This is a genomic window from Cytobacillus sp. MT66 (genome assembly GCF_058792595.1).
Genome location: NZ_JBXAFB010000002.1, coordinates 228,033 through 284,558 on the forward strand (window position 1 = coordinate 228,033; position 56,526 = coordinate 284,558).

General features: G+C 39.7%; 63 protein-coding genes, 1 other RNA gene and 1 riboswitch (2 of these 65 running past the window's edge). Of the genes, 44 read left to right on the forward strand and 20 right to left on the reverse strand.

The window, feature by feature from the left end; translation table 11 throughout:
* Together AC1Q59_RS04380 and recU are read right to left on the reverse strand one after the other, a co-directional pair.
* Positions 1-1,442, reverse strand: the 5' portion of a protein-coding gene (locus tag AC1Q59_RS04380; protein ID WP_492364572.1) for a PBP1A family penicillin-binding protein. 1,141 nt of this gene lie to the left of the window's left edge; the window shows 1,442 of its 2,583 coding nt (coding positions 1-1,442); the start codon lies at positions 1,440-1,442; the stop codon falls past the left edge of the window.
* Between the two features lie 34 nt (positions 1,443-1,476).
* Positions 1,477-2,088, reverse strand: coding sequence for a Holliday junction resolvase RecU (gene recU, locus AC1Q59_RS04385; protein ID WP_492364573.1), 612 nt, complete (start codon positions 2,086-2,088; stop codon positions 1,477-1,479).
* 115 nt (positions 2,089-2,203) lie between these two features.
* Here recU and AC1Q59_RS04390 point away from each other — a divergent pair, with 115 nt between their 5' ends.
* The 3 genes from AC1Q59_RS04390 to AC1Q59_RS04400 all read left to right on the forward strand — a co-directional run bounded on the left by AC1Q59_RS04390 (position 2,204) and on the right by AC1Q59_RS04400 (position 4,326).
* Positions 2,204-3,193 (forward strand): DUF2515 family protein, encoded by a 990-nt coding sequence (locus tag AC1Q59_RS04390; RefSeq protein WP_492364574.1) that lies wholly within the window; start codon positions 2,204-2,206, stop codon positions 3,191-3,193.
* A 361-nt stretch (positions 3,194-3,554) separates the two neighbouring features.
* Positions 3,555-3,827: a hypothetical protein gene (locus tag AC1Q59_RS04395; RefSeq protein WP_492364575.1), complete on the forward strand. Its 273-nt coding sequence runs from the start codon at positions 3,555-3,557 to the stop codon at positions 3,825-3,827.
* Between the two features lie 91 nt (positions 3,828-3,918).
* The gene (locus tag AC1Q59_RS04400) at positions 3,919-4,326 is read left to right on the forward strand and encodes a YppE family protein (protein WP_492364576.1); all 408 of its coding nucleotides are present in this window, start codon (positions 3,919-3,921) and stop codon (positions 4,324-4,326) included.
* 29 nt (positions 4,327-4,355) lie between these two features.
* Here the strand turns inward: AC1Q59_RS04400 and AC1Q59_RS04405 are convergent, their stop codons facing one another.
* The gene (locus tag AC1Q59_RS04405; RefSeq protein WP_492364577.1) at positions 4,356-4,538 is read right to left on the reverse strand and encodes a YppF family protein; all 183 of its coding nucleotides are present in this window, start codon (positions 4,536-4,538) and stop codon (positions 4,356-4,358) included.
* Between the two features lie 260 nt (positions 4,539-4,798).
* On the opposite strand from AC1Q59_RS04405, the gene AC1Q59_RS04410 reads away from it, so the two are divergent.
* From AC1Q59_RS04410 to AC1Q59_RS04420, 3 genes are all read left to right on the forward strand, one after another.
* Entirely contained in the window at positions 4,799-5,410 is a 612-nt protein-coding gene (locus AC1Q59_RS04410) for a YppG family protein (protein WP_492364578.1), read from the forward strand.
* An 82-nt stretch (positions 5,411-5,492) separates the two neighbouring features.
* A complete protein-coding gene (locus AC1Q59_RS04415) occupies positions 5,493-6,356 on the forward strand; it encodes an ABC transporter permease subunit (protein ID WP_492364579.1) in 864 nt (287 codons plus the stop codon).
* Positions 6,349-8,760, forward strand: coding sequence for an ABC transporter permease subunit (locus AC1Q59_RS04420; RefSeq protein WP_492364580.1), 2,412 nt, complete (start codon positions 6,349-6,351; stop codon positions 8,758-8,760). Before AC1Q59_RS04415 ends, AC1Q59_RS04420 begins: the two co-directional genes overlap by 8 nt.
* A gap of 38 nt (positions 8,761-8,798) precedes the next feature.
* Here the strand turns inward: AC1Q59_RS04420 and AC1Q59_RS04425 are convergent, their stop codons facing one another.
* Together AC1Q59_RS04425 and AC1Q59_RS04430 are read right to left on the reverse strand one after the other, a co-directional pair.
* Complete coding sequence (locus AC1Q59_RS04425; protein WP_492364581.1) at positions 8,799-9,266, reverse strand: Hsp20 family protein; 468 nt, start codon at positions 9,264-9,266, stop codon at positions 8,799-8,801.
* A gap of 108 nt (positions 9,267-9,374) precedes the next feature.
* Positions 9,375-10,067, reverse strand: a complete 693-nt coding sequence (locus tag AC1Q59_RS04430) for a Crp/Fnr family transcriptional regulator (protein ID WP_492364582.1) — start codon at positions 10,065-10,067, stop codon at positions 9,375-9,377.
* A 149-nt stretch (positions 10,068-10,216) separates the two neighbouring features.
* Here AC1Q59_RS04430 and AC1Q59_RS04435 point away from each other — a divergent pair, with 149 nt between their 5' ends.
* From AC1Q59_RS04435 to AC1Q59_RS04475, 9 genes are all read left to right on the forward strand, one after another.
* Positions 10,217-12,514, forward strand: a complete 2,298-nt coding sequence (locus tag AC1Q59_RS04435) for a DEAD/DEAH box helicase (RefSeq protein ID WP_492364583.1) — start codon at positions 10,217-10,219, stop codon at positions 12,512-12,514.
* Positions 12,504-13,742, forward strand: coding sequence for a ribonuclease H-like domain-containing protein (locus AC1Q59_RS04440; protein ID WP_492364584.1), 1,239 nt, complete (start codon positions 12,504-12,506; stop codon positions 13,740-13,742). Before AC1Q59_RS04435 ends, AC1Q59_RS04440 begins: the two co-directional genes overlap by 11 nt.
* A gap of 330 nt (positions 13,743-14,072) precedes the next feature.
* Entirely contained in the window at positions 14,073-14,504 is a 432-nt protein-coding gene (locus tag AC1Q59_RS04445) for a CotD family spore coat protein (RefSeq protein WP_492364585.1), read from the forward strand.
* Between the two features lie 87 nt (positions 14,505-14,591).
* The gene (locus AC1Q59_RS04450) at positions 14,592-15,155 is read left to right on the forward strand and encodes an SLOG family protein (RefSeq protein ID WP_492364586.1); all 564 of its coding nucleotides are present in this window, start codon (positions 14,592-14,594) and stop codon (positions 15,153-15,155) included.
* Positions 15,156-15,227: 72 nt separating this feature from the next.
* The gene (gene gpsB, locus AC1Q59_RS04455) at positions 15,228-15,527 is read left to right on the forward strand and encodes a cell division regulator GpsB (RefSeq protein WP_492364587.1); all 300 of its coding nucleotides are present in this window, start codon (positions 15,228-15,230) and stop codon (positions 15,525-15,527) included.
* Positions 15,528-15,605: 78 nt separating this feature from the next.
* Positions 15,606-15,988: RNase P RNA component class B (gene rnpB / locus AC1Q59_RS04460), an RNA gene on the forward strand.
* Positions 15,989-16,116: 128 nt separating this feature from the next.
* Complete coding sequence (locus tag AC1Q59_RS04465; protein WP_492364588.1) at positions 16,117-17,262, forward strand: THUMP domain-containing class I SAM-dependent RNA methyltransferase; 1,146 nt, start codon at positions 16,117-16,119, stop codon at positions 17,260-17,262.
* A 52-nt stretch (positions 17,263-17,314) separates the two neighbouring features.
* Positions 17,315-17,482 carry a hypothetical protein gene (locus tag AC1Q59_RS04470; RefSeq protein WP_492364589.1) on the forward strand — a complete coding sequence of 56 codons (168 nt, stop codon included), beginning with the start codon at positions 17,315-17,317 and terminating at the stop codon, positions 17,480-17,482.
* A 157-nt stretch (positions 17,483-17,639) separates the two neighbouring features.
* Entirely contained in the window at positions 17,640-19,565 is a 1,926-nt protein-coding gene (locus AC1Q59_RS04475) for an ATP-dependent DNA helicase (RefSeq protein WP_492364590.1), read from the forward strand.
* Between the two features lie 33 nt (positions 19,566-19,598).
* Here AC1Q59_RS04475 and AC1Q59_RS04480 read toward each other — a convergent pair whose 3' ends face one another.
* The 7 genes from AC1Q59_RS04480 to AC1Q59_RS04510 form a co-directional block, all read right to left on the reverse strand.
* Positions 19,599-19,898 (reverse strand): metal-sulfur cluster assembly factor, encoded by a 300-nt coding sequence (locus AC1Q59_RS04480; protein WP_492364591.1) that lies wholly within the window; start codon positions 19,896-19,898, stop codon positions 19,599-19,601.
* A 12-nt stretch (positions 19,899-19,910) separates the two neighbouring features.
* Positions 19,911-21,161 carry a hypothetical protein gene (locus tag AC1Q59_RS04485; protein WP_492364592.1) on the reverse strand — a complete coding sequence of 417 codons (1,251 nt, stop codon included), beginning with the start codon at positions 21,159-21,161 and terminating at the stop codon, positions 19,911-19,913.
* An 8-nt stretch (positions 21,162-21,169) separates the two neighbouring features.
* Positions 21,170-21,376: a DUF2249 domain-containing protein gene (locus AC1Q59_RS04490; protein ID WP_492364593.1), complete on the reverse strand. Its 207-nt coding sequence runs from the start codon at positions 21,374-21,376 to the stop codon at positions 21,170-21,172.
* A gap of 5 nt (positions 21,377-21,381) precedes the next feature.
* Positions 21,382-21,615 (reverse strand): DUF2249 domain-containing protein, encoded by a 234-nt coding sequence (locus AC1Q59_RS04495; RefSeq protein ID WP_492364594.1) that lies wholly within the window; start codon positions 21,613-21,615, stop codon positions 21,382-21,384.
* A 30-nt stretch (positions 21,616-21,645) separates the two neighbouring features.
* Complete coding sequence (locus tag AC1Q59_RS04500) at positions 21,646-22,335, reverse strand: Crp/Fnr family transcriptional regulator (RefSeq protein WP_492364595.1); 690 nt, start codon at positions 22,333-22,335, stop codon at positions 21,646-21,648.
* Between the two features lie 167 nt (positions 22,336-22,502).
* Positions 22,503-22,643: a hypothetical protein gene (locus AC1Q59_RS04505; RefSeq protein WP_492364596.1), complete on the reverse strand. Its 141-nt coding sequence runs from the start codon at positions 22,641-22,643 to the stop codon at positions 22,503-22,505.
* The gene (locus tag AC1Q59_RS04510; RefSeq protein WP_492364597.1) at positions 22,640-23,803 is read right to left on the reverse strand and encodes an MFS transporter; all 1,164 of its coding nucleotides are present in this window, start codon (positions 23,801-23,803) and stop codon (positions 22,640-22,642) included. The genes AC1Q59_RS04505 and AC1Q59_RS04510 overlap by 4 nt, the downstream gene beginning before the upstream one ends.
* A 189-nt stretch (positions 23,804-23,992) precedes the next feature.
* Here AC1Q59_RS04510 and AC1Q59_RS04515 point away from each other — a divergent pair, with 189 nt between their 5' ends.
* The 3 genes from AC1Q59_RS04515 (at position 23,993) to AC1Q59_RS04525 (ending at position 26,888) form a co-directional block, all read left to right on the forward strand.
* Complete coding sequence (locus AC1Q59_RS04515; RefSeq protein WP_492364598.1) at positions 23,993-24,226, forward strand: DUF2249 domain-containing protein; 234 nt, start codon at positions 23,993-23,995, stop codon at positions 24,224-24,226.
* Between the two features lie 174 nt (positions 24,227-24,400).
* Complete coding sequence (locus AC1Q59_RS04520; protein WP_492364599.1) at positions 24,401-25,915, forward strand: carboxypeptidase M32; 1,515 nt, start codon at positions 24,401-24,403, stop codon at positions 25,913-25,915.
* Between the two features lie 55 nt (positions 25,916-25,970).
* Positions 25,971-26,888 (forward strand): DMT family transporter, encoded by a 918-nt coding sequence (locus AC1Q59_RS04525; protein ID WP_492364600.1) that lies wholly within the window; start codon positions 25,971-25,973, stop codon positions 26,886-26,888.
* A 45-nt stretch (positions 26,889-26,933) separates the two neighbouring features.
* Here AC1Q59_RS04525 and AC1Q59_RS04530 read toward each other — a convergent pair whose 3' ends face one another.
* Genes AC1Q59_RS04530 through AC1Q59_RS04540 form a run of 3 tightly spaced genes read right to left on the reverse strand, consistent with a single transcriptional unit; the run spans position 26,934 to position 29,243 of the window.
* Positions 26,934-28,589, reverse strand: coding sequence for a b(o/a)3-type cytochrome-c oxidase subunit 1 (locus AC1Q59_RS04530; protein WP_492364601.1), 1,656 nt, complete (start codon positions 28,587-28,589; stop codon positions 26,934-26,936).
* Entirely contained in the window at positions 28,589-29,065 is a 477-nt protein-coding gene (locus AC1Q59_RS04535; RefSeq protein WP_492364602.1) for a cytochrome c oxidase subunit II, read from the reverse strand. Before AC1Q59_RS04535 ends, AC1Q59_RS04530 begins: the two co-directional genes overlap by 1 nt.
* A gap of 22 nt (positions 29,066-29,087) precedes the next feature.
* Entirely contained in the window at positions 29,088-29,243 is a 156-nt protein-coding gene (locus AC1Q59_RS04540) for a cytochrome c oxidase subunit 2A (RefSeq protein WP_492364603.1), read from the reverse strand.
* Between the two features lie 392 nt (positions 29,244-29,635).
* Positions 29,636-29,737, forward strand: a riboswitch (purine riboswitch).
* A 131-nt stretch (positions 29,738-29,868) separates the two neighbouring features.
* Between AC1Q59_RS04540 and AC1Q59_RS04545 the strand changes: the two genes are divergently transcribed.
* The 8 genes from AC1Q59_RS04545 (at position 29,869) to AC1Q59_RS04580 (ending at position 39,896) form a co-directional block, all read left to right on the forward strand.
* Positions 29,869-30,465: a xanthine phosphoribosyltransferase gene (locus AC1Q59_RS04545; protein WP_492364604.1), complete on the forward strand. Its 597-nt coding sequence runs from the start codon at positions 29,869-29,871 to the stop codon at positions 30,463-30,465.
* The gene (locus AC1Q59_RS04550) at positions 30,462-31,775 is read left to right on the forward strand and encodes a nucleobase:cation symporter-2 family protein (RefSeq protein WP_492364605.1); all 1,314 of its coding nucleotides are present in this window, start codon (positions 30,462-30,464) and stop codon (positions 31,773-31,775) included. The genes AC1Q59_RS04545 and AC1Q59_RS04550 overlap by 4 nt, the downstream gene beginning before the upstream one ends.
* A gap of 77 nt (positions 31,776-31,852) precedes the next feature.
* On the forward strand, positions 31,853-31,990 hold the full coding sequence (locus AC1Q59_RS04555; RefSeq protein ID WP_492364606.1) for a hypothetical protein: 138 nt from the start codon (positions 31,853-31,855) through the stop codon (positions 31,988-31,990).
* A 374-nt stretch (positions 31,991-32,364) separates the two neighbouring features.
* A complete protein-coding gene (locus AC1Q59_RS04560; protein ID WP_492364607.1) occupies positions 32,365-33,453 on the forward strand; it encodes a type III polyketide synthase in 1,089 nt (362 codons plus the stop codon).
* Positions 33,454-34,017, forward strand: a complete 564-nt coding sequence (locus AC1Q59_RS04565) for an isoprenylcysteine carboxyl methyltransferase family protein (protein ID WP_492364608.1) — start codon at positions 33,454-33,456, stop codon at positions 34,015-34,017.
* Positions 34,018-34,347: 330 nt separating this feature from the next.
* The gene (locus AC1Q59_RS04570; protein ID WP_492364609.1) at positions 34,348-38,004 is read left to right on the forward strand and encodes a dynamin family protein; all 3,657 of its coding nucleotides are present in this window, start codon (positions 34,348-34,350) and stop codon (positions 38,002-38,004) included.
* Positions 38,005-38,028: 24 nt separating this feature from the next.
* Positions 38,029-38,865: a sulfurtransferase gene (locus AC1Q59_RS04575; RefSeq protein ID WP_492364610.1), complete on the forward strand. Its 837-nt coding sequence runs from the start codon at positions 38,029-38,031 to the stop codon at positions 38,863-38,865.
* Positions 38,866-38,999: 134 nt separating this feature from the next.
* Entirely contained in the window at positions 39,000-39,896 is an 897-nt protein-coding gene (locus AC1Q59_RS04580) for a 5'-3' exonuclease (RefSeq protein WP_492364611.1), read from the forward strand.
* A 99-nt stretch (positions 39,897-39,995) separates the two neighbouring features.
* On the opposite strand, the gene sspL is transcribed toward AC1Q59_RS04580, so the two are convergent.
* Complete coding sequence (sspL, locus tag AC1Q59_RS04585; RefSeq protein ID WP_492364612.1) at positions 39,996-40,133, reverse strand: small, acid-soluble spore protein L; 138 nt, start codon at positions 40,131-40,133, stop codon at positions 39,996-39,998.
* Positions 40,134-40,241: 108 nt separating this feature from the next.
* On the opposite strand from sspL, the gene AC1Q59_RS04590 reads away from it, so the two are divergent.
* Positions 40,242-40,700 (forward strand): divergent PAP2 family protein, encoded by a 459-nt coding sequence (locus AC1Q59_RS04590; RefSeq protein WP_492364613.1) that lies wholly within the window; start codon positions 40,242-40,244, stop codon positions 40,698-40,700.
* A 104-nt stretch (positions 40,701-40,804) separates the two neighbouring features.
* A complete protein-coding gene (locus AC1Q59_RS04595; RefSeq protein WP_492364614.1) occupies positions 40,805-41,074 on the forward strand; it encodes a DUF6123 family protein in 270 nt (89 codons plus the stop codon).
* A 76-nt stretch (positions 41,075-41,150) separates the two neighbouring features.
* Here AC1Q59_RS04595 and AC1Q59_RS04600 read toward each other — a convergent pair whose 3' ends face one another.
* Positions 41,151-41,540, reverse strand: a complete 390-nt coding sequence (locus AC1Q59_RS04600; protein WP_492364615.1) for a reverse transcriptase-like protein — start codon at positions 41,538-41,540, stop codon at positions 41,151-41,153.
* Between the two features lie 108 nt (positions 41,541-41,648).
* Between AC1Q59_RS04600 and AC1Q59_RS04605 the strand changes: the two genes are divergently transcribed.
* Entirely contained in the window at positions 41,649-42,305 is a 657-nt protein-coding gene (locus tag AC1Q59_RS04605) for a reverse transcriptase-like protein (protein WP_492364616.1), read from the forward strand.
* Positions 42,306-42,338: 33 nt separating this feature from the next.
* Entirely contained in the window at positions 42,339-42,515 is a 177-nt protein-coding gene (locus AC1Q59_RS04610; RefSeq protein ID WP_492364617.1) for a zinc-finger domain-containing protein, read from the forward strand.
* A gap of 39 nt (positions 42,516-42,554) precedes the next feature.
* Here the strand turns inward: AC1Q59_RS04610 and cspD are convergent, their stop codons facing one another.
* Positions 42,555-42,755, reverse strand: coding sequence for a cold-shock protein CspD (gene cspD, locus AC1Q59_RS04615; protein ID WP_009791749.1), 201 nt, complete (start codon positions 42,753-42,755; stop codon positions 42,555-42,557).
* Between the two features lie 308 nt (positions 42,756-43,063).
* Here cspD and AC1Q59_RS04620 point away from each other — a divergent pair, with 308 nt between their 5' ends.
* The 3 genes from AC1Q59_RS04620 to mntR all read left to right on the forward strand — a co-directional run bounded on the left by AC1Q59_RS04620 (position 43,064) and on the right by mntR (position 46,241).
* Positions 43,064-43,351: a hypothetical protein gene (locus tag AC1Q59_RS04620; RefSeq protein ID WP_492364618.1), complete on the forward strand. Its 288-nt coding sequence runs from the start codon at positions 43,064-43,066 to the stop codon at positions 43,349-43,351.
* A gap of 145 nt (positions 43,352-43,496) precedes the next feature.
* Positions 43,497-45,647: a DNA topoisomerase III gene (locus tag AC1Q59_RS04625; protein ID WP_492364619.1), complete on the forward strand. Its 2,151-nt coding sequence runs from the start codon at positions 43,497-43,499 to the stop codon at positions 45,645-45,647.
* A gap of 171 nt (positions 45,648-45,818) precedes the next feature.
* On the forward strand, positions 45,819-46,241 hold the full coding sequence (gene mntR / locus AC1Q59_RS04630; RefSeq protein WP_492364620.1) for a transcriptional regulator MntR: 423 nt from the start codon (positions 45,819-45,821) through the stop codon (positions 46,239-46,241).
* Between the two features lie 479 nt (positions 46,242-46,720).
* Here the strand turns inward: mntR and AC1Q59_RS04635 are convergent, their stop codons facing one another.
* A complete protein-coding gene (locus AC1Q59_RS04635; protein WP_492364621.1) occupies positions 46,721-46,939 on the reverse strand; it encodes a DUF3892 domain-containing protein in 219 nt (72 codons plus the stop codon).
* A gap of 151 nt (positions 46,940-47,090) precedes the next feature.
* Between AC1Q59_RS04635 and AC1Q59_RS04640 the strand changes: the two genes are divergently transcribed.
* Entirely contained in the window at positions 47,091-47,774 is a 684-nt protein-coding gene (locus AC1Q59_RS04640; RefSeq protein ID WP_492364622.1) for a class I SAM-dependent methyltransferase, read from the forward strand.
* A 16-nt stretch (positions 47,775-47,790) separates the two neighbouring features.
* A complete protein-coding gene (locus AC1Q59_RS04645; protein ID WP_492364623.1) occupies positions 47,791-48,483 on the forward strand; it encodes an AIM24 family protein in 693 nt (230 codons plus the stop codon).
* A gap of 40 nt (positions 48,484-48,523) precedes the next feature.
* Here the strand turns inward: AC1Q59_RS04645 and metA are convergent, their stop codons facing one another.
* Positions 48,524-49,432, reverse strand: coding sequence for a homoserine O-acetyltransferase MetA (gene metA / locus AC1Q59_RS04650; RefSeq protein ID WP_492364624.1), 909 nt, complete (start codon positions 49,430-49,432; stop codon positions 48,524-48,526).
* A gap of 171 nt (positions 49,433-49,603) precedes the next feature.
* Between metA and AC1Q59_RS04655 the strand changes: the two genes are divergently transcribed.
* From AC1Q59_RS04655 to AC1Q59_RS04695, 9 genes are all read left to right on the forward strand, one after another.
* Positions 49,604-51,292, forward strand: coding sequence for a formate--tetrahydrofolate ligase (locus AC1Q59_RS04655; protein WP_492364625.1), 1,689 nt, complete (start codon positions 49,604-49,606; stop codon positions 51,290-51,292).
* A 10-nt stretch (positions 51,293-51,302) separates the two neighbouring features.
* Positions 51,303-51,818 carry a hypothetical protein gene (locus AC1Q59_RS04660; RefSeq protein ID WP_492364626.1) on the forward strand — a complete coding sequence of 172 codons (516 nt, stop codon included), beginning with the start codon at positions 51,303-51,305 and terminating at the stop codon, positions 51,816-51,818.
* A 171-nt stretch (positions 51,819-51,989) separates the two neighbouring features.
* Entirely contained in the window at positions 51,990-52,292 is a 303-nt protein-coding gene (locus tag AC1Q59_RS04665; RefSeq protein ID WP_492364627.1) for an urease subunit gamma, read from the forward strand.
* Between the two features lie 23 nt (positions 52,293-52,315).
* Complete coding sequence (ureB, locus tag AC1Q59_RS04670) at positions 52,316-52,645, forward strand: urease subunit beta (protein WP_492364628.1); 330 nt, start codon at positions 52,316-52,318, stop codon at positions 52,643-52,645.
* On the forward strand, positions 52,642-54,354 hold the full coding sequence (gene ureC, locus AC1Q59_RS04675) for an urease subunit alpha (protein WP_492364629.1): 1,713 nt from the start codon (positions 52,642-52,644) through the stop codon (positions 54,352-54,354). The genes ureB and ureC overlap by 4 nt, the downstream gene beginning before the upstream one ends.
* 11 nt (positions 54,355-54,365) lie before the next feature.
* On the forward strand, positions 54,366-54,821 hold the full coding sequence (ureE, locus tag AC1Q59_RS04680) for an urease accessory protein UreE (RefSeq protein ID WP_492364630.1): 456 nt from the start codon (positions 54,366-54,368) through the stop codon (positions 54,819-54,821).
* Positions 54,814-55,500, forward strand: a complete 687-nt coding sequence (locus AC1Q59_RS04685; protein ID WP_492364631.1) for an urease accessory protein UreF — start codon at positions 54,814-54,816, stop codon at positions 55,498-55,500. The genes ureE and AC1Q59_RS04685 overlap by 8 nt, the downstream gene beginning before the upstream one ends.
* 14 nt (positions 55,501-55,514) lie before the next feature.
* Positions 55,515-56,126 carry an urease accessory protein UreG gene (gene ureG / locus AC1Q59_RS04690; RefSeq protein ID WP_492364632.1) on the forward strand — a complete coding sequence of 204 codons (612 nt, stop codon included), beginning with the start codon at positions 55,515-55,517 and terminating at the stop codon, positions 56,124-56,126.
* 3 nt (positions 56,127-56,129) lie between these two features.
* On the forward strand, positions 56,130-56,526 hold the beginning of the coding sequence (locus AC1Q59_RS04695) for an urease accessory protein UreD (protein ID WP_492364633.1). The gene runs 428 nt beyond the window's last position; the window shows 397 of its 825 coding nt (coding positions 1-397); its start codon is at positions 56,130-56,132; the stop codon falls past the right edge of the window.

The following is a 56,526-nucleotide window of genomic DNA, read 5'->3' on the forward strand; positions in this document are numbered from 1 at the left end:
CCGATTGCATAGGATTCTAATACCTCTTTCATATTAAAACCAAGATTGTTGGCAAATTCTTTTGCTTTATCTGTTCCAACCTCCTGTAATGTCTGGAGAGCAGGAATATTGCGGGAGCGTGCCAATGCTTCACGCATGGACATTTTACCCATATGTTTCATATCCCAGTTATTAATTTTTGCACCGTTCGAGTAGGTATATGGCTTATCATCAAGTGTATGATAGGTGCCCCATTTTAAATACTCGATTGCAGGACCATAATCGATAATTGGTTTAAACGTTGATCCAGGCTGTCTTCTTGTGTCTTGAGCATAGTTGAACCCGCGTTTGACTTCCTGATTCCTGCCTCCGCCAATGGCTCTAATTTCCCCAGTTTTTGTATCAAGCAAGGTAATGCCCGCTTGGAATTCCTCATCAGGAAATTGGATAATTTCATTAGTGTTTAAAAGCTTATCCATATAATCCTGTGCATCTTTATCCAATGTTGTATAAATGGTTAAGCCATCGGAGGAAATATCCAAATCAGGGTATTTTTCCTCAAATTCCTCAATGACGATATCAACAAAAGCGTCATATGGATCGTCGTTTTTCTCTCTGTTTTCTGGAGGTACAAGACTTGATTCGACAGGAACCTTTTGCGCCTCTTCCATTTCTTCCTTAGAGATAAATCCATGCTGATTCATTAACGATAGAACAATGTTACGCCGCTTTTCAGCATTATCCGGGTGCTTAAACGGATTATAGCGAGCTGGACTTTGCGGCAATCCAGCGAGCAGCGCTGCTTCAGGCAGGGTTAATTCATCAAGGTTCTTGCCAAAGTATACCTGGGAGGCAGTTAGTACCCCATGGCTGCGATTTTCCATCCAAATTTTATTGACGTACATTTCAAAAATTTGCTGTTTGGTATATTTGCGTTCAAGCTGAAAGGACAGCCATGCTTCCTGCGCCTTTCTGGATAACGTCTTTTCATTATTAAGAAATGAGTTTTTCACTACTTGCTGTGTGATTGTACTTGCTCCTTCAGCGCCAAATCCGCGGGTGATATTGGCCAGAACTGCGCCGGCTAACCGCCTTAAATCCATCCCGTGGTGCTGATAAAACCTGACATCTTCAGTGGCAAGGAAGGCATTTTCAACCAATTTCGGTATATCTTCATAATTTACATATTCACGCCGCTCAGATCCTACTTCAGTAATAACATTATTATCCTTATCTAGGATCTTGGAAGGAATAGGATCCTTTAACAGTTTTTCATCAAGTTTTGGGGCATCCTTTATCATAAAGGCAAAAGTGCCTGCTCCGACTAGCAAGCCTGCAATACCAAGGGCAACTAAAATTAAGAAAATCCGTTTAAAAAGGCCTGAAGGCTTCTTTTTCCCTTTATTTTGCTTTGCAGCAAGCTGTTTTCGGCGTTCCTCCCTTGATTGATATTTTTCTGACATATATGTTCATCCTTTCTGATGATTAGGAGAATAGTTAATCAAATGGATACAGCTTCTCAATCATATTGATATAATCGATTCTTGGATGAAACCCAAGCGGGATAAAATGTCCGTTTTTGATAATTTCATCCCTTGTAATCGATTTTCTTCCGCCTTCTTTCATTCTGTTCCAAAATATAAGCAAGTGTTTTGCTTCAAGCAGATAGATTTCTTCGATGCTTGAAAATCTTAGCAGTACAAAACAGATCCCCTTTTGATGCAGAACCATTTCCATATGCTTAACCTGATGCTCGTGAAAATTTTTTAATGGAAAGGAGCTTATATTTTGTGTTTCTTTTGCTTCAAAGTCAATATATTTGCCTTTGTAAACCCCATTATAATCAGTTGTTGATGCCTGCTTAAAGTAAGCTTCCTTAATGACAGCAGCACTTCGTTTTGGATAGTCGACTCCAACGATTTGAACAGGAGTAGGCTTTTTGTGGATACAGGCAATTCCATGTTCCAAGTAATATACATTTGTTTCGTTAATATCTTCCTCCAGTGTCATTCCCCGGTTACTGTAAGACCATTTTTTTTCCCGCTTTTTCCCTATTGTTTCCTTATTTGCCGGTACATATTTCTTGCCATTTGGATAATGGAGTTCCATTTGTGTCACCTCACAAACTACACCCTATCATACCAAATTTCAATCAATTTTGGTTGTATAAAAAGTACTGATTTGCAAATAGTAAACAATATGTGCTTTTTGGGGGCTTTTTAATATGCTGTTTAAAGATCATCGCTGGAACGAGACCATTTCCTCAGAAGAGGAGAGATTGGTTAACGAAATTCTCTTTTTAACGAAAAAATATAATGCTGATAATATTTCAAGAACCGAAGCGTATTTTTCCTTTTACAATCGCCACCCAGAAATCACCTGGTCATTTCTAGCAAGCATGGTTTCACGCAATGCCGGCTGGAATATGTGTGATTTGGAAGGGGAATGGTTTACTAAAATAATTGAAAAACAGAGTCGAGACGAGTTGTTTCTCACCTATGAGCGTGCAAACTGGCTGATTTTTCAAGATGCTTTTCCACAACTGCTGCTCTATCATTATTCGACGAAAATGAAACAGCCAATGTTTCATTTATTAAGAAATTTTTATGTTTCCAATTTTATGGAAAGAAAATGGGCGTGTTTTTGGAAAGAGAAACAAAAGAATCAATTGATGATTGCGCAAATCATTAATGAACAAAATGTAATCCAGCAGCCGGTTATTCAACATCCCTTTTATAAAAATAAGGTGTTTAAGTCACCATTATTTTTCTTTCAGGATTGGCTCCATTTTAGCTCTGTATTGTTTCCAACCTGTGAAGGGGAGTTGTATGGGGCAAGTGTGAATGGTTTTAAATCTGTAACGAAAAGAATAGACCTTGGGAAAAGGCTTGCCAATATTTTATTTGACAAGAACCTGTACCCGTTGTTTTATGAGTTTTCCAGCAGAACTGTACACACTGGGTCAAGACACGATTATGAACAATATTTTAAGAATCGGCCGAAAAGGTCCACCCCTTTTCTAAGATGCACATTCCCATATATTAGCCATCAGCGCCGTGACATGAAGGATTGGTCTAGAAAATCTTCCATACCAAAAAAATGGACACAAAAGAGTATTAAACATGTACATTCTGTCAAATTAACCGATTGGTATGCAGACAAGCAAAAACAAATAAAAAAATGTGCTTATTTAATGGAATTTCTTCGGCTTTAATGGGTAAAAAGAGAAATAATCGGCTAGAGCCGATTACCTTTTTATGTCGAAGGACGATCAGGGCCTTCCAGCTTTTTATTTCCATACCCTGTTTTTGTTTCTTCGAGTTTTTTTGGCTGAACCTTATTTTGCTTTTCTTTTTTTGCCATGTTTTTGCACCTCCGTAGTTTATTTTGTGCCATCCCATTTTTTTCATGCAAATAGATTTGTCGAAAAAAGCGGCGATTTATGAGAAAAACTACTTTCTTTGACGAATTCCTTCTAGTTTTGTCAACGGTGAAGGATTAGAAATGAAAAGGCAGAATTTATGTATGTATCACAAGGGGATATTGAATTTGCCTAATTGAAGGAGGGCATAAAAATGAATGAAAAAATGGTTAAAAAAGAAGAGTTGCTGAGCATGCTTGCGGAAATTTATAATCAGCTGGAAGAGTTGGAATCTGTCATTGAATCGAACATGTCATCAGTACAAGAAAATATGCAAATGGATTTCTCCAACAGGGTGGCAAGCTGCGATCAAAGTCTATCGGCACTTGAATTTAAATTTGACGGCTCCCTGGAGCCAGACTCATCGGATACCGAAAGAAGCCATTCAAACCTTCCTAGAAGCATGAAACTTGAACTTGGATTTTAAATACATTAAAATAAAGCAGGATCATGAGTAGCTTAATTTTTAAGCTGCTTTTGTTTTGCCTCGAAATCCATGTTTAGAGGAGGATTTATCCATGGGGGATTATAAGGATTTATTGAAATTAACTAACATCTTAGTTACATATATGGATTTCTCTGCAAGAAAGTATGCTGAGGTGAAGGAAACGGGCTTAGACGGTGATTTTTATCATGAGGTAAAGCCGTTTGCAGATAAGGTAAAAGGGGTAAAGGATCAATGGGCCATTCTAGCTAAACAATTTGTACAGGAAGAGAGGCCAAAGAATCTTTATCAGCAGCAAATTGATGCAGCTGAGGAGCATATGGAAGCACTTTCTGTTCAGGCTTTTTTTCCGCAAACAAGCAGGAGCCGCTTTAACCATATGATGGCTTCGACCGTATTTATACTCAATAATATTATCGAACTAGCAGAAAAGAAAAAGCCTTCTCCCGTAAAGGAAGAAGACCTGCCATCTGACATTTAAGCCGCGTACGTATCGAGCGTATCGAGGGATTAAGAGAATTCAGGGATTTCTGCTCCCATTTCCTCAAGTTCACGAACGAGCTTACGATATTCCGTAATACAAATAACGTTTTGAATATAGGCTTTTTTCGTAAAGTCCAGTAGTTCATTAACACTTTCAGGACCGCAATCCCGCATTTGCTGAAACATTTTTGTCAGTTCGTGAACATTCATTAAAATTCCCTCCTCATTTTTTCTCCGCATATAAAGCGGAAATCATAAAATGGCTAAAAGTTCTTGACCCATCCTCTGAAGTTATAAAACACTTTTTCTTTTTTTCTATCCTATCATATTTAATAAGCTTATCCTCATTTTTAAAATATTTAGACTTCCGACAGGGTTAGACAAAAAATGTAATCGTTTACAGCATTCACCCAATGGGCCTTTCTTTCATAATTTATAGTAATGAAAAAATTAAGGAGGAACTTTTGCCCATGTTTGGTCAAATAAAGCAAAGAGCTCATTTACAGCCCAATTCCTATGGGCACGTCTATAATATATATCCACCTGTGCAAAGACAAACCTACCCGCATATGATTTCACCCAATATGATGCAGCAAATGCCTCAAGGCTATCCCCAAACTGGTACAGGGGAGTGGGGCAATCCATACTTACAAGAAGGGGCATCCTTTTATCCAAATTACCCAAATCAATATCCAGTCAATCAGCCACATATGCAGACTCCAGGGATGATGCAAAATTATATGGGACCTCAGGGATACCCGCCAAACCAGATGATGATGCAAGCACATGCCCAGACTCCAGGAACAAATAATTATGCCCACAGCATCTTCCAAAACCCATTGGATCCGGAAACACCTGTGTCCAAACAGCCTCAGCAGGCAAATTACTATATGAATCCGTACCCTAAGCAATCATTTATCCCAAAGAATCCTTCTGGTGTACAATCAATCATGAATTCCTTCAAAGGGCAAGACGGATCACTGGATATTAATAAAATGGTTAATACTGCAGGTCAGATGTTAAATGCTGTAAATCAGGTTTCATCAATGGTGAAGGGGATAGGCGGAATAATTAAAGTATAAGGGAGCCCCTTCCCCTTTTTTTATTGACTCTTTTTACAAAAAATGAAAAAATGAATTATCTAAATTTTCTAGGAGTGTCGGCATGTTTCGGTTCTTTCAGCAGTTGGCAATCATTTTAATATTAATTATCTTTCTTGCTGCTCTCCCGCTAATTATTAGCATTGGCCCTGAAAAGGATGGGCTTGTATGGAACTTTGGCCAATTGCCTGAGATTTTTCGGCATTTTTTCAGCCAAATACTATCTGGCAGTCTTGGAACTTACCAGCTTGGGATGCAGGAGAGAGACATTGCACAGGATATTGGCGATAATTTTCTTACTAGCTTAAAAGTAATGGTTATTAGCGGTAATGCAGCTGTGATTTTAAGTATTATTTTTGGCGTTTTTATCAGCCGATATCGGGCAGCAAAGGTTTTTAACTTTATCCTAAGTGTGCTTTCAGCGATTCCCGACTTTATTCTTATTATTTTCTCATTAATCCTTGCTGTTTCGTTTTATAAGTGGACAGGCATACGCATTGTTTCGCTGCGTCCAGATGCAGGCGCACTCAATTTATGGTTTCCGACGCTGCTTGTCAGCATTGCTCCAACTCTTTATTTATTTAAAATTGTCTCGGTAAAGTATTATCAGACTGGCGGAGAAGATTATATCAGGACAGCAGTGGCTAAAGGAATGGGGATAAACTATATAAACTTTCAGCATGTCTATAAAAATATTGAGCCCTTCATTAAGGCGGAAACAGTAAAGATGATTTCACTGTCAGCCGGGAATCTTTTTATTGTCGAATACATTATGAATGTTTCTGGCATAACAAAATTCATCTTTCAAAGTACGGATGTGCAGCCGGTAATTATCGGGTTATTTTCAATGCTTGTGATCTCTGCCATAGTTTATGGATCAATTAGACTTGTACTTTATCTTTTTAAACGGGGATTTATTTATGAATAAGATATTTAAATGGAATTACCAGCTCTATCTTGGTATTAGTTTTGTATTCATTATCCTTTTTATTAGTGTATTTGGCCCAATGATGTCCCCGCATGAATTGTCTGAGATGCTGGCAACGCAATATGTCAATGGCAAGGTTCTTTCACCGCCGATGGAACCCTTTGAAAATAAAAGCTATCCCTTTGGGACAGACCGCTGGGGCTATGATCTAATGACCATGGTTCTTCATGGGATCGGGTATACCGTATTCATAGCTTTAATCGTGACCTTCATCAAGATGTTTTTTGGGACAATTATTGGCTTATATATAGGAACTTGGAAAAGAACGCCAGGATGGATGATCGCATTTGAAAATGCCTGGAGCTATGTTCCATTATTCCTAATCCTTTATTTCTTTATGCGGCCAATCAATTTTAATAGTCCTCTTCCAACTAGTACATTAGTAGGCTATTTTATTATCCTTGCATCAGTAATAAGTATTCCGAGTATTGTTTCGTCGGTCAGGCAAAAAACAGCTGAATTGAATACATCCGTTTTTATTGAATCGGCGAAGGTATTGGGTGCTGGGAGAAATCGAATTATTTGGGTACATATTTTTCCTTTATTAAAGGAATCGTTGCTGGTCACTTTTATCCTTGAAATCGTATATGTTATTACTTTAATGGGGCAGCTGGCGCTGGTTAATATTTTCATCGGCGGCACAACCGTCCGATTTGATCCGCTCATTTATCTTTCTGTTACCAAGGAACTTGCTGGACTTGTTGGTCAAGCTAGGGGAAATATTTATGGCAATACGCACATTCTTATAGTTCCGCTTATTGTTCTTTTATTTACAACCTTTTCATTTAGTCTGCTGGCAAATGGCTTGAAAAATCGCTTCCAAGCAAATTACTCTAGAACACCTTGGATAAAGACTGGTCAGCACGTACCATATAAACCTGTAAGAAAGACCTTTAAAGCGAAGCGTAAGTGGGTGCCAGACGGTGAAAAATTGGGTCTATTGGCATTGTGCATGATCTTTGCAGCTGCAGGAATATACGTATATAGCACAAAAGATGCTGATATTGGCGTGAAAAGCGGCAGTGAAGCCAAGTATGATTTGTCGTTTGAAATGAACGAGACAGGTGTGTTTGAAACAGCGGCAAAAATACAGGTGAAAAATAGATCAGAGCAAAATTGGGATGATTTAATTTTTTATTTCATTCCAAACGTCTTTCAAAAAGGACATTCTTTTGCCTCTGTTAAGGGTTATGCAAACATAAAAATGAAAGAAATTGCCGTCAACGGGGAGAAGGCGTCCTTTACCTTAGAAAATGACACATTAAGGGTTGAGATTCCAGAATCGATGAAGAAGAAAAAAACCCACAAGGTGAAAGTTATTTATTCCTTTACCATTCCAGAGGAGGGTGTTCGTTTTTCAAAGGTTAAGGATAACTATTATCTGGCTCATTGGTATCCAATGGCGGCTGTATTCCAAGATGGGAAATGGAACAAAGAGGATTATTCCGACGGGATGGAAACTTTTCACACAGACTTTTCAAACTTCAGCGTTTCCTACAAGCTGCCAAAGGGGTATACGTTTGTATCAACTGCAGAAAAGGACCCTGAATCAGGAGTAACCAAAGGGAAAGTTCGTGCAAAAAAGGTCCGTGACTTTTTTATAGCTATTATCAAGGATACAGATATGCAGCAATATGATATAGAGGCGTCTGATAACGTGAAGATTCGGCTGTTTTCAAGAGATGATCACCATAAAGATATAGAGGAAACTCTGAAGCTCGCAAAAGATGCCTTGTCCTTTTATCAAGAGAAAATCGGAAAATATCCGCATAAGCAATTAGATATTCTATTAGATGCCGGTCCGTTTATGGAATACTCTGGTGCTGTGACAATTAATCCATATTACGAGGATACGTCCTTCTACCGCAATGCAGTTGTTCATGAAATCGCCCATCAGTATTTTTACGGAGTGGTTTCAAGTGACCAATACCATCAGGCCTGGATTGATGAAGGAATGACTGAGTTTGCCACATCGATGTACTTTTATGCGGGAAGAAATCAGCCCAAGGAACAGGCGTTCAGCATTCCAAATCGCCGTATGGATACGATCAAATCCTTAGGGCTGGGAAGACAGTATTCAAATATTCCGTTGGACCAAGTGGAAAATTCGGGATACATATACGGCCAGCCCGCGGTGGAACTTTTAAAAATGATAGAGGAAAAATATCAGTTAAAAGGGGATAATGTCAAGGATGCTGCTATGCAATTCCTATCCGATTATTATCACCGTTTTCAGTATAAGGAAGCAGATACAAACGAATTTATTCGGTTTGCCAAAGCCTATTTTAGTGTGCCTGCCGGGTATTTTAATAGGTGGCTGGACACCTCGAAAATAGAACAATAAAATTGACAAAAAAACAAGCAGTGGCTGCTGCTTGTTTTTTAGTCTAACTGATCAATAACAATTTGTTTTCCTTTTTGCTTAGGCACCTTTATTTGCAGCATTCCATTTTGATAGGTAGCTTTTACTTTGCTTTCCAGAATTGGCTGTGGAAAAGGTATAGTTCTGCTGGATCGCTGCATGGATTGGCGCCTTTTTACAATCTTTTGCTGTTCATTTTCTTCTTGAATGATTTCATTTGATTGGACGGTAATCGTTAGATAATTATCAAGAATATCAATTTGAATTTGATCTTTTTTTATTCCGGGAAGCTCAGCCGTAATAATATGTTCTTCAGCGGTTTCCCTGACATTCACTGGAAATGCTGCAGCTAAGGGAAAAGGACTTTTGAAAAACTCGTCAATCGTTTGTAAGAAACCCCTAACCGGTTTTTCATCAAAAAACTGGTTCACAGACTTCATTAAATCCCCAAATGATTCATTTTTTTCCTTTTTGTTTTCCTTATTCACAATTGCTTGCCCCTTTCATAAAACATGATGGCTTGCGCGCCCATCATATCTTATGAAAGATTGGGGGTAATTGTTCGAAAGGAAGAGGTAAAAGAACTGTATTTTAATTTAAAAAATCTCATCAAATAACTTGTCTGTATCAATGATTAAGTCCCCGTGTTCGTCTGTTTCAATTAGCATTTCCTTTTTTAGCTTTGTTAAGGTTCGGCTTACTGTTTCCCTTGTTGTTCCAATCATATTGGCTAAGTCTTTGTTCGTGAACTCGGACTTTAGAAGGAAGGTGCCATCCTCAAGCTCTTTCCCGTCCTGTTTGGCAAGTCGTACAAGCAGTTTAATAATTTGCTCGTATGTGTTGTTTAATATTTGTGATTCTAAGCGTTCCTGAAGATCAACAATTTTTTCCCCAAGGACTTTGAATACTTTAATGCAGAGCTCAGGATTTTCAATCAGTACTTTTTCAAATTGGTCAATTGGAACAACGACCAGGACAGAGTTTTCAAGTACTTCCGTAAATGCTGGATAGCCGCCTTTACGGAAAAAACCGACATGAGGGAACATATCGCCGTCTTTTGAAATGGCCACGATTTGCTCTCTGCCGTTTATATCGCTTTTATAAATTTTAATCCTTCCGCTTTTGACGAAGTAAACGTTTTCCAGCGGATCATCCTGCAGAAATACATGACTGCCTTTTTTCCATTCTCTTGAGATTGAAATCTCAACAATTTTATCTAATTCGTGATCACTCAAATCTCGAAATAAGGTAAATTTAGAAAGAATTTTTTTTATTTCATCGGTATGCATTATTTTTCACCTCTATAGAAATCCACACTTAAATCTATTGTAGCAAAAAACAAACACGACTATCTACATCAATTCCTATTCAGGGGGAGGAAGTTTTCCTTTATAAACGAACGCTTATTCGGTAAAATAGGAGATATGAGGTGAATATCATGAAAGTCCGGAAAACCTTAAATGAAATAATGAATGAATTAAAAATAGATAAAGAGTTTAGCAAAAATATTGTGTGCTGGCACACAATTGACGAAAAAGAAGCCAAAACGGCGGAAATTCCAGCAAGTGTACATCCATCAATAAGAAATGCCCTTGAAAAGAGAGGCATTTCCCGCTTGTATACCCATCAAAAATCTGCCTATGAATCAGCTATAAAAGAGAAAAGTATTGTGGCCGTAACACCTACGGCATCAGGAAAGACGCTTTGCTACAATCTTCCTGTTTTGCAGACAATCACAGAAAATCCTCATGCAAGAGCCCTTTATATTTTTCCGACTAAGGCACTGGCACAGGATCAGAAGAGTGAAATCAATGAAATCATCGATGAATCAGGTTTATTAATAAACAGCTATACCTATGACGGGGATACCCCGTCAAATATTCGGCAAAAGGTCCGCAGAGCAGGGCATGTAGTCATCACAAATCCTGATATGCTCCATTCCGCGATTCTGCCGCACCACACAAAATGGGTTTCTTTATTTGAAAACCTAAAATTTGTCGTCATAGATGAGCTGCATATTTATCGGGGGGTTTTTGGCAGCCATGTGGCCAATGTTATCCGCCGTTTACAGCGGATCTGCCGATTTTATGGCAGTGATCCTACATTTATCTGTACATCAGCTACCATTGCCAATCCTTTGGAACTTGCGGAAAAATTAATCGAAAAGCCTGTAGAGCTAATTGATAACAACGGTGCCCCGAGCGGAAGGAAACATTTTGTGTTTTATAATCCTCCCATTGTCAATAAACAGTTAAATATCCGCAGAAGCGCTACTCTTGAGGCCAGAAGGCTTGCAGGCCATTTTTTGAAAAATAAAATTCAAACAATTGTCTTTGCCAGAAGCAGAGTTAGAGTGGAAATATTGCTTACGTATTTACAAGAGCTGATAAAACACAAATTAGGGCCAAAAGCTATTCGCGGCTATAGAGGCGGATACCTTCCAACCGAACGGCGGGAGATTGAAAAAGGCCTAAGGAATGGGGATATTTACGGAGTTGTCAGTACAAATGCCCTGGAGCTTGGTGTTGATATCGGCCAGCTGCAGGTATGTGTCATGACAGGGTATCCTGGAACGATAGCAAGCTCATGGCAGCAGGCAGGAAGAGCGGGAAGGCGTCATGGTGAATCACTGGTTATCATGGTGGCCAGCTCCAGTCCGCTTGATCAATTTGTCATTGGTCATCCTGACTACTTTTTTAATAGGAGCCCTGAAACGGCGCGTATTAATCCAGATAATTTAATCATATTGATAGATCATATTAAATGTGCAGCCTATGAATTGCCGTTCAAAAAAGGGGAACGGTTTGGTTTCTATGAAACTGAAGAGGTCCTTGAATATTTAGCTGAGGAGCGGGTTCTTTATGAAAATGGAGATAAATTTTATTGGATGAACGACGCATTTCCTGCACATAACATCAGTCTTCGCTCAGCCTCCCAGGAAAATGTTGTGATCATTGATCAGACCATCCGAGGCAGTGTAAAGGTTATTGGAGAAATGGACAGGTTTTCTGCGATGACCCTTTTACATGAGGAAGCAATCTATTTGCATCAAGGGACCCAATATCAGGTAGAACTTCTAGATTGGGAGGAGAAAAAAGCTTTTGTCCGTGAAGTGGAAACTGATTACTATACAGATGCCAATCTGGCTGTATCGCTAGCCGTCCTTGAACAGGACCGTCACAGAACAGCTGCTGCAGGAGAGATTGGCTACGGCGATGTGAGTGTAAGGGCAATGGCTACGATATTTAAAAAAATAAAGTTTGAAACACATGAAAATATTGGTTCTGGCCCAATTTCACTTCCAGAAGAGGAACTGCACACAAGCTCAGCCTGGTTTTCGTTTAACGAGGAATATTTGCAATATAAACAGGAGCGTTTGGAACAGGGATTAATTGGAGCGTCCCATGCTCTAAGGCATATTGCCCCGCTTTTTGTTATGTGTGATCCGCAGGATATTCATGTCGTTCCGCAGGTCAAATCGGCACATAATGATAAACCGACGATCTTTTTTTATGACAGGTATCCTGGCGGAGTGGGTCTAAGTGAAAAAATTTATGGAAATTTTGAATATGTATTACAAGAGGCGCTCGCGCTTGTCAAAAAATGTCCTTGCGAAAACGGCTGCCCTTCCTGTATTGGGACGGATACATCGAACGAAACAGCGAAAAGGGATGTACTGCAAATTCTAGCGCTTTTTGTAAACAATCATGGCACTGGTGAGCAGCATGTCCATTAAAAATAAATTAAATAGGCTGAAACCCCATCTGTCGCATGAGACAGCTGGAAAAGCCGAGTCCCATAAAGTGGTGCCAGAAACAAAAAAAGATATACCATACTTGAATAAATGGGAAGAGGAAGGTGTTTTTCCTTATTACTTTGATCATAGTTACTGTCTTATTCGAGAGAAGGAATATCCGATTGATTACAAGCATGGTATTTACACGTTTGCTCAATTTTCAGAAGCAGTAAAAAAATGGAACCAGTCAGATGTCCCACATCCGCTTTCTGCATCGGGACACAGCGCTGAAAGCTTTTTTTTCTTTGATACAGAGACAACTGGGCTTGGCGGAGGAGCTGGGAACTCAATATTTATTTTAGGACATGCTAGCCTTTGCGGGGATAAAATTAAGTTAAAACAGCATATCCTTCCGCATCCAGGAGCTGAGGTCCCGTTATATCAAAGTTTTTTAGAAAGTGCTGATTATACAACAATGGCAACTTATAATGGCAAATCTTTTGATTGGCCACAGGTGAAAACGCAGCATACGCTGATAAAGGAGCATGTACCTAAGCTTCCGCCATATGGTCACTTTGATTTGTACCATGCTGCAAGGAGAATGTGGAAGCATAAATTAGATCGAATAAAACTTTCGGTGGTAGAAAAGGAAGTTTTAGGGTTTGAAAGAAAGGATGACTTACCTGGGCATTTGGCGCCAATGATTTATTTTGATTTCGTTGAACGAAAAGACCCGGAAGGGATGCTTGGAATATTAAAGCACAATGAAATGGACATTTTATCTTTAATAAGCCTATATACACATCTTTCCTTTCAAATCTTAGGTCTTGATGATAGGCAAACATCGAGAGAGTTTTATGAGGTGGGAAGATGGTTTTCTCATATTGGAGAGTCTGAACATGCCGAAAAGATGTTTACCCGTATTTCCGGAGGAGATGCAGATGTTGCACATCAAGCAAAACATGCCCTTGCGTTTCAATATAAAAAGGAAAAACGCTGGGAGGAGGCTGCTGGGCTGTGGGAGGATGTGGCTGAATTTGGTCAAAATCCTAAACTCCAGCTTGAGGCATGCATAGAACTGTCAAAAATCTTTGAGCATCGGACAATTAGCTTGGAAAAAGCTTTACAATATGCAATTAGAGCTGAAAACTTTTCCAAATCAGATGAAGAAATAGAAAAACGAATCAATAGGCTAGAAAGGAAACTAAACGCTGCATCAACGCAATGAACTTTCAAAAAATGTACATATTCACCTGCCTTTTCCTAGTTGAAACATAACGATGAAACCTGTACAATTGTGAACTGTGTGTAAGATTAATTAGACTAGAGAGGCAGTGCTTATGTACAAGACGATTTTATTTTTGTTTTTCATCGTGATTTTATTTACGGCCATTCTTTTCTCAAATTTAAAAGACAGTTTTTATAGTTTTCTATAATAATAGATGAATAAATTTAAAAAATGGGTTTAATTTAGGTTCTTTCATTAGTACAAGATTCCCCCTTTCTTCATAGGCTGTTAATGTAAACAAAAACTAAAAAAAGGAAAGGGGATCGTAATATGTATTGTGGACCAAGACCTACAAATGTTTTGCCTGCAATTGTATGCCCACCGAAATGTAATGTGAACCATACGTTCCAAAATAATATCCAGCCGGTTGTTCATCCGAGTCATACTACTACAGTTAACCATGTTAACACTCAGTTTCAGCATTATTTCCCGCATACACAATCTGTTGTAAACACGCCTCCAACTGCTCAAAATGTTGTAGCAGGTGCGTCTACTGGACCGGGATTCGGACCAGGATTTGGACCAGGAGCTGTAGCACCAGGATTCGCAGGGCCAGGATTCGGACCAGGAGCTGCAGGACCAGGATTTGCAGGACCAGGATTCGCAGGACCAGGCATGTACCCTGGAGCGGCACCAGGCCAAGTTGCTGGGGCATATACAGGACAAAAGCCAGGCTACTACGGGAAAAAATGCAAATACTAATGTATACTAAAAACAAGGGCATTTTTGCCCTTGTTTTCTTACATAGGAATCCATTATGCTAAACAAAGATTGAAGGGGAATGCCAAATTGGCAAAAATTGCAGTTGTATCGGGGTATAAACCGTTTGAAATCGGTGTATTTAAAAATAATGATCCCGCTGTTTCCTACATAAAACTAGCTCTAAAAAATGCACTGACAGCATTAGTGGAAGAGGGCCTAGAGTGGGTAATTATCAGCGGACAGCTTGGAACGGAGCTTTGGGCAGCAGAAACTGTTTTTGATCTGCAGCTTGAAGGCTATCACGAGCTTCAGCTGGCTGTGATTACTCCATTCTTAAATCAGGAAGAAAAATGGAACGAAGCAAATAAGGAAATATATGAGTTTGTCCTTTCACAAGCAGACTTTGTTGATTCGGTTACACGCAAGCCATATGAAAAACCATGGCAATTTCGGCTGAAAAACCAATTTTTTGTGAATAAGAGCGATACTTTACTTCTTTTTTATGACACTGATAAAGAGGGAAGTCCTAAATATTTATATGAAGCGGCAAAGAACCGGCAGGAAGAAGCCGATTATGAGATCCGCCTTATTTCGTTTGAGGATCTTCAGGTACTTGTTGAAGAAGAACAGCTTAAAAATTTTGAAATGTAATGAAGAAAAATTGACAAAAATACATATCTTTGAAAAAATAGATATGATGATGGTATACTTGAGGTGATTGTCATGTTATCCGATAAATTGAAATTAACAGCTAAGGATATTTTAGAAAAAGAATTTAAAACAGCTATGCGAGGCTACAAGCCAGAAGAGGTTGACAAATTTTTGGATTGGGTGATCAAAGATTACGAAACCTTTCATCAGGAAATTGAGGAGCTGCAGCAGGAAAATATGAGATTAAAGAAGCAGCTTGAAGATGCATCAAGACGTCCTGCAGCCCAGACAGCAGGAACCACTAACTTTGACATATTAAAAAGACTATCCAATCTGGAAAAGCATGTTTTTGGCAGTAAATTGTATGACTAAGAAACTTTAACATTTTTTCCAAATGAATACCATTGCTATTAATTACAAAGTTACATATAATAAAACTTGTCATTAATAGCGTTCGGGTAATCGCTGCATGTTTCATGCAGAGGAAAGTCCATGCTCGCACGGGCTGAGATGCCTGTAGTGTTCGTGCCTAGCCAATTCATAAGCTAGGGCAGGCTGGCTAAGCTGGCTTGACGGCAGGGAAAATACCTAAGTCCATGCAGGATATGGTATGAGTACCTTGAAAGTGCCACAGTGACGGAGCCTTTTTAGAAATAAAAAGGGTGGAACGAGGTAAACCCCGCGAGCGAGAAACCCAAATTATGGTAGGGGCACTTTCTCTTAGGAAATGAACAAGGAGAAGGACAGGTTCAATCCTGTAGATAGATGATTACCGCCTTAGTACGAGACTTAGGTCGCTTGCAGTACCAAGGTACAAAACATGGCTTACAGAACGTTATTAGTGGGAAGATTAAATACGATAACAATACGAGGCTGTCTAAGACAGCCTCTTTTTCTTGTCCTTGTTTTACAGGAAAAATACATATATGATAAAAGAATGAAATGAAATAAGGGTGAAATTATGACAAAATATGATATTATTGCCACCTCTGCGATGGGTCTAGAGGCTGTGGTGGCTAAAGAAGTTCGTGAATTAGGTTATGATTGTACAGTAGAAAACGGCAGAATTTCATTTAAAGGTGATGCCCTTGCGATAGCCAGGGCTAATTTGTGGCTGCGGTCGGCCGATCGAATACGGATCAAAGTCGGTGAGTTTAAGGCATTTTCTTTCGATGAATTATTTGAAAAGACGAAGGCTCTGCCATGGGAAGAATATTTGCCTGAGAATGCTGAATTCCCTGTACAGGGGAAATCCGTCAAATCAAAGCTTTTCAGTGTCTCGGACAGTCAGGCTATCGTCAAAAAAGCGATTGTCGATAAACTAAAAACACATTATAAAAAAACAGGATGGCTGGAGGAGAACGGACCGCTTTACAAAATTGAAGTTTCTTTGCATAAGGATGTTGCCCTTTTGACCATCGATGCTTCAGGAAGCGGTCTGCATAAAAGGGGCTATCGTACTGGCCAGGGGGAAGCGCCTATAAAGGAAACGCTTGCTGCAGCGTTAGTTATGCTAACCAATTGGCATCCAGATAAGCCTTTTGTTGATCCATTTTGCGGTTCTGGAACAATTCCCATCGAGGCAGCTTTAATCGGGCAAAATATTGCTCCAGGCTTTAATCGTGAATTTGTATCCGAAGCCTGGCATTGGATTCCGGAGAAAATTTGGGATGAAGCAAGAATCGAAGCAGAGGATTTGGCAAAATATGATCAGCCGCTGGATATTTCCGGATCAGATATTGATCACCGGATGGTCAAAATTGCTGAGGAAAATGCTTTTGAGGCAGGGCTTGGTGATTTAATTCAATTTAAGCAAATGAGGATTCAGGATTTTACAACTTCAAAGGAATATGGAGTTCTTGTCGGCAACCCGCCATATGGTGAAAGACTTGGCGATAAAGCAGCCGTACAAAAAATGTATGAAGAAATGGGGAAAGTCTTAGTTCCTCTAGATACATGGTCTGTCTATATTCTTACTTCAGATGAAGAGTTTGAAAAACTCTACGGAAAAGAAGCAACAAAAAAACGGAAGCTGTTTAATGGATTTATAAAAACGGATTATTACCAATATTGGGGCAAGCGCCCGCCTCGGACTGATCGGGTATAATAGCGGAAATTCCTGAATATGATATTAATATCATTAAACAGGAGTGAGCGAAATGAAGCATTCTGTGATTAATTTTCCTAAAATTTCTCAGGCTCTGTCTGGATCGATTGAAGCAATTAAAAACGAACAGGGAAGTTCATTAGAGGCTCTCAATCAATTATTAAATGCACAAAGTGAATTGCAGCAGGCGCTATCGTATTCGTCTTCATTAAGAAAATAAATGAAAACCTGGCTTTTGCGGTCAGGTTTTTCTTTTTGCTTGAGCCCATAAGTAATTTAAGATAAAATGGGTGATGCTTGTAAAATTTAAAACTGTTAATCATGAGCGCTTTTAAATAAGCGCTTAATTTTATTCAGTTTCTTTCGGAGGGGTACGGATGCAAAGCAAGCTTCCATTTGCAGTGTCCAAAAGTGAATCTTTTTATGAAAAGCTTGGCGAATGGATTGGGGATGTTTTCTATGATATTCTGCCCGAGACAGGCTTTGAACTGCGTGATGAACAAATATTTATGGCCTTTCAGCTGGAAAAGGCATTTAAAGAGAAAAAGGTAATCTTTGCTGAAGCGGGTGTAGGAACTGGAAAAACCATTGTCTATTTGCTCTATGCCATCGCCTATGCAAGATATTTAAACAGGCCCGCGATTATTGCCTGTGCAGATGAAACACTCATTGAACAGCTGGTGAAAAAAGAAGGCGATATTGCTAAGCTGGAAAAGGCATTGGATCTCAATTTTGATGTTAGACTTGCTAAATCAAGGGATCAATATTTATGCCTAAATAAGCTCGATCGGCTGGTTGCATTGGAGGACAATGATGCCTATCATTCGATATATGATCAGCTTCCTGAATTTGTAAATGCTAATTCATCGATGCAAACCTTTCAAAGATACGGGGATCGCAAGGACTATCCAGAATTGACAGATGATCTATGGAATAATGTTGCATGGGACTCGCTGCAGGATTGCTTTACATGCGAGAAAAGACATCGGTGCGGACAAACATTAAATCGGGATTATTACCGTAATGCTAGGGACATCATTATTTGCTCCCATGATTTTTATATGGAGCATATTTGGACAAAGGAATCAAGAAAAAGGGAAGGGCAGCTGCCATTATTGCCAGAGCATTCATGTGTGGTCTTCGATGAAGGGCACCTGCTTGAATATGCAGCCCAAAAAGCTCTGACCTATCGATTCACAGAACAAAACCTTGAAACTTTATTAACAAGGCTGATGGCAAACGATGTCAGGGAAACTACATTAAATATTATTGATGAAGCTATTATACAAAATGAATATTTTTTCATGGCCTTAAATCAAAGCTCAGAGTTAACACAAGGCTCTGAAAAGAGAACAATAAGCAAAACACCAAAAGTAATAAAAGAAGGGCGTAAACTTCTTGAGCTAATCAGTTTGCTTGAAGAGGAGCTCGTTTTTGAAAGTGAAATGTATGTGATCAACGAATACGATTTAAAAATCGTTGAGGAATATCTTGAACAAATATCCTTCTCACTTTCCTTGTTCTTAAAAGACCTGAAAGGAATCACCTGGTTTGAGGACCACGGGGGAGAAAGGACGCTTGTCATTATGCCGCGCATGGTCGAGGATATCATGAGGGAAGAGGTCTTTTCTCAGAATAAGCCTTTTGTTTTCTCATCAGCTACGTTATCAGAAAATAAATCCTTTGAATATACAGCTAACAGCCTTGGCATTGAACAATATCTCTCGTTTACTGTTGCCTCTCCATTCGATTATGATGAGAATATGGAGATTAAGATGCCTGTCTTTTCAGAAGGCGTGAATCAAGAGAAATTTGAATATGTCTTCAAGGAAATGGAAAAAACGCATGGAAGGGCACTTATCCTTTTTACATCTAAGGATGAATTAGCAGCGTTCAAGATGTTTATGGCAGGAAAAACAGGCTTCCCTGTTTATTTCGAAGGGGATGCAGAGATCAGTACGTTAGTCTCTAAATTTCAAAATGAAGAAAACTCTGTGCTCTGTTCAGTTCATTTATGGGAAGGGTTGGATATACCAGGGCGAGCCCTTGAAAATGTCTTTATTTTCTCATTGCCATTCCCGCCGAATGATCCTGTCTTTACCGCAAAAAGAGAGGGAGCCGAAGACCCCTTTAGGGAAGTAGACTTGCCTTATATGATTTTGCGTTTGCGTCAGGGGATAGGCAGATTAATTCGTACGCATGAGGATAAAGGCAACGTTCATCTATTAATGAAGGAAAATGAGAATCCTTATGTTTTGGAAATGATTAAAAATGTACTTCCAACTGATGTAAAAGAAGAATAAAAAGAAGGGCTGCCGTTTAGACAGCCCTTCTCTTTATCTTCCTAATTGTCTTAAACCTTCAGGTGTCATTCTTTCTGGAGACCAGGCGGGTTCCCAGACGATATCCACATCAACATTTTTGAATTCTTCCAATTCCTCAAGTGAATATTTGACCCCGCTTGAAATACTGTCGTGAAGCGGACATCCAGGGGTTGTTAATGTCATTGTAATATGGACAGTTTCCTCTTCGGGAAAATCAATTCCATATATTAAACCTAAATCAACCACATTTATGCCAAGTTCAGGGTCTAGTACTCTTTTTAAGTTTTCTAATACTTTATCTTTAAGTTCCATGGTTAGCACTCCTTATTTAGTAATAATCTTTAAAATGGCGGCACAAAACAAGATGCAAGCTAAAGTGAAAAGAATTTGGCTAGGGAAAAACACTGCTGTGCTGCTGATAAACAGGGAAAGTCCCACCCCCGCCATTCCAAGGATCATAAAGACAAACACGGGTAAAGCTAATCGTTCATCAATCATATCCTTTAATGCGGGAACCTCCTTTTTGCCGATTTCTTTGCTGTATTTGGCTGTCCACCATAGGAATGGAACAATTTTATATAAATAGCCGATAATGCTAAAGGCAATCCAGAATATTAAATACATGAACAGCAGAGGGCCAGCAGTCTGGTTAAACACACCGAACAATGATGACAGAAAGGCTGCCAGATGGATCACTCCGCCGCTGATAATTGAAATTAATGCAAAAGTAAACGGCCGATCAAGCTTTTTCTTAAGTTTTTTCTTTATGATTAATGAAATATGGTACATAAATAATGTAAATCCAATAAACATTAGCAATAATGCAATGGTTAGCAATGTATTGGATTCGATAAAAAATGAAACAATGGCTGTAAGCAATCCAATCACATAGACAGGATAAACATAATTGGCCGGTTTCATTGTAAATCCGTGTGATAGGGAAAACATAGGAACCATCTTATAAGAAAATCCGAAGATCAGCAGTGTAAACCACCCGGTTGTCCCAAGCAATAAGTGGCTTTTAAAAATAGCTAAATAATGACTGCTTGCTATACCTGTCTTCATGCTGATCAGCATAGTTACGCCAAGGAAAATCGTTGCCAGAAGACAGAGCAGTGCTGTCCCGACATATAGGGTTAATATATTTGGCTTTGCCTGTTTCCTTAAGGTCATTAGCATTTGAAACAAAAACATTAATATACCAATCATCGTAATGATTCCAGGGATCAATGCTTTTTGCGGATTATAGAAAAGGAAATGGGCAAATGAGAATGTGCCTATAGCGGTTACAGCCAATTGGATAAACCCAAATTTTTCACTCCAAATAGGTGTTAAAAAAGCTACCGGCACAAGCTGGTACATAGCTCCCATGGCAACCATCAGCGCCCAGCCCAAAATAAATAGGTGAGCGGCTGACCAAATGCCGGGGATGCGGAATTGCCCGTTTACAATTGAATCACCATGTAATAAAAGCAAAGCCTGTGCGCCTAAAATAGAAATAATGCTAAGAAAAATAAAGGAGAATGGCAGCTTTATATTAGTCTCGTTAGCTGATTGTGAAGGTATCACCTTCATCACCTTCTTTATTTTGTAATTTCAATAAGAAAGCTTCCGTCCTCACGAGGAGTTGTTACATGTTTTATTCCACGTTCTTCAAGCTGTTCGTATAGAAACATCGGGCGGCGGTCGTTAATAATAGATAATTTTTCGCCCGGCTTAAGAGATTCAAGGGCTTCAAGTGTTCTCATCATTGGCTGTGGAGGCTCAAGTCCTCGGTTATCTAAGATCATCTTACTTATCCCCTTTTTGTAAATGTTACTTTCCAATGTTTTTTTTCAAGTTCCTCTGCTTCATAATCAAAGCCCTTCTTTTTTAAAATTGGCAAGAGCGGCGCAGGTTTAAAAGGTGCATGCAGAATGAACACATCACCAGCTTCCAGTCCTGTAATAGCCTGCATAATTTTTTGGAAAGGCTCCAATTTATTTTTAATATCTTCTCTGACATCCAGCTCAATCAATTTGTTTTCCATTTTGAATCTCTCCCTTTTGTGAATAATAGATTAAAGAATCTCCTGTTTAAGGATTTCTTTGTCAACTAAAAAGAAGCCATCTTGATCTGTAAAAAGGAACTGTCTTTTCTTCAGCAGATTGATGGTCCGGCTGACAGTTTCCCTTGAAGTGCCAATCATATTGGCAAGCTCACGATTCGTGAAATGGGTTGTAATTTTGTATAAATGGCTAACCTTGATTCCGTTTGTTTTGCATAACCTCAGAAGCATCATGATGATCTGTTCATAAGTATTATGAAGAATTTGTTCCTCTAGCCGATTTTGCAGTTCAACAATTTTCTCACCTAATACCTTAAAAAGTTTGATGCAAACAAGCGGATTTTTAAGCAGAATTTCTTCAAACTCAGTCTTTGGGATGGAGATCAGCTGTGCATCCTCCATGACCTCTGCGTGGGCGGGATATCCTCCATTTCGAAAAAGTCCTGCGTGCGGAAACATTTCACCGCTTTCTAAGAAAGCAATAATTTGTTCCTTGCCGGTGGAATCTGTTTTATAGATTTTGATTTTTCCAGAATGGATGAAGAACATCCGGTCAAGCGGATCGCCCTGCATAAAAACATAGATGTTTTTCTTATAGAATCGGGTTTGCGTAATTTGAATGATATGATCCATTTCAACCTTATCAAGCTCTTTAAAAAGAGGAACAGCTTCAAGCCTCTTTTTAATGTCCTCTATTCTCAATTAGATCACCCTCTTAGCCACATGTTTCTTATGTGTACACTTAGTTTAGCACTCGAGGTTTAGCATATAAGTGACCTTTATCATACCTTTATGCTTTTTTGATTCTCATTCTCATTGAAGGGGAAATAAAAAAACCGCAAACAGACATTTGCGGTTTTTTACGTTTTTTATTCTTTTTCTTTTTCTTGTTCCTCGCAGCAATCAAAACACAGTGTTTCCTGGCTATCATTATAAACCCCATTAAAAAAACCATCCATGCAGTAAAGATTTTTCCCGCATGATTTGCAGGTTCCCACAAGCTCTCTCATTTCTCTAATCTCTCCTTTACAGCAGACTTATTTCTAAAATATAAGTACATCCAAATTGTATTAATTAAGAGAATGCCAGCTGCAATAAGGAAACCTCCTGCATATGAAACTGCCAGAATACCTGTAACAGCTGACCCCGCGACAACACCGAGGGAGAAAAAAGCGTAAAAAAGTCCGAAAGCCTTGCCCCGTGTTTTTTGATCAGTGTTTTTCACCAGCATGGCACTAATGGAAGGGAATAAAAAGGCAAAACCAATTCCGTAAATGATCATGCAAAGAAATAAAAATGGCAAACTTTTCGAAGTGCTTAACATAACAAGGGCTATTCCGATGACAGCCATGCCAATCAGCATTATATGCCGATTATCATAGCGGTCAAACAGCCGATTGGTTGGCAAACCGAAAATCAAAATCGCAGTAATCCCAAACGTACTAAGAAGAATCCCGCTGAATTGTGAACCGTAATCCAGTGATTGCACTTGAAGCGGTAGCATGTAGGCAAGCACTCCTTGGGCAAACATTAGTGCAAATGCTCCAGTAAAACTAATGGCAAGCAATGGCTTCTTAATAATGGCTAAAAGGGTGTGAGCGGGCCGCTCAAGCTTTCTTGTTATTTTATCGGGATTCCCGCGGGGCAGGATAAAAAAGGATAGGATTGCCGCGAGTAGCATCGCGATGGAAATAGAAATAAATACCCACTCTACACTGTATTTTGAGGCGACAATTCCTCCAAAAGCTGGACCAATTATAGCTGACAGCCCAACAGCAACCCCGGAAATGGCCATTGATTTTCCTTGTTTTTCACTGCTGCCTTTATTGGAAATAATCGTAAATGCTGCTGGAACAAGAAGACCGCTAAAAAGTCCATGAAGAAAACGAACACCTGCCAATTGTTCAGGCTGATTCACTATAGTATATAGAAGGAGTGCTGCTGCTGTTAGAATAAAGCCCAGAATAATGACCTTTTTTGCACCCTGCCGGTCAATCCAGTAACCAGCTAGAATATTCCCAAACATATTCGTAAAGGAATACATGCCGACTGTTAATCCAATCAGAGCAGGAGAAGCACCTAAATCCTTTGCAAATGTGCTCATGATCGGCAACTGGGAAAACATATCAATAAAAGAAATCAATACGAGAAATAAAATAAATTGTTTCATTCTATCTCCTATGTCTAAATATTTTATTTACCTTTATTATAACGATTATTTAACGGAAAAACGAGAATGGCCAATGCAAACTAGGAATCTGTTGAAAATATCATAGGGAGCCTGTGACACCACTCACTATTGAAAGGATAATGATTTTATACAATAAGGCTGTAGTTAATCATAAGGAGGAATAAAACAATGATAGAATATGCTCAGACAGTTAATGCTCCAGATTACCCGCCGCGTGAGAAGCACCCAACGATTTTCAGAACTTTTGATTCTTTAGAATCTGGTGAATATATGCTTTTAGTTAATGATCATGATCCAAAACCATTACAATATCAGTTTATGATGGAAAGAGGAGATCAATTTACCTGGGAGTACGTTGAAGAAGGGCCCGATACCTGGAAAGTTGCAATTGGAAGAAAGTAAGAGGAATCCTTATTTCGTAACTGTATTCCTCAAAAATAAAAATGATTTAGGGGCAGCAGATATATATCTGCTGCCTTTTTCTGTCAGCAGGAAAAAAACGGTAATGATTTTAAACTGCATTTTCAAAAGAATATGATAAAATGGAGAGGAAAATAATGAGGGGGTAATGCTTACATGGATCAATTATTAATGGATATTGAAAAAGAATTCATTGAATATGTAAAAAAGATTTCAGCTTATAATGAAGCTTTAGCGTTAATATATTGGGATATGAGGACCGGGGCGCCAAAAAAAGGCATTGATCAGCGTTCGGAGGTTGTAGGCATTCTTTCGTCTGAAGTATTTAATATGTCTACATCTGAGAAAATGGCTCAATACATAGAAAAATTATCAAATGAAGGCAATGGCCTTTCGGAAATAACAAAAAAACTGCTGGAAGAATGCCAGAAAGAATATGACCGCAACAAAAAGATTCCAGCTGACGAATTTAAAGAATATGTTGTTCTGCAGTCAAAAGCTGAAAGCGTCTGGGAGGAAGCGAGAGCCAAGGCTGATTTTGCGATGTTCCGCCCTTATTTGGAAAAGTTGGTGGAGATGACCAAGCGTTTTATCGGATATTGGGGCTATGAAGGAAATAAGTATAATACCTTACTGGATATGTACGAACCAGGCATCACTGTTGATGTTTTAGATAAGGTCTTTAGCCAGCTTCGTGAAAACATTGTTCCGCTCGTGCAAAAAATTGCTGAATCAAAGCATAAGCCAGATACATCTTTTTTGTTTGCCCATTTTCCAAAGGAAAAACAGCGCGAATTAATTATTGAGATATTAAAGCAAATTGGCTACGACTTCAATGCTGGCCGATTAGATGAAACAGTTCATCCATTTGCCACAGGCATTAATTCAGGAGATGTACGTGTGACAACAAGGTATGATGAAAAGGACTTCAGGATGGCCGTGTTTGGTTCGATTCATGAAGGCGGTCATGGTATCTATGAGCAAAATATTGCATCAGAATTAAATGGAACTCTATTATGTGATGGAACTTCCATGGGAATCCATGAATCACAGTCGCTCTTCTATGAAAACTTTGTCGGCCGAAATGAATCCTTTTGGAGGAAGAATTATGATCTATTAAAATCATATGCAGATGGCCAGTTTGATGAAGTTAATGTGGATGATTATTTTCGGGCGATCAATGAATCTAAGCCATCACTGATTCGTATTGAGGCAGATGAGTTAACATATCCGCTCCATATCATCATCCGTTATGAATTGGAAAAAGCAATCTTTAATGATGAAATAGAGGTTAAGGATCTTCCGCAAATTTGGAATGCAAAGTATGAACAGTATTTAGGGGTAAAGCCTGATCATGATGGAAACGGCGTCCTTCAGGATGTACATTGGGCAGGCGGAATGTTTGGCTATTTTCCATCCTATGCCCTAGGGTATATGTATGCTGCCCAATTTAAACATGCAATGTTAAAGGATATTCCACAGTTTGATGAGCTTTTGGCAGAAGGGGATTTGCAGCCAATTAAAAAATGGCTGACAGATAATATTCACCAATATGGTAAAATGAAAAAACCGCTTGAAATTTTAAATGATGTAACAGGTGAGGGATTAAACGCCAAATATTTAATTGATTATTTAAGCGAAAAATATAGCAAAGTATATCAGCTAAGCTAAAGTTTGACTTAAAAGGGATGGCTTCAAGTCATTCCTTTTTTTTAGGGGGATGAACATGAAAAAGCTGCTTCCTTATATCATGATTGCATTTGGGGCAAGCCTATGGGGAATTATTGCTGTTTTTGTAAAAGGATTGGCGGAGTTTGGATTTAAACCGATGGAAATTGTGGCTATTCGTGTTATCTGGGCCGCGGTATTTCTTCTGCTTATAGCCCTGTTCCGTTATCGTGACCAGATGAAGCTGCAAAAATGGTCAGATATAAGGTTTTTTATCGGTACAGGAATTTTAAGTATTGTCTTTTTTAACTTTTGTTATTTTACAGCAATCAGCGAAATGAATATTTCGGTGGCGGTCATTTTGCTTTATACTTCACCGGCTTTTGTTACTATTCTGTCATTTATTTTTTTAAAAGAAGGCTTAAGCATAAATAAGATCATCGCAGTAATTGGTACGATTATCGGCTGCTTTCTAATTGCAGGTGTATCATCAGGAGATTCTAAGATTACTCTTTTCGGAATCATTGTTGGCTTGGGGTCTGGCTTCGGTTATGCATTATATACGATTTTCGGAAAGTTTGCTTTAAGAAAGTACCAACCCTTTACAATTACACTGTATACCTTCAGCATTGCGGCTATCGCGTTAATTCCATTTACACATCTGTGGGAAAAAATAGATCTGCTATTAAATATGAAGGTCATTCTTTTTGGCGCAGGATTAGGATTTATTCCAACTGTCTTAGCCTTTTTAGTTTATACATGGGGACTTGAGAAAACAGAGGGGAGTAAGGCAGCTGTTATTGCAACCGTTGAGCCCGTTGTCGCTACGGCAGTAGGTGTACTGCTTTATCAGGAGAGCTTGGGGATCATTCAAATGGCTGGGGCCGCATTAATTTTATGCTCGGTTATTATTGTAAACCTTAACTTTGGGAAAAGAAGATCAGTGCTGACAGAGAAAACGGATATAGCTAACTAAATAAAAAAACTCCGGCGATTGCCGGAGCTTTTTTTATCTAAAAGGTTACCAGAGTTTGTATCCCTTTGATCCTGGAGGTGCGTTTTCAATAAGGTCGATAAATGGAATGGTATAAGCGAAAAGGATAAGTGCTACTGTAATACCAATCCAGATTTTCCAGTTTTCAAATACCATTGGAGCTTTTTCAGCTGGATTTGCTGCTTCTCCAACAGGGAATTCCTGATCTCCTTTAGGAGCAAAGAATGCTAGGTTGATAAAGATAATAAGCATTAGGATGATGCCGATGAAAAGGATAGAACCGCCAACTGCCTGTGCAATTTGATATGGAATCCACTCAGCAGCTTGTGCAGAACCTCCGTATTCTGAGAATGAAGAACGGCGTGGTGCGCCTAGAAGACCGGCAGCGTGCATGGATCCTGACATAAATGTCATCCCGATTGTCCATGTGATCCCTTGAATTAAGGCTAGTTTGTTCATCTTTTTTGTAAATACACGGCCTGTTAAATGCGGAACAAGCCAGAAAGCTACACCAAAGAAAGTTAATACAACAGCTGTAGCAACTGTAAGGTGGAAGTGACCAGTAACCCAAATGGTGTTATGGACAACCTGGTTCATTTGGTGAGAGGCGTTGACAATACCGCCTGCACCTGCCGGAATAAAGGAAACCATTCCGATAAACGGCAAAGTAAATCTCGCATCTCCCCAAGGAAGCTTCTTAATCCAGCCGAATAGACCTTTTGCCCCTTTAGAGCGGCCGAAGCTTTCGAAGGTTGCAAATAAACTGAATGCAGTCATTAATGATGGAATAACAACAAGGAATGTTAACACAACCTGTAAGAACTTCCATGCTGGGTCAATTCCTGGCTCTAATAGCTGGTGGTGGAAACCGACAGGTATTGAGAACAATAGGAAAAGAATAAATGACATACGTGCTAATGAATCTGAGAATATTTTTCCGCCAATAATCTTTGGAATAATCGCATACCAAGTCATGTAAGCTGGCAATAACCAGAAGTATACGAGCGGGTGGCCAAAGTACCAGAATAGGGTACGGCTTACACCGACATTCACTGTTTCTACTAAACCTAAAGACCAAGGCAATAATTGAATCAATACAGTTGCTGCTACACCGATTGTTGCAACAATCCACATTAAGGTATTAACTAGTGACATAAAAGTCAGAAGCGGGCTAGGCTGACCTGGATTTGTTCTTCTCCACTCAGCATATTTCATAATAATAGCTGCGCCAACAAGCCAGCTTCCCACAATAACAAAGGTTAAGCCGAGATAATAAACAGCATGCGCCTGCAATGGGGCATAGAAAGTATAAAGAACTGTCGCCTTATTTAAAAGAACCATCGTAGCTGCCATGACAGTACCAATAGTCATGGTCCAAAAACCAATCCAGCCAACCTTGCGCTGACGGCCAGTCAAAGTGCCGGCAGTTTTGCTGACGGCTGCAAGCTGAAATCCCATAATAAAGAATGTAGTTAATACAAGTCCGAGTACAACCCCGTGAACGGTTAAGATCTGATAATATCCAATTCCAGCAGGAAGCTCAAGCTTTCCTGAACGGACGAGCGTTTGCAGTAAACCAGCTAATCCTCCGATTGCTAACGCAATAAATGCTACAAAGAAATGGGCCATTGCCAATTTGCCGTCACGACGGTCAACCTTTTGAATAGCAGTAAAGCTTGCCATTATTCAACCACCTCGATTTTTGAAGACATCATGTGGTGTCCAATTCCACAATATTCATTACATAAGATTAAGTATTCGCCCGGTTTGTCAAATGTCGTAACAAGTTCACTGATATAACCAGGTTCAAGCATCATATTTATGTTCGTTCCGGCAACTTCAAATCCGTGAACAACATCCTTTGATGTTGCCATTACTTTTACTTTAGCTCCAAGTGGAACTTTTACTTCACCAGGATTATAATTAAATGCGGAAGCAACAAAGACTAATTCATAGTCCCATTCCTTTCCTTCCACTTTTTTTAATCCAGGCTCGTTAAATGGTGCGGTTGTATCAACCTTTTCTGGATCAATGGTTGCTAAACAGCTTGGCGGCTGATTTCCAAGATAGAATGCGCTCACCCCGATAACAGTTAAAAATACTAGAAGAGCACCAATCCCGAATCCGAGCCAGGCTTTTTCAAATTTATGCATATGCATGGCTTTTTCCCCTTTCAATTTTTTAGAAACGGTCTAGGTATAAATAGTACACACCGACCCAAGTCACTATTAGGAATGCTCCTAATAGGAAAACGGAAGCTAACGTTCCTTTCAAATTTGAACCCTCGTCTGTTTCAATTTTTGTGTTCGTTTTCTCCTGAAGTTCCGTTTTCGCCATTTTCCTTCACTCCTCTCAAAAATTGGGATGAATTAATGATTACACTTTCATCATACTCAACTAATCCCTAGAATCTAGGGGTTTTTTACCACTTCACAAAATGTTCATTCATAACTTAAATACTATGATAATGGTGGAAAATTGATATAACAGTGATGCTAATCACTGTAAGAGTGTGATAATTGTGAAGGAATTGTGAAGGATTTTTTAAAAAATGTGAACGATATCACAAAAAAAAGTAGTGAAGGCGTGTAAAATTGTGTTTTTTGGCCAGCTAATAAATTCTTTACAAACAGAGAAATCACGAACATTTAGTTTAAATTAACGAAAATAATTCGTGAATTTCGCGAAAAATATTGAATTTCATCACGAGCGTGCTATAATGGCTATATCAAATTTAATAGACATTCACTCATATAATCACGAGAATATGGCTCGTAAGTTTCTACCGGGTTCCCGTAAAGAATCCGACTATGGGTGAGCAATGATAATTTTGTGATGTTTTTAATGCTATCATCACAGCTATGCCTCAAGGTCATTGCTTCACTCATATTTCATAAAGAGTGATGCAGTGTCTTTGAGGCTTTTTTGTTTTTTAGATAACCCTTAACATAGGAGGAGCATAATGAAGCTTTTAAAAGAGAAAATTTTAACTGAGGGAATCGTATTATCTGACTCGGTTTTAAAAGTAGACTCATTTCTAAACCATCAAATTGACCCGTTCCTTATGCAGGAAATCGGCAAAGAATTTGCCAAAAGATTTAAGGATGAAGGAATTACAAAAATTTTAACGATTGAATCCTCTGGGATTGCCCCTTCTGTGATGGCAGGTTTGTTCTTAGAAGTGCCAGTTATTTTTGCAAGGAAGAAAAAATCATTGACACTGATTAATGAGCTTTACACAGCGTCCGTCTATTCCTTTACAAAACAGGAATCCAATGAGATTTCGGTTTCAAAGAAATTTTTAAATAAATCCGACCGGGTTTTAGTCATCGATGATTTCTTGGCAAATGGACAGGCAGCTCTCGGACTTGTCGATATTGTCAAGCAGGCCAAAGCACATACCAGCGGAATCGGAATCGTTATTGAAAAAGGCTTCCAGGAAGGCGGGGATCTTCTTCGTGAAAAAGGCTATCGTGTAGAATCGCTTGCAAGAATCAGCGGACTTACAGACGGGAAGGTAACATTTATTTCTAATCAAACGGAGGACGTCCTTATATGAAACATCATCCATTTAAAATCACATCACTTGGAATCCAGCATGTTTTAGCGATGTATGCAGGTGCAGTCATTGTACCGTTAATTATCGGCGGAGCCATCGGGCTGACCGGAGAGCAGCTGACATACCTTGTATCAATTGACATTTTGACAAGCGGATTAGCCACAATCCTACAGGTTTGGCGAAATAAATATTTTGGGATAGGACTTCCGATTGTTCTGGGCTGTACTTTTACCGCAGTTGGTCCAATCGTTGCCATTGGCAATCAATATGGGATTTCATCTATTTACGGTTCCATTATTGTTTCAGGCTTAATTATTATTTTAATATCTAAGTATTTCGGCAAACTTGTCCGGTTTTTCCCGCCAGTTGTAACTGGCTCTGTTGTAACAATTATAGGTATTACACTTGTGCCTGTAGCGATGAATAATTTTGCAGGCGGTCAAGGAAGCCCTGATTTTGGTTCCTTGCAAAATATTGGTTTAGGATTTGGCACCTTATTGTTTATTATCGTTCTTTTTAAATTTACTAAAGGATTTATTCGTTCTATTTCTATTTTATTAGGTTTAATTGCTGGAACAATTGTAGCTTATTTTATGGGAATGGTTGATTTTAGTGCTGTTTCCGAAGCATCAGTCATTCATATGCCAAAACCTTTCTATTTTGGACTGCCAACTTTTGAAATTATTCCTATTCTTACAATGACACTTGTAGCGATGGTCAGTCTTGTTGAATCATCAGGGGTTTACTTTGCGTTAGGGGATATTTGTAAAAAGGATATCGGCGAAAAGGACCTTGTTAATGGATATCGCGCCGAAGGTTTAGCAAGTATACTTGGCGGTATCTTTAACTCATTTCCATATACAACTTACTCACAAAACGTTGGTCTGATCCAAATTTCTGGAGTGCGCAGCAATAACGTGATTTATGTGGCTGCAACTATGTTAATCTTCCTAGGATTTTTTCCAAAGCTTGGCGCTTTAACAACGGTCATTCCAGCTGCAGTTCTTGGCGGTGCAATGATCGCTATGTTCGGAATGGTGGTTGCTTCTGGGATAAAGATGTTAAGCAGGGTTGATTTTTCCTCTCAGGAAAACCTTTTAATCATTGCTTGTTCAGTTGGTATGGGATTAGGCGTTTCTGTTGTCCCTGGTTTATTTGCCCAAATGCCGGAAAATATTCGCATTTTAACTGAAAGCGGTATTGTATCTGGAAGCCTAACAGCTATTTTTCTAAATATCTTGTTTAACGAAATTAAATTTAAGCGCAGCAGCTCGTCATCCATTAAGGAAACAGAAGTAAAAGCTTCGTAAAATATGATTTTTCAGTATCAATGCACGAGCCTGCAAAATATAATACTACTATCCATTGATAATAGGATGTGTAGGGAATGGAAAAATATTATTGTGATCATTGCAGGCTTCTATACAATGAGCAGATAACTTGTACAGAATGCGGCTGTGAAGTCAGTAAAAAAATTATTATCGATGTTCAAAATCAAAATACAAGCAGTCATGCACCGGAGTGATCTGGTGCATGATTTTTTTTGTAATGCAACTTTAAAAATTGTCCAGCTCCAGCGCCCAGCGGCTAGTGTACTTCGGTCACCTCCCTACGATAAGTCAGCATCGAATCGCTAGCGCTCTTTTCGAGTTTCCTTTATCTCAGTCGGCGCCCTCCAGTCCATACGTCGCTAAACGGGCGCCTCCGCTTTTCTGCCATGGAAAAATTTTTATGGTGATTCTTGTCGATAGAAGTCTTATAATAAAAGTGCACAATAACTCCTTCAAAACAGATTGCTTCCTCGAATCCCGAGGAGGCATTTTTTTTGCGCAAAAAGCTCTTTGTATATTCTAGAATAATTTGGAAAAATTATCAGTATGATACAAAGGAGAGAATGAAATGCCATCCATAATTTCTGTCGCAGAAGCTATTCCAGCACATATTCTAAGGCAAGATGAGGTAATGAATTTTGCCAGAGAGCTATTTTCAGACTCATTTCAGGATATTGACCGGCTATTAAAGGCTTTTCATAATGGGCAAATCGAAAAGCGCCATTTCGTAAAAGGGATGGATTGGTATAAAACGGACCGAACATTTGCTGAGAAAAATAATGCCTATATTGAGCATGCAGTGGATTTAGGTGCCCAAGCCATACAAAATTGCCTGACGAGCAATGATTTTTTAAAAAAACAAATTCCTTATAGCGAAATAGATGCCATCTTTTATATATCAAGTTCGGGGATTGCAACCCCAAGCATAGAAGCAAGAATCATGAATAAGCTGGCATTTTCAGAGCATACAAAACGAATACCTATATGGGGCCTTGGCTGTGCAGGCGGTGCGTCGGGACTTTCAAGGGCCTACGAATATTGTTTTGCCTACCCTGAGGCTAAAGTGCTTGTGCTGGCAGTCGAATTATGCAGCTTAAACTTTCAAAAAGGAGATAGGTCTAAAAGTAATTTAATTGCAGCATCTCTTTTTGCGGATGGTGCTGCCTGCGTTCTCTTAGTTGGCGACAAGGCTGATAAGGCATACTATCAAAAACTGTCATATGTTCCTTCCATTACCTGTGTTCAATCGACGTTACTGCAAGATTCCCTTGATGTGATGGGCTGGGATGTAAAAAATGAAGGGATGCATGTTGTTTTTTCCAAGGATATTCCATCGCTGATAAAAAGATGGCTTAGGCCAAATGTTGATAAGTTTCTTGAAAGCTGCGGAATAGGCATGAATGATATCAGCCATTTTATTGCTCATCCAGGCGGAAAAAAGGTGATTGATGCCTACGCAGCAGCCTTGAATTTCGAAGCAGAAATGACAAGGATACCGCTGGAAGTTTTAAAACAGTTTGGAAATATGTCGTCACCAACCGTCCTTTATGTGTTAAAACAGTTCATGTGCTTAGGCAGAGGAAATGATTATGGACTCTTGACTGCTTTGGGGCCAGGTTTCAGTTCAGAACTTCTTTTGTTAAAATGGGAGGCATAAATGAATCTATTTTTTCTGATTATTACATTGATTATTTTACAGCGTATGGTTGAGCTGGTTATCGCCAAAAGGAATGAGCGCTGGATGAAAAGTCAGGGAGCAATGGAATTTGGAAAAGAGCATTATCGATGGATTGTCCTTGTTCATGGACTCTTTTTTATCTCATATATTTTAGAAGTACTGATTTTGCATAAGCCATTGTCCCCGGTCTGGCCGATCGTTCTAGCCCTGCTGCTAATCACTCAGGCTGCAAGGGTATGGGCACTTAAGTCTCTTGGTATGTTTTGGAATACGAAGATTATTGTCTTGCCAAATGCAAAGGTGGTAAGAAAAGGCCCGTACCGATATATAAAGCACCCGAATTATGCTATTGTGGCAGCGGAGTTTCTGCTGATTCCATTGTTGTTTCAGGCCTATGTGACAGCGATTTTATTTTCTATTCTTAATGCAGTGATTCTTGCGGTTAGAATACCTGCAGAGGAAAAGGCGTTGAGAAGCTTAACAGAATATGAAAGAGTATTTGCTGACAACTCCGTGATCACAGACGATTTGGAAAGAATCTAATCATTTTGAAATTAGACATTGAAAATGATTATCGTTAATGATAAAATACAATTGAGTTTGAGAGTCATTATCAACAGAAAGGTGTTGTTACATATGGCTATGATCTTTGTTGCCGGAACGGTAACAGCTTACGCGCTAGTTATGAAACATGTTTTAAATCATGTTGCAAAACCGCATGCAAAATAAATATCATATACGTTATTATGAAACCGGGCGTGTTCCTGGTTTTTTTATTTTTCCTCAGAAAAGATAAAAGTTCCATAGGAATTGTGAGAAAAATCATTTAAAATAGATGATGGATAAATAGATAAAACAAGGAGACATCGATTCATGGTTCAGACAGTATTGAAATTGGATAAAGCTCTTTTATTTGAAAAAATTACGGCTTTGCACGAACGTTTTCAAATAGACCAAGATGAGCAAACAGCCGAAAGAGCGAAGGATCTGGCGGTAAAACTTAAAAATCAAGAGTACTCGATTGCCTTTTGCGGACATTTTTCTGCGGGCAAATCAAGTATGATTAATAAAATTGTTGGTGAACACCTGCTTCCTTCCAGTCCAATCCCAACAAGTGCTAACCTTGTCAAAGTAAAATCGGGCGAGGACTATGCCAAAGTAATTTTTAAAGCGGGCAAACCAAGAATATATGCCGCTCCATATGATTATGAGAAAGTTAAATCCTATGCCAAGGATGGCGATCAAATCCAATCGGTTGAAATAAGTGTTTCAAATACGAAACTTCCGAAAAATATTGTCATTATGGATACACCGGGAATTGACTCCACTGATGACGCTCATAGAATTGCGACGGAATCAGCTTTGCACCTGGCAGATCTTGTTTTTTATGTGATGGATTATAATCACGTCCAATCGGAACTAAACTTCCTTTTTACAAAGGAGCTCACTGCTGAAGGAAAGCAAGTATATTTAATTATTAATCAAATCGATAAACATCGTGACGATGAACTTAGTTTTTCAGATTTTAAGAAAAGTGTGGTTGATTCTTTTGCCTCCTGGGGGGTAAAACCTGAAAGGATTTTTTATACTACATTAAAGGATGAGACACATAAGGAAAATCAGTTCAATGAACTACAAAGCTTTATTGCTGAAAAAATGGCAAATAGAGAAGCGCTGCTGCCTGAATCTGTTTTTCATTCATTAAAGAAACTGTCCAAAGAGCATCTAACATTTTTCGAGGAGAGAAATTGGGCAGAAGCAGAAAAGTTTGAGGAAGTCCTAAAAGATGTTCCAGCTGAAGAAAGAGCGCACCTCCCAGAAAAATTGGCCAGAGCCAATCATGAGCTAAAAGAGATAAAAGCGTCCATTGATAAAGCGGAAATTGAGCTTCATAAAAAGATAGACGAGGTTTTAAAAAGTGCCTATTTAATGCCGTTTTCTACACGTGATCTTGCGAAAGACTATCTTGAATCCCGCCAATCCGGATTTAAAGTAGGGCTGTTCTTTTCCAAGCAAAAGACCGAACAGGAAAGACAAGCGCGCCTTGAACGTTTTTACGCTGATTTAGGGGAAAAAGTTCAATCCCAGATTGATTGGCATTTAAAAGAGCTTTATTTAAATGAATTAAAACAGCATGAAATTCATGATGCGGATATCTTAACTAAAGCACAAGGATTTCACGTGTCAATCACGACTGAGTTATTATCGGAAAACGTCAAGGAAGGGGCTCTTCTTTCAGGTGATTATGTTCTTCAGTACACCAATGATGTCTCTGAGTCTGTAAAGAAAGCCGCTAAGGCTAGTTTACAAGAATTAAAAGAACTGTTTCTAAATGCCCTGAAACTGAAAAATCAGCAGGCAGAAGCGAAGATCGAAAAAAAAAGGCAAGAGCTTGCTAGTTTAACTCAGGCATGGGAAGGATTATTATCCTTAAAGGATCAAATAAACGAAATAAAAACAAAAGCAGAAAATATCCTCAGCGGAAACTTTCCGCATGAACAATATGCTGAAAAAATCAGCGCGTTACTGGCAGAAACGGAAGAAGAAGCTGAAATTATTTATAATTCTGCTAATGAAAGCGAATCTGAAGAGAAAGAAGCGCATAATGAAGAAGCAAAAGAAGACCTTTCAGATGGAAAAACACATCGGTCAGAGCAAAGGCCTGTAGCCGAAATCGTGAAAAAGCTTAACCGCACCGCTGAATTAGTTCATGATGTTCCTGGGTTTAAAAAAATGGCTGCTGATTTACTTTCAAAAGCCGAGCGCCTGGAAAACAAACATTTTACTGTAGCTCTATTCGGTGCCTTTAGTGCAGGGAAATCATCTTTTGCCAACGCTTTGATTGGCGATAAGCTGCTGCCTGTTTCACCTAATCCGACAACAGCGGCGATCAATAAAATTATGCCGACAGATGACCAGCATCCACATGGTACTGTCCTTGTAAAGGTTAAACCTTCAAATACTTTGTTTGAAGATGTGAATCGTTCCTTAAGGGTATTTGATATGTCTGCCCGCGATTTTGATGAAGCCAATAAGCAAATCGAACAAATCATCAGTGGCAATTTAAATGTGGAATCCAATGAAAAAACGCATCTTGCCTTTTTACAAGCGTTCTTTAAAGGGTTTGAACATTTTCGCAGCAGGTTAGGAGATACGATTGAGACAGATTTAAAAGAGTTTAAGGATTATGTTGCCCTTGAAGAAAAATCATGCTTTGTTGAACTGATTGAGGTTTACTATGATTGTGAACTGACAAGAAAAGGCATCACTCTTGTTGACACTCCGGGAGCAGATTCAATCAATGCCCGCCACACGGGGGTTGCTTTTGAATATATCAAGAATTCGGATGCAATTCTTTTTGTCACATACTATAACCATGCCTTCTCCAAAGCAGACCGGGAGTTCCTAATTCAGCTTGGCCGGGTTAAGGATTCCTTTGAGCTTGATAAAATGTTCTTCATCGTTAATGCGATTGACCTCGCGAACAATGAGGAAGAAAAGGAATCTGTTTTGGATTATGTGGGAAGCCAGCTGGTTCAATACGGCATCCGCAAACCAAACCTATTTGGTCTTTCCAGTCTTGAAGCATTGACAGAAAAGCTTGAGCAAAAATCCAATGGCACATCCAATATCGCTGTTTTTGAAAAGAGCTTCTATTCGTTTATTACAAATGAATTAATGGAAATCACAATTGATGCAGCCGAGCTCGAGTGGAAACGGATATTAGAACAGCTTCGCTCCTTTATCCAGTCCTCACAGGAGGATAAGGAATTAAAAGCACAAAAACGTCTGCACTTGGAAAATGAGCAGCACATGATGCATGCGGCGATCGATAAACAGGATCAAAAGATTTTCACTCAAAGATTAGATCAGGAAGCAGACGAACTTGTCTTCTATATTAAGCAGCGTGTATTTCTGCGTTACAGTGAATTTGTTAAGGAAGCCTTCAATCCTGCTTTGCTAAAAGATGATGGCCGTAATTTAAAGAAGGCATTGCAGACAGCACTGGAGGAATTTTTGCAAAGCTTTGGCTACGATTTTGCCCAGGAATTGCGCGCGACCACATTGCGATTAGAAACATTTATCGGAAAGCTTCTTAAACAGGCGCAGGAGATGATTGCAAAGGCTGCAGAGGAAATAAATCCGGAGGTAAGTTTTAGCCATTTTGAGGCCGAAAGCATGGAAGGCCTTGAATTTGAAACAGCTTTTGTGAATGAAGACCAGGCAAAATTCAAAAAACCGCTTAGTCATTTTAAAAACCCAAAATCATTCTTCGAAAAAAATGAAAGAAAATATTTAATGGATGATTTGGAGGAATTGATGAAGGATCCTGCGGATGCGTATCTCCAGACAGAAGGAGCGCGAATGAAGGATCATTATCAAAGCCTGCTTTTAGCTGAATATGCCCGAATGATAACTATCCTTAAAGAACAGACAGATGAATACTACAGCGGAATTATGGCGGTACTAAGCGAAAACTTCCCAATAGAAGAACTGATGAAAAAGGAAAAAGAGATTTCTGCTTTATAATTTTAGTAGCTGGAGGGTAAATAAATGAACTATACCGTTGAAAAAGAATGGCTGTTAGATCACTTAAAGGATGAGAATATCAGAATCGTTGATTGCCGCTACAATCTTAGCGCTACAAATGAAGGCTATGAATTATACCAAAATGATCATATTCCAGGAGCAGTCTATTTCCATGTCAGCAAGGACCTGTCAAAGCCTGCTTCGGAGCATGGCGGCAGACATCCGCTTCCAGATTTGAATGATTTTGCTGAGACACTAAATAACGCGGGTATCGATCAAGATACAGTTGTAATCGCCTATGATCAGGGAGCAGGCTCTTATGCTTCAAGACTGTGGTGGATGTTAAATTACGCAGGCCATACCAATGTATATGTTTTAAATGGCGGCTACAGTTCATGGAAGGAAGCAGGCTATCCTGTTGATCAGGAGATTCCTGTCTATCCGAAGGCTAATTTTACTCCTCAAGTGAATAAAGACATTTTTGCTTCTTATGAGGATGTAAAGAAGATTGTAGACGAAAAAAATCAAGATGTCATTCTTATTGATGCGAGGGATCCTAAGCGTTTTCAAGGGATTGAGGAGCCGCTTGATAAAAAGGCAGGACATATTCCTGGGGCGATTAATAAGCTGTTTACGGAAGTCATGGAAAATGGTTCATTTAAATCAGACGTAGAGCTAGAAAAGCGATTTTCGGATGTAGATAAAAATAAGGAAGTTATTGTATACTGCGGATCAGGCATATCTGCTACACCTAACTTTATTGCTCTGAAAAAAGCGGGATACGAGAAAGTGAAGCTATATGCCGGAAGCTTTAGCGACTGGGTTTCCTATGATGAAAACGATGTTGAAACTGGGGAATAATGGAGGAGGAAGGACTAGGCGATGATAGCCTGGTCCTTTCATTTTTGCTGGAGTAAATTATTAACACAAAATTAGGCGGTTTATCCATGTTATAATAGTTTTTATGATGAAAAATTTGGACGGGGAGAGATGACATGGATACAAATAAACATACAGATCTTATGCTTGTAGATGGGATGGCTCTTTTATTTAGAGCATACTTCGCAACAGCAGTTACAGGACAATTTATGGTGAATTCAAAAGGTGTGCCCACTAATGGGGTGTATGGGTTTGTGAAGCATTTCCTTACGGCTGTATCCTCCTTTAAACCTTCGCATGTGGCTGTTTGCTGGGACATGGGCAGTACAACATTCCGGACAGACATGTATGATGGATATAAAGCGAATCGTCCTCAAGCACCGATTGAACTGGTTCCACAGTTTGATCTGGTAAAAGAGGTTGTGGAGGCTTTTGATGTGCCGAATATTGGGGTTAAGGGCTATGAAGCGGATGACTGTATTGGAACTATTGCGAAACAAGTAAAGAACCAGGCCAATGTAAAAATCCTTACAGGGGATAAAGATATTTTGCAGCTGATCGATGAGCGGATTTCTGTTATCCTTCTGCAAAAAGGGTTCGGAAATTATCTTGTTCATAATGAACAGAGCTTTTTCGAGGAAAAAGGCATTAATCCTAAGCAGATGATTGATTTAAAGGCTTTCATGGGCGATCCAAGCGATAATTATCCTGGGGTTAAGGGGATTGGCGAAAAGACGGCACTGAAGCTCCTGCAGCAATTTGGACATGTTGAGGGTGTGCTTGAAAATCTTGAGCAGCTGCCAAAAGGCCAGCGGACAAAAATTGAACAAGATCTGGAGATGCTTCACCTAAGCCGCAAGCTTGCTGAAATCAAATGCGACGTCCCAGTCGAATGCGACCTTAACGACGCTAAATTCAAGTTCGATCGCAGCAAGGTGCTCGACACCTTCAATACCTGCGAATTCCGCGGCGGCCTTCACCGTTTCCTTGACATCGAAGAATACGTCATTTAACGCAGTAAAGCGCTGGGGGTCAGACCCCCAGCGCTTTAAAGCATTGGGGGACAGGCCCCCGATGCTTTAAAGCGGGAAAGTGCCCGCCCATTAATATCGTTAGATTTTTGTGTTGGATTTTTTGGCTGCGTTTTCTAGCTTGCTTTTTGGCTCTTCAGCAAATTCGGCGTCCTGACCGTAGCCCTGCGGATTAACTCCTGGTGCTTTTGTTCCTCTGTTTCTTGATTTTCTAGCCATTTAAACCCCTCCATATTTTTTTGGTTAACATTTGTACACGGTTAGTATGAACGTAAAAAGAATAAATAAACACTTCTCATTTCACACTAATGAAGAGGTGAATTGAGTATGAACAAAGGAGTTTATATTGCTCTGTTATCGATAGGCTTAGCCCAGGGACTGAAAATTCCCATCCATTTTTTTCGGAAAAAAGAATTCAGGCCTGACCTGTTTTTTCAGACAGGCGGGATGCCAAGCTCGCACTCTGCCGGTGTCTCCTCGCTAACCACTTATATTGCCTTAAAGCGCGGCATACCAACGATTGACTTTGCTCTTTCACTAGTCTATGGACTTATCGTTATGTACGACGCTCAGGGGATTAGAAGGCAAACAGGAGAGCTTACCTTAAAGGTAAACAGCATGGGTGAATTAATGCACAAAATTCATAAGGAAGAATCTGTTGAATTTAAAGAAGAAAAGCCAAAGAAGCTCAAGGAAATGCTTGGACACCAGCCAGCAGAAGTGATTGGCGGTGCTCTGCTAGGGGTATTAACGGGTTCCATTGGACATTTGCTTACTAAGAAATAAATGTTTTGCTTACAAAATTCCTTCCAATTTTAAAAAAATAATAGAAAATTGCCAAATTTTGCGGTAATATTTATGATGGTATCTTTAAAGGGGAGGACCTGTTGGTGAAAACTGTTGACGATTATTTAAATTTCTTGGATAGCAAAGGATTTCAACTGAAAGAAGATGCAATTGGCTTTATATATTTTGGAAAGAAATCAACCAATGCATCTGATGAGCTGACAAATACGGCTATTGAATTAACATTGAAGGCGCAAAAAGATTTTGATGGAAGCTTTTTTGTTTCATTATTGGAAACGCTGACATCTAATAAAATTAATACAAGAAGCGGCGCAATTAAGTTTGTCAAGAAAAAACAGTTTATAGCAATGTGAAAAAAAGGCGTGTTGATGTACACGCCTTTTTTCTTTCTGCCTGGCTCCTGATTTTATTATGCTGCATAATGACTTCCTAATTATTCATCCGGATCGCCGCTCTAGCAAGCTCATCTGCTGCTTTGTTTTCTGAACTGGGTACCCACTTCATGAAAAATAAATCGAGCTGCCGGCTCAATAAAAGTGCTTTTTCGAGAAGCGGGGCATAGGTTTTATTTTTCGCATATTCTTTTTCAATTGCCCCATTAACTGCTTGTGAGTCTGTTCGGAATGAAACGATTTTATAGCCCTTGTCAATACATATTTCAAGTGCTTTAATTAATGCATGGTATTCAGCCTGATGGTTTTCCATGATGCCAAGCGGAATTGCATGCTTTTCGGCCGTTCCATTTGCTTTTATAAAAATGCCTGCACCGCTAGGGCCCGGATTGCCGGCACTTGCACCATCAATATAAACCTCAATCAATCTAATTCCTCCGCATACAATTTCGTATTGCTCATTTTATCTAATGAGCCAACAGGGTAAGATAGAAATAGTGTACCATAACGTGAAAAAATGGAAAGGCTGAAAAAAATGAAATATAAACTGGAATGGACTTATAAAATAAAAGGGAATGGAAATGTGGCTTTTACCTCAGAGTGGATAGATGGGGAACTTGCTTTAAGTCTGGGAGAAGAGATTGAGAAGAGCGGAAAATGCGCGGAATTAATCTATTATGATGAGGCCGGAACGTCTTGGAGAACGAAGGAAATGAAGAAGCTCCTTGAGGAAGTGGAAGAAGAGCCTCATGATTTACTTGTTTACTTTGATGGCGGCTATAATAAAGAAACAAGAGAGGCAGGCTTGGGTGCTGTTATTTATTACAAGCAGGGGAAAAAGAAATTTCGCATTCGGGCCAACGAGATGTTTGGCGAAATTGAAAATAACAGTGAAGCCGAATACGCAGCCATGTACCAGACGCTGAATCTTCTTGAAGAAATGGGCGTTAACCATATGACGTGTGAATTTAAAGGAGATGCTCAAGGTATTTTGATGCAGCTAAAGGGAGAATGGCCATGCTATGAGGAAAATTTAAATCGCTGGCTTGACCGGATAGAGGAAAAAATAAACAAACTATCCATACATGCCACCTTTACGCCAATTCCGCGTAATGAAAATAAAGAAGCAGATAAGCTTGCTGCACAAGCGCTAAAAGGAAAAATAATCAACAGCAAAATGCAAGTCCTATAGACTCACAAGCCGTTTAAGGGGAGGCGTGATCTAATGAATCGGAAACAATTATTTAGTGAAGTAGAGGAGTTATTAGCTAATTACTGTAAGGGATGCTTTTTGCATCAGCATTTTAAAAATGAAAAAGGACGAAGGTACGCACATCGCTTTTGCATTACAAAATGCACGGTAGGTGAGAGGATCAAACAAATTGGCAACAAATTGTCATAAATAAAGGCTGGCAAGAATGCCAGCCTGATTATTTAAAGATTAAAGTTTTACAACGTTCGCAGCTTGTGGTCCGCGGTTTCCTTCAACGATTTCGAAAGAAACTTCTTGGCCTTCTTCTAAAGATTTAAAACCGTCGCCTTGGATAGCTGTGAAGTGTACGAATACATCGTCTCCGCCTTCAACTTCGATAAAACCAAAACCTTTTTCATTGTTGAACCATTTTACTTTACCGTTTTGCATGTTAACTTTTCCTCCTAAGCCTTTCAAGACACAATTCTTGTGCCCTCAGATAAATATTACCACCCAACAAAATACAGACAGATATTTTTAGAAATAACGGAAATATATTCTGTTAAATGATGCTTCTAATATACACGAATGACAGGCACTCGTCAAGCAGATTAACGAAGATTTTCTCAAAAACTATTAAATATTTAAAATTTTTAAAAAATATTTTTCAGGCGGTATACTTTACTGGAAACAACATATTTATTATTAATTATGGTTACTTTTAATCTTCCAAATCTCTATTAACAGAGGGTGAGTCCATGTTTCGTTTTTCCATTGATGATGATAATTGGATGTTAAGGTTCTCTCCCCATATTCAAGTTGACCAAGAAGAAAAGGATGTCATTGCTGACTCTATTATATTGATGGGCAGCGGGCTCCATTCGTTTTCGCATGGAGAATCCTTTGTCATCATGAATGACCTCCTTGGGTTAATCGTATTTCATGTAGAGAAGATTCCCTCATTGATCCTGACAGTATCAACAATTGTCAGTAAAGATAAGTGGTTCCTGCAAACGGATTCCGGCATTTATCCCTATACCAAATAATCATACAGAGCTAATCGGACTATCAAACGATTAGCTTTTTTTCATTTATTCTATTCCTTTTCCTTCAGAGTTGTGTAATATTATGATAGATAATCGAGTTTAGAAGCTGATAGATTGACTGTAAGCTTCTTCAGGAGTGACAGAAATGAAATTGATAATAGCCGAAAAGCCTGATCAGGGGGCAACTCTAGCCTCAATTTTTAAAAAGAAGAAAAACCAGGGCTTTATCGAAATTTTTCCTAATGATATATTCCCGGATGGGGCTTATGTTACATGGGCAGTCGGGCATTTGTGTCAGCTTGTTGCCCCAGAGAAATATGATTCACAATGGAAGAAATGGTCGCTTTCAGCGCTTCCGATCATTCCCTCTCAATTTGAATATGAAGTAACAAAGGATAAAGCAAAGCAATTTCATATTATTAAACAGCTTCTCTCAAATCCGGCTGTTACCGAGGTTATTCATGCTGGTGACGCTGGAAGGGAAGGAGAGCTGATTATTAGAAACATCCTCAGGCAAAGCAAATCAAACCTCCCAATGAAACGCCTATGGATCTCCTCGCTGACGCCCAAAGCTATTAAAGATGGATTCCAGTCTTTATTAGATGAATCACAAACCCGCAATTTATACTTTGAAGCCTATACCAGAGCATGTGCAGATTGGGTAGTTGGTATGAACGCATCAAGACTCTATAGTCTGCTTTTGCAAAAACAGGGGTTTTCCGATGTGTTTTCTGTAGGCAGGGTCCAGACGCCAACCTTAGCCCTGATTGTCAAAAGGGAAATTGAAATTGAAAGCTTTGTATCTGAGCCTTATTGGGAGGTGAGTGCCCAATTCAATATGAACGGAAAAAAATATACAGGCAAATGGGAAAAAGACGGGGAAACTAGAATATCCACAAAGGAGCTTGCAGAAAAAATCGCTGGCTTTTGCCAGAAAAAAGATGCTGAAGTTGCAGAAATTAAGGCAGAAAAGAAGGAATTCCTTCCACCCCTCCTCTATAATCTTTCAGCCCTGCAGGCTGAGGCCAATCGCCGTTATAAATTTCCGCCTAAGAAAACATTAGATGTCTTGCAGAAGCTTTACCAAAGAGGGATCGTTTCCTATCCGCGTTCAGATTCTCGCTATGTTACAAAAGGAGAAGCAGAAATATTCCCGGAAACACTGAAAAAAATTGAAAATATACCTGATTATAAAGGGTATTTTCCTCTTCCGGCCCATTCTCTTATTGAAAACAAACGATATGTTAATGATAAAAAAGTGACTGACCACTATGCTATCATCCCTACAGAGCAGGTACCGCAGCTGGACAAGCTGTCAGAGGATGAAAAGAAACTGTATGATTTAATTGTAAAAAGCTTAATTGCAGCCCATTATGAAAAGTCTGTTACCGAATATACAACTATTAAAACACTTGTGGACGGGAGAGCGATTTTTCAGTCAAAGGGGAAAGTCATGCTGGAAGAAGGCTGGAGGAAGGTCATTCCTCAGTCAGAAAAAGATTCAGACCCAGATCTTCCTTCCTTGATAGAAGGCGAAAAAGGAAAAGTGGTCAAGGCGGATGTAAAGGAAAGCAAAACACAGCCGCCGAAGCGCTATACTGAAGGCCAGCTAATAACGCTTATGAAATCTGCCGGAAAGCATATAGAAGATAAAGAGTTAGAAAAAGTTCTGATGAAAACAGAAGGGCTCGGAACAGAAGCAACAAGAGCCGGAATTATCACGATGCTAAAGGATCGAAACTATATTAATATAGCGAAAAACCTTGTGTATGCTACTGCAAAGGCAAAGATATTAATCAATGCCATTGGTTCAGAAATTTTAGCCTCACCGGAAATGACCGCTAAATGGGAACAGCGTCTAAAAGGTATATCGGAAGGGGAGGCTTCCCCAAAACATTTTATGGAACAAACGGGTAAAATGGTCACCCATCTGATCCAGGCAGCAGTTGACCATTCGCAAAAATGGACTTTTCAAAAAGTGGATATTGAAGAATTCACCCCGGGAAAGGTTAAAAAGAAAAGAGCGACTAAACTTGGAAAATGCAAGCTATGTGATGGTGATGTTATTGACAAGGGAAGTTTTTTCGGATGCTCCAACTACAATAAGACCAAATGCTCCTTTACCATATCAAAGAAAATACTGGGAAAAACACTTACACAAAAAGCAGTAAAGCAGCTTCTTAATGATGGAGTCACTGAAGAAATGGAAGGGTTCACCAGCAAGGATCGGGTATTTTCGGCGAAGCTATCCTGGAATAACCAGGAGAAAAAAATAAATTTTATTTTTTCAAAATGAATCTCATAATCTCCAGCCTTGTCTGTCCACCTCAATTATAGTACACTTTTTAAAGACCCAATGGGGGCAAAAAAGTTGGGCTCAGTCACACAATGTAATCACCCTCATATATATTAGCAACAGCTATAATGGGGGTTTTTGTGTGTATAGGATAATGGGAGGGTGCTCTTTATGCCAACACCTAGTATGGAAGACTATATTGAACAAATATATATTTTGATTGAAGAAAAAGGGTATGCTCGTGTTTCTGATATAGCGGAGGCCCTTTGTGTTCATCCCTCCTCTGTAACGAAAATGGTCCAGAAACTAGATAAAGATGAATATCTTGTATATGAGAAATACAGAGGACTCATTTTAACATCCAAAGGTAAGAAAATTGGAAAACGTCTTGTTTTTCGCCACGACCTGCTTGAGCAGCTTCTGCGCATCATTGGTGTAAAAGAAGAGCACATTTACGAGGATGTAGAAGGAATTGAGCACCATTTAAGCTGGGATGCGATTGACCGCATCGGTGATTTGGTTCAATACTTTGAAGAAGATGAAAAACGCATAGAAGTGTTAAGAGAAATTCAAAAAAATAATGCGGAAAACTAAAGGAACCCGGCTGAGCTCAGTCGGGTTCCTTTTCGTGTACAGGTTTTTGCGAGGATTTTGTTTAGGTAATTAGAGTTAAGGTTGTTGTATTCTGACAGGTTTACCATGAAATTAGATCGACCAGTCAGAATGCGGGTGTTATTCTGACAGCTTTTCGAGAAATCCAGGTTGTCCAGTCAGAAAGCAGGTGTTATTCTGACAGCTTTTCGAGAAATCCAGGTTGTCTAGTCAGAAAGCGGGTGTTATTCTGACAGCTTTTCGAGAAATCCAGGTTGTCTAGTCAGAAAGCAGGGATCATTCTGACAGGTTTTCCCGGAAATCAGGTAGTCCAGTCAGAAAGCAGTTGTTATTCCGACAGCTTTACCAGAAATCCCCCTTGTCCAGTTAGTATCAAAAAGTTTTTTCACCTAGCTTCATCTGATTTTCCCCGCACTTATACACCAAAGAGAACCTGTTATTTGAAATCCCAGGTTCTCTTTTTATATATAGCTATCAGGTAAATCATCAAAGTTAGTCAGTTCCGATGTCAAAACAGGCAGGTCACTCTCTGTTCCTTCGTGAACAGATACTCCTGTAATGATCCCTTCTTCCGCTTCCTGCAATGCTTTTCGATAGGATATAATCCTTCCTGATGACGTTTGAAAGTTTATAATATCCCCGTGTAAATTCCTTTGCACTGCAATGATTTCCTCTGCCATGAAATACGATTCCTCCTAGTATTTGAGTTCATTTCTATTGTTGGTTCATTTAGTCTTTTCTAAACAATAAGATTAGGATAGTCTTTAAGTATGAATCTTTTTTCAGATTAATGCGTAATTTGTAGGTAAGCAAGAATGGGAGGGAAATGGTTTGAGTCTATTTAATTGGAGACAGGAAGCAGAGAAACAATGGGATGAAAGAGCTGATAGCTGGAATTCAAAAAGCAGGGAAATGTGGGAAAACGGCAGCCGAAAGGATATCGCCCCATTTTTTGCAAAATATGTGACAAAAGGCAAAGCGGTATGTGATCTTGGCTGTGGTGACGGCTACGGATCTTATAAACTTGCTGAATGTGGCTATAAGGTATTAGGCGTCGATGTTTCAGAAGAAATGATACATAAAGCAAATGAGACCAATAAAGGGAATTCGGCTCAATTTATGAAAGGAGATATCACTTCGCTAACATTTGCAGAAGATTCCTATGACGCTGTTATGGCGATTAATTCCTTAGAATGGACGGAACAGCCGCTGAGCGTTCTCAAGGAAATTCAAAGAATCGTCAAATCTGGCGGAATGGCATGTGTCGGCATCCTTGGGCCAACAGCAGGGCCAAGGGCATCAAGCTATCGCAGGCTTCACGGTGAAGAGGTAATTTGCAATACCATGATGCCATGGGAATTTGCCAAGCTTGCCCAGGAAAATAATTGGGAAATCATTGACGGCCTTGGTGTATATAAGAAAGCAGCAGAACAGCTGCCAAAGGGTTCGCTGTCCGTTGAATTAAAGCAGGCTATTTCGTTTATGTGGGTATTTATGCTAAAAAATATAAAATAAAAGGGAGAGGGTTTCGATGAGCAAGTATTCCATTCATGAATTTGTGAAGAATACTGTACAGCAGGACAAAGGGGAAGGTTTATTTGAACTAGAAACACCAAGAATATTAGAGATTAATCTGACGAATCAAATCTGGGCGAAGGCTGGTTCGATGATATCTTATCGCGGCAATATTAAATTTGAACGCGAAGGAATTTTGGAGCATGGCATAGGAAAAATGTTTAAAAAAGCTCTAACAGGTGAAGGCACCGCATTGATGAAGGCAACAGGCAATGGCAAGCTGTATGTGGCAGACCAAGGGAAGAAGATTTCAATACTGGACCTGCAGGGGGAGTCCATTTATGTGAACGGCAATGATCTGCTTGCCTTTGAAACTACCATTGACTGGGATATAAAACTAATGCGAAAGGTTGCCGGTATGATGGCAGGGGGATTATTTAATGTACGGCTTGAAGGCAACGGAATGGCTGCAATTACGTCACATTACGAACCACTGACTCTTCCTGTATCTCCGGATAAGCCAGTCTTTACAGACCCGAATGCTACTGTTGCGTGGTCAGGAAATCTGCAGCCGGAATTTGTGACAGATATCTCTCTTAAAACTTTCTTTGGCCGTGGAAGCGGCGAATCGATTCAAATGAAGTTTCAGGGAAATGGCTTTGTTGTCGTTCAGCCATTTGAGGAGGTTTATTATAAAGAGGAATCATAAAGAATTGGAAAAGCCCGGCGGATAGCCGGGCCAACTAGTTTCAATCCCATACGAATGGTGTTTCCTGGTAGACATAATAGTTCAGCCAATTAGAAAATAGCAAATGGGCATGTGAGCGCCATCGGTTTAGGGGCTGCTTGTTAGGGTCATCGTTTGGAAAATAATGCTTTGGCATTTCAATGTCGAGCCCTTTTGCAAGATCTCTTTTAAATTCTTCCGCTAATGTTGCTGCTTCATATTCAAAGTGTCCGGTTATCATAATTTGCTTGCCGTTATTGGCACATAGAATAAATGGACCCGCTTCTTCGGATGCAGAGAGCAGTTTTAAAGTTGGGTGGTTCTTAACTTCTTCTACAAAAATATCCGTATATCTTGAATGCGGTGCAAGGAAAGCATCATCAAAGCCTCGCAATAATTTTTCTGAGCGATCTAGTACGGTGTGGGTATAGACACCAGAACATTTACCTGAAAGCTCAAATTTATCAATGCCAAAGTGGTGATAAAGAGCTGCTTGTGCTCCCCAGCAAATATGCAGGGTGGAGGTGACGTTTTCCCTTGTCCAGTCCATGATTTCCGTTAGCTCTTCCCAATAGTTTACATCCCTAAATGGAAGCAGTTCAATAGGAGCTCCGGTAATGATCATACCATCAAATTTACGATGCTTTATTTCTGAGAAGGTTGTATAGAATTGCTCTAGATGTGTTGGGCTTGTATTCTTTGATTCATGTGTGGCTGTTTTAAGAAAGAAAATATTAACTTGAAGCGGTGTGTTACCGAGTAATCTAAGAAGCTGTGCTTCGGTTTTTTCTTTTTCAGGCATGAGATTCAAGATTAATATATTTAAAGGTCGAATGTCCTGCGTTTGCGCGCGGTCTTCATCCATGACGAATATATTTTCTGCCTCTAATATTTCTCTTGCCGGCAGCAGCTTTGGTATTTTAATTGGCAATTTAACATCCCCCTTTGTGAATATTCAATAAAATCTATTATAATGATGATTAACCATTGTAGCAATCCTTGTGCAAAAATTCTCATTTTTTCTATCTGCAATAAATTGAAAGAAATGATACAATAGAGAAGCAGAAAACGTTTTCATTACTATGGCTTTAGGAGGAGTATTATGAAGGTGCAGCCTATTGTTAAATCAGATATTGAAATCGCTCAACAGTCAACAATGAAACCTATAATAGAAATTGCAGAAAAAATTGGACTTCATGAAGAAGACCTTGAATTATATGGGAAATACAAAGCAAAACTGACAACAGATGCGTTAAAGAAACTTGAAACAAAAAAAAGCGGAAAAATTATTCTAGTTACTTCAATTAATCCGACACCTGCTGGTGAAGGAAAATCAACTGTCACTGTAGGGCTTGGTGATGCGTTCACAAAAATTGGGAAAAAGGCAATCATCGCTATGCGCGAGCCGTCTTTAGGACCAATTATGGGGATAAAAGGCGGAGCTACTGGTGGAGGGTATTCCCAGGTCCTGCCGATGGAAGATATTAATCTTCATTTTACTGGCGATCTCCATGCCATTACAACAGCTAATAATGCTCTGGCAGCTCTTATGGATAACCATCTTCAGCAGGGAAATCAGCTGGGCATTGATCCTCGCCGCATCGTGTGGAAACGGGCGCTTGATATGAATGATCGTGCCCTTAGAAAGGTTGTAATCGGATTAGGCGGGCCGGTCCAGGGTGTTCCGCGTGAGGACGGATTTGATATTACCGTTGCATCGGAAATAATGGCAGTTCTATGCCTTGCATCCGATTTAGATAACCTGAAGGAGCGGCTGGGCCGCATGGTTATTGCCTATAACTATGACAAGCAGCCTGTCACTGTTGCCGATTTAGGTGTTCAGGGCGCCTTAGCTATGCTTTTAAAGGATGCTGTCAAACCGAACCTTGTGCAAACGATTGAACATACACCAGCCTTTATTCACGGCGGTCCTTTTGCCAATATTGCTCACGGCTGCAACAGTGTCACAGCTACGAAAACAGCATCGAAGCTGGCTGACTATGTTGTTACCGAAGGCGGCTTTGGTGCGGATTTAGGTGCAGAGAAGTTTCTGCATATTAAAGCAAGAAGTGCTGGTTTTAAACCGGAAGCGGTTGTCATAGTAGCAACTATTCGTGCGCTCAAAATGCACGGTGGAGTTCCAAAAAATGAGCTTGGCAAAGAAGATGTGGAAGCCTTAACGGCCGGATTTTCTAACTTGAAGAAGCACATTGAGACTATTCAAAGCTTTGGACTGCCGTTTGTTGTTGCAGTTAATAAATTTATTACAGATACAGAAAATGAAGTAAATAAATTAATAGAGCTATGTGATGAGGAAAACATTCCTGTCTCACTGACAGAAGTATGGGAAAAAGGCGGCGAAGGCGGAGTAGATCTCGCTAATAAGCTTATTGAAGTTATTGAAAAGCAAGAATCTGATTTCCACCCGCTTTACGAGTTATCAGATACATTGGAAAATAAAATACTTACAATTGCACAAAAGGTTTATGGTGCAGATAAAGTGGAGTTTTCTTCAAAAGCGAAAAAACAGCTTGAGGATTATGACCGCTTTGGCTGGAGCAATTTGCCGATTTGTATGGCGAAGACTCAGTATTCTTTATCTGATGATCCTGCCAAGCTTGGCAGGCCAGAAGGATTTTCCATTACCATCAGGGAATTTAAGCCATCCATCGGTGCAGGCTTTATTGTTGCTTTAACTGGTGATGTTATGACCATGCCTGGACTGCCAAAGACACCAGCAGCAATGAAAATGGATGTGGATGAGAACGGCAGAGCCGTAGGGTTATTCTAAAGGCTAGCCTATGTTTGATCCTACCGCATTTGAGAATATGAAAGTTGTCATAGAGGGTGCCCTTTATGATCTGGATATCGATGGGGAAATAAGAATCGTTGACAGAAATGATTGGATGAATACTGCTAAGCTTTTAAGAAAATATGAAATTTCATTCACGAACAATGATGATATTATCTGTACACTTGTTTTAGAAGCGGGGTTAGAGAATCTGGCTGCTGAGCTGCTGCCGGCAGTTCAAACGACCCGTCTAGCTGGGAGTCATTTATTGGTTAAGTTTTCATTTAACCATCGGGATGATGAGCTGATTTATAAAAAAATCACAAACATTCTTAAAGACATTTGGGGACCTGGCCGGACCATTCAGCAAAGGATCGTATTTGACCCGCTGTCTAAGGAAAATCTTGTTGCTAATGAAGCAACGATCACCTTTAACCGCTTAGTATATGAGGACCAAATGGATGATTTGGTCCTGATGGTTGAATTTATGCTGCTAAGTATTGAAAAGTTAAGATCTGTTATTTAATATAAAAAGCTTTGTCTGTAGCATACAGGCAAGGCTTTTTTTATTTCATAGAATGTCAGGATGATATTTATAACCAAAAATATTTTACAGTGTTTAATTTATCAATAATATGGAGAATTATATGGGAGGTGGAAGATTTTACAAAAATATTAACCTAAAGGAGGTTGGGTAATGTTACTAGTACCTCGTGAGATGGATAAGCTCATGATTGTCGTGGCAGCCGATCTTGCAAAAAGAAGAAAAGAAAGAGGATTAAAACTAAATTACCCGGAAGCAGTCGCCCTTTTAACTTATGAGGTGCTGGAAGGGGCAAGAGATGGAAAAACCGTAGCGGAATTGATGGAATACGGTACGACCATTTTAACACGCGATGACGTTATGGAAGGTATTGCGGATATCATTGATGATATTCAGGTTGAGGCCACTTTCCCTGATGGGACAAAACTGGTCACAGTACATGATCCGATTCGCTAACAATACTGCAGGAGGGATATTTAATGGAATGGGAACCAGGGCAATTGTTTCTGAAGGAAGAACCGATTATCTGCAATGAAGGAAGAGATGTTTTCAAAGTAAAAGTGACGAATACTGGGGATCGCCCGGTACAAATTGGCTCGCACTATCATTTTTATGAAGTAAATGAATCCCTGGAATTTTCCAGGGAAGAAGCTTTCGGCAAAAGGCTTAATGTCCCCGCTGGTGCAGCTGTGCGCTTTGAACCGGGAGATGAAAAAGAAGTGGAATTGGTTCCATTTGCAGGGGAACAAAAAGTTTATGGCTTTAACAATAAAACGGATGGCTCTGTTGAAGGGGGGCATGGCAAATGAGTTTTGAAATGTCAAGAAAGCAATATGCACAGATGTTCGGCCCGACTACGGGAGATTCCATCCGACTGGCGGACACAGATTTAATTATTCAAATTGAAAAAGATTATACCACTTATGGTGAGGAAGTCGTTTTTGGCGGCGGGAAGGTAATCCGCGATGGAATGGGGCAAAATCCGCTCGTTACACGAGGTGATGGCATCCCTGATGTCGTCATTACAAATGCTGTGGTATTAGATTATACTGGCATCTACAAAGCCGATATCGCGATTCGTGATGGGAAAATTTCAGGAATCGGAAAAGCGGGAAACCCATTGGTCATGGATGGGGTTGATATCGTTATTGGCGCTTCTACGGAGATTATTGCCGGCGAAGGGATGATAGTAACAGCCGGAGGGATTGATACCCATGTTCATTTTATTAACCCAGCTCAGGTCGAAGTCGCTCTTACATCAGGTTTGACTACTCTAATCGGTGGCGGAACAGGTCCTTCTGCAGGTTCAAGAGCGACAACTGTTACTCCAGGGGAATGGAATATCCATCGTATGCTTGAAGCCGTTGAGGGACTGCCAATCAATGTTGGACTGACAGGCAAAGGGCAGGCAGCCGCCGAAGAACCATTAGCAGAACAAGTTAGAGCAGGGGTAATCGGTTTGAAAGTTCATGAAGACTGGGGGGCAACTCCTTCAGCCCTTGATCACGCGTTGAAGGTAGCAGATAAGTATGACATACAGGTTGCGCTTCATGCAGATACTCTCAACGAAGCAGGATTTGTAGAAAATACCATAGCAGCTCTTAAGGACAGAGTTATACATATGTACCATACGGAAGGAGCGGGAGGCGGACATGCCCCTGACTTAATTAAAACTGCCAGTTTTATGAATGTTCTTCCTTCATCAACGAATCCTACTCTGCCATACACGATTAATACTGTCGACGAACACTTAGATATGCTCATGGTTTGCCACCATTTAAATCCATCCGTGCCGGAGGATATTGCTTTTGCTGATTCGCGGATTAGAAAGGAAACCATAGCAGCAGAAGATGTCCTGCAGGATATGGGGATATTTAGTATGACAAGTTCAGATGCACAAGCGATGGGCAGGGTTGGTGAGGTCATTCTAAGAACATGGCAGGTTGCCCATAAAATGAAAAAAGACAGGGGCTCTCTTACTGGTGATAGCAAACTATCTGATAATAATCGGGCAAAAAGGTATATTGCAAAATATACAATAAATCCCGCGATTACGCATGGAATAGCCGACTACGTTGGCTCCATTGAGATAGGAAAAATTGCTGACCTTGTTGTTTGGTCACCGGCATTTTTTGGCGTTAAGCCTGAATTGGTCATAAAAAGCGGTTTTATTGTTCATGGGATGATGGGGGATGCCAATGCCTCGATCCCAACTCCGCAGCCGGTCATAAGCCGACCAATGTATGCGGCTGTAGGGAAAGCGCTGCAAAAAAGCTCGATTACCTTCATATCTCAGGCGGCTTATGAAGAGAAAGTGCATGAAAAGCTTGGACTGCAAAAAAATATTTTACCCGTCCATGGTATAAGGAAATTAACGAAAAAAGATATGAAATTAAACTCGGAAACTCCTGAATTGACGGTTGACCCGCAGACATATGAGGTACGCGTAAATGGTGAACTTATAACAAGTCCGCCGGCAAAAGAATTACCGATGGCACAGCGTTATTTTCTATTTTGAGGTGAAAGAATGTGTTGATTGAGAGAATTGAAACAAACATTGAAGAATTGGAAAAAGAAGAAATCATCAGGCGCCATATTGAAAAAGTGTATCTGGAAAGTGATCTGTTAGTAAAACGAATTCAGCGGGTTACAACGGATCACGGGCGGGAAATTGGAATCCGTCTAAGAGATCCGCGTGACCTTGCGGCTGGCGATGTGCTCTATATGGATGAAAAAAATATGATTGTGATTGATGTGATTGCGGATGATCTAATTGTCATTAAACCCCGCAGTTTACAAGAAATGGGGACGATTGCCCATCAGTTAGGAAACAGGCACCTTCCTGCACAATTCGAAGATGATGTAATGATGGTTCAATTTGATTATCTCGTGGAAAAACTGTTAAAAGAGCTTGAAATTCCCTACACACGTGAAAAAAGAAAAGTAAAGCAAGCTTTTCGCCATATTGGTCATAGTCATGGATGAAAAGATTTTGGCGCTTTTTCAGCTTTGTGATTCGAATTTTCCAACGGGAGCCTTTAGTCATTCATATGGGCTGGAAAGTTATATTCAGGAGAACACGGTACATAACATTGACTCCTTTTCACAGTGGCTCCAAATTTTCATAGATGAGCAGCTTACTTATTCTGAAGGGCTCGCATGTAAGCTGGTGTATCAAGCACTCGAAAAGGATGACCTGGAAAAGGTATGGAAGATGGATCGGCTTCTGACGGTGCAAAACTTACCGCGTGAAACTAGAGAGGGTGCCATGAGAATGGGCGAACGGATGTTAGAGCTTGTCCAAACTTTATACGGGATACCGATTCTCTCCATTTATAGGGAACGGATTAAGGGCAAACAATCTTTCGGACACCCGGCAATTGTTTTTACGATCGCTGCCCATAATCTTGGGGTGTCTAAATCCACAGCCATTTTGTTTTATCTCTATTCAGTGGTGTCAAGCATGGTTCAAAATGCTGTAAGAGGGATTCCTTTAGGTCAAACAGCCGGACAGAGAATCATTCATGATGTACGAAGTGTATTAGTTCAGGCTGCCGAGGCCATAGGAAAGCTCGATGAAGAAGATTTTGGCATTGTTTCACCTGGCATTGAGCTATCACAAATGAGACATGAACGTGTAAATATAAGAATTTTTATGTCGTGAAGGGGAGTGTTTTAATGGAACCAATTAGAATTGGGGTAGGCGGACCTGTAGGCGCCGGAAAAACAATGCTTGTTGAAAAATTAACACGTCGCTTAAATGGTGAAATTAGCATGGCCGTTGTAACAAATGATATTTATACAAAAGAGGATGCGAAATTTTTAATGCAAAATGGTGTCCTTCCCGCTGACCGAATTATTGGGGTAGAAACAGGGGGATGTCCGCATACGGCAATACGTGAAGATGCATCTATGAATTTTGCTGCCATTAATGAATTAAAGGAAAAACACCCAGATGTTCAATTAATCTTTGTCGAAAGCGGCGGAGACAATCTAGCAGCTACATTCAGTCCCGAGCTGGTTGATTTTTCAATCTACATCATCGATGTGGCACAGGGAGAAAAAATCCCAAGAAAAGGCGGGCAGGGGATGATTAAATCGGATTTATTTATAATTAACAAGACCGATTTAGCTCCGCATGTTGGAGCAAGCCTGGACGTGATGGAATCGGATACAAAAGTTTTCCGCGGGGAAAAGCCATTTACTTTTACAAACTTAAAAGACGAAGCTGGGCTAGACAATGTCATTGATTGGCTGAAGCAGAACGCATTACTAAAAGGATTGGCTTAAAAAATGGGAGACTGGACAGGTGTTTTACATTTAAAGGCAGAAAACAGAAAAGGCAGGACAGTTGCTAAAAACGTATATTTTCAGGGTGCATTTAAAGTCATGCGCCCTATTTACCATGATGATTCCGGTAAGGCTTGTTACTATTTATTAAACCCAGGCGGAGGCTATTTGGATGGTGACCGCTATCAAATGAAAATTTCCCTGGACGAAAATGCAAAGCTGACTTTAACGACACAAGGGGCAACCAAGGTGTATAAAACACCGAATAATCATGTGTATCAGGAGTCAGAAATCTCCTTGCAGGCCGGCAGTTACCTTGAGTATCTCCCTGATCCGCTCATTGCTTATCATAACGCCCATTATATACAAAAAAATGTCATGAGAATGGACCGAACAGCCA

Coding starts and splice junctions, on each gene's coding strand:
- recU (WP_492364573.1), bottom strand. CDS start 2,088: ATGGAACTCCATTATCCAAATGGCAAGAAATATGTACCGGCAAATAAG.
- AC1Q59_RS04390 (WP_492364574.1), top strand. CDS start 2,204: ATGCTGTTTAAAGATCATCGCTGGAACGAGACCATTTCCTCAGAAGAG.
- AC1Q59_RS04395 (WP_492364575.1), top strand. CDS start 3,555: ATGAATGAAAAAATGGTTAAAAAAGAAGAGTTGCTGAGCATGCTTGCG.
- AC1Q59_RS04400 (WP_492364576.1), top strand. CDS start 3,919: ATGGGGGATTATAAGGATTTATTGAAATTAACTAACATCTTAGTTACA.
- AC1Q59_RS04405 (WP_492364577.1), bottom strand. CDS start 4,538: ATGAATGTTCACGAACTGACAAAAATGTTTCAGCAAATGCGGGATTGC.
- AC1Q59_RS04410 (WP_492364578.1), top strand. CDS start 4,799: ATGTTTGGTCAAATAAAGCAAAGAGCTCATTTACAGCCCAATTCCTAT.
- AC1Q59_RS04415 (WP_492364579.1), top strand. CDS start 5,493: ATGTTTCGGTTCTTTCAGCAGTTGGCAATCATTTTAATATTAATTATC.
- AC1Q59_RS04420 (WP_492364580.1), top strand. CDS start 6,349: ATGAATAAGATATTTAAATGGAATTACCAGCTCTATCTTGGTATTAGT.
- AC1Q59_RS04430 (WP_492364582.1), bottom strand. CDS start 10,067: ATGCATACCGATGAAATAAAAAAAATTCTTTCTAAATTTACCTTATTT.
- AC1Q59_RS04435 (WP_492364583.1), top strand. CDS start 10,217: ATGAAAGTCCGGAAAACCTTAAATGAAATAATGAATGAATTAAAAATA.
- AC1Q59_RS04440 (WP_492364584.1), top strand. CDS start 12,504: ATGTCCATTAAAAATAAATTAAATAGGCTGAAACCCCATCTGTCGCAT.
- AC1Q59_RS04445 (WP_492364585.1), top strand. CDS start 14,073: ATGTATTGTGGACCAAGACCTACAAATGTTTTGCCTGCAATTGTATGC.
- gpsB (WP_492364587.1), top strand. CDS start 15,228: ATGTTATCCGATAAATTGAAATTAACAGCTAAGGATATTTTAGAAAAA.
- AC1Q59_RS04465 (WP_492364588.1), top strand. CDS start 16,117: ATGACAAAATATGATATTATTGCCACCTCTGCGATGGGTCTAGAGGCT.
- AC1Q59_RS04470 (WP_492364589.1), top strand. CDS start 17,315: ATGAAGCATTCTGTGATTAATTTTCCTAAAATTTCTCAGGCTCTGTCT.
- AC1Q59_RS04475 (WP_492364590.1), top strand. CDS start 17,640: ATGCAAAGCAAGCTTCCATTTGCAGTGTCCAAAAGTGAATCTTTTTAT.
- AC1Q59_RS04480 (WP_492364591.1), bottom strand. CDS start 19,898: ATGGAACTTAAAGATAAAGTATTAGAAAACTTAAAAAGAGTACTAGAC.
- AC1Q59_RS04485 (WP_492364592.1), bottom strand. CDS start 21,161: ATGAAGGTGATACCTTCACAATCAGCTAACGAGACTAATATAAAGCTG.
- AC1Q59_RS04490 (WP_492364593.1), bottom strand. CDS start 21,376: ATGATCTTAGATAACCGAGGACTTGAGCCTCCACAGCCAATGATGAGA.
- AC1Q59_RS04495 (WP_492364594.1), bottom strand. CDS start 21,615: ATGGAAAACAAATTGATTGAGCTGGATGTCAGAGAAGATATTAAAAAT.
- AC1Q59_RS04505 (WP_492364596.1), bottom strand. CDS start 22,643: ATGAGAGAGCTTGTGGGAACCTGCAAATCATGCGGGAAAAATCTTTAC.
- AC1Q59_RS04510 (WP_492364597.1), bottom strand. CDS start 23,803: ATGAAACAATTTATTTTATTTCTCGTATTGATTTCTTTTATTGATATG.
- AC1Q59_RS04515 (WP_492364598.1), top strand. CDS start 23,993: ATGATAGAATATGCTCAGACAGTTAATGCTCCAGATTACCCGCCGCGT.
- AC1Q59_RS04520 (WP_492364599.1), top strand. CDS start 24,401: ATGGATCAATTATTAATGGATATTGAAAAAGAATTCATTGAATATGTA.
- AC1Q59_RS04525 (WP_492364600.1), top strand. CDS start 25,971: ATGAAAAAGCTGCTTCCTTATATCATGATTGCATTTGGGGCAAGCCTA.
- AC1Q59_RS04530 (WP_492364601.1), bottom strand. CDS start 28,589: ATGGCAAGCTTTACTGCTATTCAAAAGGTTGACCGTCGTGACGGCAAA.
- AC1Q59_RS04535 (WP_492364602.1), bottom strand. CDS start 29,065: ATGCATATGCATAAATTTGAAAAAGCCTGGCTCGGATTCGGGATTGGT.
- AC1Q59_RS04540 (WP_492364603.1), bottom strand. CDS start 29,243: ATGGCGAAAACGGAACTTCAGGAGAAAACGAACACAAAAATTGAAACA.
- AC1Q59_RS04545 (WP_492364604.1), top strand. CDS start 29,869: ATGAAGCTTTTAAAAGAGAAAATTTTAACTGAGGGAATCGTATTATCT.
- AC1Q59_RS04550 (WP_492364605.1), top strand. CDS start 30,462: ATGAAACATCATCCATTTAAAATCACATCACTTGGAATCCAGCATGTT.
- AC1Q59_RS04555 (WP_492364606.1), top strand. CDS start 31,853: ATGGAAAAATATTATTGTGATCATTGCAGGCTTCTATACAATGAGCAG.
- AC1Q59_RS04560 (WP_492364607.1), top strand. CDS start 32,365: ATGCCATCCATAATTTCTGTCGCAGAAGCTATTCCAGCACATATTCTA.
- AC1Q59_RS04565 (WP_492364608.1), top strand. CDS start 33,454: ATGAATCTATTTTTTCTGATTATTACATTGATTATTTTACAGCGTATG.
- AC1Q59_RS04570 (WP_492364609.1), top strand. CDS start 34,348: ATGGTTCAGACAGTATTGAAATTGGATAAAGCTCTTTTATTTGAAAAA.
- AC1Q59_RS04575 (WP_492364610.1), top strand. CDS start 38,029: ATGAACTATACCGTTGAAAAAGAATGGCTGTTAGATCACTTAAAGGAT.
- AC1Q59_RS04580 (WP_492364611.1), top strand. CDS start 39,000: ATGGATACAAATAAACATACAGATCTTATGCTTGTAGATGGGATGGCT.
- sspL (WP_492364612.1), bottom strand. CDS start 40,133: ATGGCTAGAAAATCAAGAAACAGAGGAACAAAAGCACCAGGAGTTAAT.
- AC1Q59_RS04590 (WP_492364613.1), top strand. CDS start 40,242: ATGAACAAAGGAGTTTATATTGCTCTGTTATCGATAGGCTTAGCCCAG.
- AC1Q59_RS04605 (WP_492364616.1), top strand. CDS start 41,649: ATGAAATATAAACTGGAATGGACTTATAAAATAAAAGGGAATGGAAAT.
- AC1Q59_RS04610 (WP_492364617.1), top strand. CDS start 42,339: ATGAATCGGAAACAATTATTTAGTGAAGTAGAGGAGTTATTAGCTAAT.
- cspD (WP_009791749.1), bottom strand. CDS start 42,755: ATGCAAAACGGTAAAGTAAAATGGTTCAACAATGAAAAAGGTTTTGGT.
- AC1Q59_RS04620 (WP_492364618.1), top strand. CDS start 43,064: ATGTTTCGTTTTTCCATTGATGATGATAATTGGATGTTAAGGTTCTCT.
- AC1Q59_RS04625 (WP_492364619.1), top strand. CDS start 43,497: ATGAAATTGATAATAGCCGAAAAGCCTGATCAGGGGGCAACTCTAGCC.
- mntR (WP_492364620.1), top strand. CDS start 45,819: ATGCCAACACCTAGTATGGAAGACTATATTGAACAAATATATATTTTG.
- AC1Q59_RS04635 (WP_492364621.1), bottom strand. CDS start 46,939: ATGGCAGAGGAAATCATTGCAGTGCAAAGGAATTTACACGGGGATATT.
- AC1Q59_RS04645 (WP_492364623.1), top strand. CDS start 47,791: ATGAGCAAGTATTCCATTCATGAATTTGTGAAGAATACTGTACAGCAG.
- AC1Q59_RS04655 (WP_492364625.1), top strand. CDS start 49,604: ATGAAGGTGCAGCCTATTGTTAAATCAGATATTGAAATCGCTCAACAG.
- AC1Q59_RS04660 (WP_492364626.1), top strand. CDS start 51,303: ATGTTTGATCCTACCGCATTTGAGAATATGAAAGTTGTCATAGAGGGT.
- AC1Q59_RS04665 (WP_492364627.1), top strand. CDS start 51,990: ATGTTACTAGTACCTCGTGAGATGGATAAGCTCATGATTGTCGTGGCA.
- ureB (WP_492364628.1), top strand. CDS start 52,316: ATGGAATGGGAACCAGGGCAATTGTTTCTGAAGGAAGAACCGATTATC.
- ureC (WP_492364629.1), top strand. CDS start 52,642: ATGAGTTTTGAAATGTCAAGAAAGCAATATGCACAGATGTTCGGCCCG.
- AC1Q59_RS04685 (WP_492364631.1), top strand. CDS start 54,814: ATGGATGAAAAGATTTTGGCGCTTTTTCAGCTTTGTGATTCGAATTTT.
- ureG (WP_492364632.1), top strand. CDS start 55,515: ATGGAACCAATTAGAATTGGGGTAGGCGGACCTGTAGGCGCCGGAAAA.